Genomic DNA, 57,671 nt, shown 5'->3' with positions numbered 1-57,671 from the left:
GGTCAAACATACGGAAAGTTCCGAAAGATATGCCGTCACTGCGTCTATCTGCGGTCGAACATACGGAAGTATCCGTGAAAACCACCGCCAATGGGACACTTTGTGGCATAGTCTACGGAACCATCCGAAAACTATGCCGCATAACGCCCTCTCAGCGGCACAGTTTACGGAAGAATCCGAAAGATATGCTGCTGAGCGGGCATGGCACGGCACCGTTCACGGATGCATCCGCGAAAACTACCGCGAGACGGCGGGCCAGCGCCGATCCACGCGCAGGAGCCAGATGCCGAAGGGAATCGTGAGCACACCGCCCACCACGAAGATCACGCGCACATCGACCACGTCGGCGAGCGGGCCGAACACAAGCATGCCGAGCGGCGTGCCGAATCCGGAGAACGTGGTGAGCAATCCGAACACGCGGCCGCGCATGTCGGGCGTACTCTCATGCTGCAACAACGTGAACGTTGGCGACGAGCCGAGCGACGTGCACAGGCCAACGAGGAAATCCACGAACAAATACACCAGCAGCGTGGGCGACAGGCCGAGTCCCGCCGTGCATACGCCCATGCCAATGAACGCGCACGCGAGCAGCACCATGTTGTTGTGGAAGACGCGCGCACCCACCGTGGCGAGCAATGCGCCGCCAATCACCATGCCTACGCTCCACGCCATCTCGTTCGCGGCGAGCTTGTCGGCCGCCGTGGAGAGCACGGTGAATCCGAGATCGAGCTGCTGCCCGGTGAATCCGCGGTTCATGAGAATCAGCGTAAGATTCATTGGCGCAATGTTGATGAAGCATACGAATGCGTAGGCGATCAGCACACTGCGAATACGCGGGTACCGCCACGCATACCGCAGACCGGTGCGCATGTCGGCGAACACAGAGTCGGCGCCCCGCTCCGAACCGACCTCGGCATCGCGTGTGCGGCGCACGCGAATCAGCGCAACGAAAGCAATGCCCACCACCGCCGTCGTCACATCGACATACAGAATCGCCCACAATGGCATTACATTGACGAGCACGGCGGCGATTGCCGGCGCCGCGATCAGATTCACAGACTGGATCGTGCCGTTGATCGAATTCACGCGCAGCAGTTTGCTTTCCGGCGTGATCTGCGGAAGGAACGACTGCACCGCCGGCGATTGCACGCCCGCGCCTGCCGAGCGAATCGCGAGCACGACGAAGAACAGGGCGAGCCCGGCAATTCTGCGCGCAATCGAGAGGGACAGCATGACGGTGACAGCCGCGATCAGCGCGTCGGGCAATATGATGAGCGCCTTCTTGTTCCAGCGGTCGGCCCATGCGCCGCCGAACAGCGAGACGACGGCCTGCGGCACGCACGCGCAGAGCATGGCCACCGTCATGGTCGCGCCCGAATCCGTTTGCATGACGAGGTACCAGAAGACCGCGTATTGCACAATGCTCGAGCCGATCAGCGAGAGTGCCTGACCTGTGAGCAGCAATGCGACGGGTATGCGCCAATCATGCGGATTGCTGTGCGTGGATATGGTGATTTTCCTATGATTTCGGTTATTCATGATGTCTCTTTCGCTTGGTGTCGCATAACGGCATGCGAACGCACAGACACCACATTCGGTTCTGTTTATCGAAAAGATTTATGCAAGCATGCCTATGGCCGCCCTTTGGCGGTCTTCACGCAACAGTGATATGCGGCAGTGATATGGGTTCGGTTGGATCCAAGAGGATATGCGTCAGCGCGTGGCTAGATATTCCACGCAATCACAGACATCATTGCAATTCCACACATGGTTTTGCAGTATAGCATGCATGCAGACAAGCCGAAAATAATACAGGGCGCCGATCTGCGGCAGTTCTGTCAACCCTGCCGCGCGCACCATTGCTCAGCAGATTCCCCGGAGGCATCCACAGAAGCTTCCGCGTGCGAGTTGCTTTACGGCGCGGTTCACGGAAACTTCCGCAAACTGCGGCACGGCGGGAGAACGCTCAGTGCAGAAGGCCGCTCAATGCAGGAGAACGCAAAAGGTGGGGCATGCCTATGCATACCCCACCTTGACAGATGCGAAACTCACGGCTTCATGCGCGGACGCACCGCACGCGGCTCACTGAACCTGGGCGCGGGCGATCTTGCCGGTGAAGGAGTTGGCTTCGTCGGCGTCCTTCGCGGCGTCGTTGTTCCAGGAGAACATGGCGCGCAGCTTCGGGCCGACCTCTTCGATGCGGACGTTGGAGTACTCCTCCTGCAGCTGCTTGAACTTCGGGGCGCCGGCAGCCTGGTCGTCCATGAACTCCTTGGCGAAGGAGCCGTCCTGGATGCGCTGCAGGTGGTACTGCATGCGCTCACGGGTGTGCTCGTCGATGACGGTGTTGACGTAGTCGCCGTACTGAGCGGTGTCGGAGCAGCTCCAGCGATCCTTGTTCAAGCCGCCTTCGTTCATGAGGTCGACGATCATCTTGAGCTCGTGGCACACCTCGAAGTAGGCGATCTCCGGCTGGTAGCCGGCGTCGGTGAGCACCTCGAAGCCCATTTCGACGAGCTTGTTCACGCCGCCGAGCAGCACGTTCTGCTCGCCAAACAGATCGGTTTCGGTCTCTTCCTTGAACGTGGTCTTGATGGCGCCGGCGCGCAGTGCACCGAGGGCCTTCGCGTAAGCCAGTGCGAGATCCCAGCCGTCGCCGCGCGGATCCTGCTCGACCGCAGTCACAACCGGGACGCCACGGCCTGCGGCGTACTCACGGCGGACGATGTGGCCCGGGCCCTTCGGGGCGACCATGAAGACCGGGTGGTCCTCGCTCGGCTTGATGTAGCCGTAGTGGATGTTGAAGCCGTGTGCGAAGGCCAGGGCGGCGCCCGGCTTGATGTTCGGCTCGATGTCGTTCTCCCAGATGCCCTTCTGGTACTGGTCGGGGGCCAGGATCATGATGACATCGGCCTCGGCAGCGGCTTCCGGAACGCTCTTAACTTCCAGACCCTGTTCCTTGGCGAATTCCACAGACTTCGAGTTCGGACGCAGGCCGACGACGACGTCGACACCGGAGTCACGCAGGTTGAGCGCATGCGCGTGGCCCTGCGAGCCGTAACCGATGATTGCGACCTTCTTGCCGTCGAGAACCGAGAGATCGCCGTCGTCTTCGTACCAGATCTGTGCTGCCATGTGGCACACTCCTTTTATTTGTGTTCGGCGTGGGCCTCTTAGCCCATGCCCATGCTTGATATGTTCCGCCGTCACACCCGGGCCTGCCGTGTTGGCCGGCTCGGGCAGGGGCGTCTGTAATCCCTATGTGTTGGAGATTTTGTCTCCAAAACTGAAATCTCATCTTACCGAAATCTCCACGTTCGCCTGCATCGCGTCCATCTTTTGGATACCGGCGGTGCCGCGTTTTGGAATGCCCTCTGTTTCTTTTGGAAAATACCGGGCATTCGTCCATAGATCATTGATTATCGCGGAGATAGATTGACCATATTCTGGACATTCTGTATTACGTATTGCCTATTCCTATCGCACTGTTTCCTATTGCCCTGCCGAACTCCTTTCCTCGCACACGGATTCCAAGGATTCATATGTTCACTGCATGTAATCCACGTTCTTGGTCTCATGACACGTCAGGATCGCCACCAGGCAGCACAGCGCCATGACGCCCAGATAGAGCCCGACCGAGCCGACACCCCAGTGCGACGACAGCCATGTGGCGACCGACGGGACGAACGCCGCGCCAACGATTGCGGCGATGTTGTAGCCGATGCCGGAGCCCGTGTAGCGCACGTTCACACTGAACAGCTCGGGCAGCAATGCGCCGATCGGACCGAAGGCGATGCCCATCAGCGCAAAGCCGAGGCACAGGAACAGCATTGCGGCGGCGGTGTTGTGCACGCCGACCACGGCGCGGTTCATGAGCAGCGGGAACAATGCGGCGAAGACGAGCAGCGCGACTGACGAGCCGATGATCACGCGACGGCGGCCGATGCGGTCTGCAAACACGCAGGAGAGCACGATGAACAGGGCGAACACGCATACGGAGACCATGAGCATCGTCATGTACTCCTTGGTGGAGAAGCCGAGTCCACCGCCGCCCTGCGCATCGCTCTTCGTGGCCCATGCGAGCGACCATGTGGCGAGCGTGTAGAACAGCGTGTAGGTGACGGCGACGAGGAACGTGGCCTGCAATACCTGCCGCCAGCTGGTGCGGAACACCTCGAGCGCAGGTGCCTTGACAACGCGCTGGTCTTGCTGCGCGGCGCGGAATGCCGGAGTCTCCTCCATGTGCACACGCACGAGCAGTCCTACAACCACCAACAGTGACGAGAGCAGGAACGGCACGCGCCAGCCCCATGCGAGCATCGCGGCGTCATCGTTGAACAGCTCGAGCAGCACATAGGTGCCGTTGCACAGGAAGAACCCGATCGGCGCGCCAAGCTCGGGGAACGAGCCATACAGCGCGCGCTTGTCGGCAGGCGCGTTCTCGGTGGCCACGAGCGCGGCGCCCGACCATTCGCCGCCGAGTCCGATGCCTTGCACGAACCGGCAGACGCACAACGCGAGCACGGCCCACACGCCCCACATGTCGTAACCGGGTAGGCAGCCGATGAGGAAGGTCGCGACGCCCATGGTCATCAGCGAGACGACGAGCGTCGCCTTACGGCCGATCGAGTCGCCGAAATGGCCGAAGATGAGCGAGCCCACCGGGCGGGCCAGGAACGCGACGGCGAAGGTGACGAGCGAGAGCAGCAGCGCGACGGTCGGGTTCGTCTTGTCGGAGAAGAACACGCGCGGGAAGTAGTTCGCCGCCGCGGTGCCGTAGGCGTAGAAGTCGTAGAACTCAATCGTCGTGCCCACCATCGAGGCGGCGATGATCGCGCCCACAGACGATCTCCCCGCCCGTTTGAGTGCATGCGCGCGCTCTCCCGCCAGCGCTGGGGCGCGGCGCCCCGCTTCCGTTTCCGTTTCGACTGCGGTCATGAATCTCCTTCTTTCTGTGTTGCGATATGCAAAAGCCCTGCACTTCGGCAGGGCTCGAGATGTCATGTGCGTCACCCTGCCGCATCGGCAGGGCTGGATTTCGGGTATACGAATCAGCTCGCCGATGGCGAGATAATAATTCGTACAATCTGCAGTCGTGCGACCATGGTCTCACTCATCGCGAGCCTCCTTTCCGCGTATCCGTTTGCGTTGCTGTGCGCGGCGTGCGCTTGCCGCGGCGCCGTGTTGGGTTAGAACCTACTCCCCAGCCCGCGACCGAGCGCGCACGGTGTCCATATAGTGAGATTTTCAAATCTGGTCAGCGAGATAATATACGACACCTGTAATCACATTGCCTCAACATAACACGCTAGATTGCCTAGTGTCCATGCTGCAGTTCCGCATATCCAGACGACAGGTCGCAGCTGAATCACCCCGTCAGTCGGCGAGACGCGAGGAGATGCAGAGCACAACGACGAGCAGCGCCAACGCCAGCACGCCGGCGGCAATGAACAGCGGGGCAAATGCGTCTGCGGCAACCACCACAATCGCGCCGACGACGACGCCGAGCAGTCTGCCCACACTGTCGAGGCTGTGCAGCACGGCGAGCACATGGCCGGTGTGCTGCAGATCCTCGATCGCGTGAAGCGCCTGGGCCTGCGCGAGCGAATCGAGCATGGCCAGTGCGCAGCCGCCGAATGCGGCGAATAATATGAGTCCGGCGCGATTGGGCATCGCGATGCCGCAGATCGCCGCGAGAAGCATGACGGCCGACGCGAGGGCGAGCGGCGCCTTGGCACTGGAGAAGCGGCTGGCAATCGGATCGAGCAGCACGGAGGATATCGCGGCGAGCACATAGGCCACCACGGCCATGGCGGCAATCGTCACCGCCGTGTACTGCAGTGAATTCGGAGCATGCGTCCCATGCTCATAGCGCACCAGGAACCACACGTACGTGATTGAGACGGCGAGCGTGGCCGAGACGAGCAGGCGGATCGCGGCGATCATGCCCCAGTGCCGCACGCCCTGCGGCGCGCGGAAGGCCACGAGCAGCTTGTCTTCGTCGAGCGGCGTGACGTGCAGGTATTCGCTGGAATGCTCGTGCGGTGGCACGAACAACGCGACAGCGCCGGCGGCGAGCATGGCCACGGCGCATATGTCCATCGCGGCATCGACATGGTCCGCCATGCCAGCGGCGAACGCAGCGCCGGCGAGCGACCCCGCGAACATGGCAACATTGCGCCACGTGGCCACCGCGTCACGGAACTTGTCGGGCACCATCTCGCCCACCATTGCCGAGCACGCCATCGCCATCACCGCATAACCGAGCTGCATGAACACCCAGACGAGAATCATCGCGACGTTCGTATGGCATGCGGACAGCGCGAATGCAAACAGTGTGGCGACCACGGTGCCGCCGATGAGCCAGGGTGTGCGACGCCCCAACGGCAGGCGCGTGCGGTCTGACATCGCGGAAGCGAATGCCGTCATGAGCATCGCGACCACAATGCCCACGCCAATCAGCACCGCCAGATTCACCGTGCCGTCGAAAGCGCCGCCGAATTCGTCGAGTCGCAGCGGCACAAGCACCACGGTGAGCGCTACCATGGCGAACGACAGCAGCAGCGACGCCGCGGCAAAGCCGATTTTCATGCGCAACACCTGCGTGCGCGTCGGGCGGTAGCCGGTGGAATCGACCATCGGATCACGCAGGTCGAAGAACGCGGATTCCACGTCGGGAATCGGCTCGTCGGAGGCTGCGTGGGCCAATCCCGCCGCATCGGCGAGCGCGGCGGCCTGCACCTCCGGGTGTGTGGCGGCGGGCGGTGCGGTGACCGGCTTCTGCCGCACGGCCAAGCGCGCGACCGCCGACTTGTCTTCAGCACTCAGTGCCTTGTCGAGATCGGGCCGGTCGTCAATGCCAGGGCGAATATAGTTCGATTTCGGGAACGGACGTGGGGTAGCCGGCTGCCACTGTGGTTCCGATTGCTGCGGCTGCGGCACTGCGGAATCATTGCTGTTCTTGCTCTCATTACTCATATTTCCCACAGTAACCGCTCGCCGCCGCGCCATGCCCGGCGTTCGATGAACGCCGAGTGAATTCGCCGTTCTCTATTCCTGCCACCCAGGCGCTAGCTCGGATTACCTAATGCCTGGCGAAGGCGCTCAGCTTGGCGACCGTGCCGAAATAGCGCGCCGAGCGGGCCGTCCGTTTCGGCGGCCGGCTGCTGCGCCTGCGGAATGTAGAATCCGGTGACAACGAGCGCGCGTGCGGGTCGCTTGGTTTTGCGCCGGTTCTCGCGTCGAGCACGCCGCGGCCGCTCCGCGCCGAGGGCAAGATGGCGTGCCGCGCGGAACAAGTCGCCGCGCACATAGGTTAGTTATCAGTGTTTCCGACCCGCGTCCCACGTCGGCCGCCGCCGCGTTGGCGATGCGTGCGATGCGTGGGTATTTACTCCAGTCCGTGATGCTGCCCATATTCTCCTCGATGAATGTTCGATTGCCGTGTGCAGATGCGCCCGCTAGTCGATTGTGCCGAGCACGGCGCCGTAGTCCGCCTGCTCGCCGACCGGCACGGTGATATGAAGCGTTCCGGTGGCCGGTGCAAGCGCTTCGCGTTCCATCTTCATCGCCTCGAGCACGACGATCAGGTCGCCTTCGCGCACCGGGGCGCCGTCGTCGGCGAGCCAGCGCACCACGGTGCCGCCGAGTTCAGCGGTGACCGGTGTGCCGCCCTGCACAGTGCCGCCCTGCACAGTGCCGCCCTGCACAGTGCCGCCCTGCACAGCGCCGTCAGGTGCCGTCTCGGACGAGCCACCGCGGGCGATGCCGCCGAGCAGCGCGGCGAGCAGGTCGGAATCTGCACCCGATGCGCCTGTTGCGGGCACGTGGCCGCCGGCGTGCGCCATGCCGGCCCCGAACGCCATCATCGAGGCGAACGAAGCAGGCAATCCCAGCGTGACGCGCTTGCCGTCGACTTCCACCCAGCTTTCCACCGGGGAGGCCTCGCCGGAGCGTTCGCCCATCGCCCGCTCGCCGACGCGACGCCAGTCCTCAAGCGTTTCCGCGGGCAGATTCGGCAGCAGCTCCTCCTCAATCCAGCGCGTGTACACGCGAAAATTCGCATTGGACACATCGTCGTCGGCCCTCCAGTCTGCGCCCGCGCCAAAATCCGCGGATTCGAGCACCACCTTGTCGAAGGGCACCACGGTGGGCACGCCGTGAATGTGCAGTTTGGCGAGCGCGCGTTCCGCACGGCGCAGGCATTCGGCGCGCGTGGGGGCCTTGACGATGAGCTTGGCGATCATGGAGTCGTAGCGGCTTGAAATGGAGTCGCCGGCGGCCACCCCCGAATCGAAGCGGATGCCGGGGCCGGTGGGCACCTGCAGGCTTTCGACGACGCCCGGGAACGGCACGAAGCCGAGTGAGGGGTCTTCCGCGTTGATGCGGAATTCCATCGCATGCCCCCGCGGCTCTGGTGTGACGCCGGATTCAAGCCCGGGCACCGCCTCCACCGGCGCGCCCTCGGCAATGGCGAGTTGGGCGGCCACGAGATCGACGCCGGTGGCCGCCTCGGTGACGGGGTGTTCCACCTGAATGCGCGTATTGACCTCCATGAAGCTCATCGTGCCGTCGTCGACGAGGAACTCCACCGTTCCCGCGCTTTCGTAGTGCGCGCGTGAGCAGATCGCCACCGCGGCGCGCTCGAGCTCCCGCACGGTCTCGGCGGCCAAGAACGGTGCGGGCGCCTCCTCGATGAGCTTCTGATTGCGCCGCTGCAGCAAGCAGTCGCGCGTGCCCACGGCAAGCACGGTGCCGAACTGGTCGCCGAGCACCTGCACCTCTACATGCCGTGGACGTGCGAGGAAGCGCTCGACGAAGCAATCGCCGTTGCCGAACGCCACCTCGGCCTCATGCGTCGCCGATTCGAAGGCGGCCGCCACCTCGTCGGGTTCGTGCACCACCTTCAGGCCACGGCCGCCACCGCCGTAGACCGCCTTGATTGCGATGGGCAAGCCGTGTTCGCGTGCGAACTCGACCACTTCGGCGGCGTCCTGAACCGGTTGCGTGGTACCGGGTGTCATTGGTACGCCCACTTCGGCGGCGATCCGGCGCGCCGCGACTTTCGAGCCGAGCACGCGGATCGTCTCCGGCTTCGGCCCCACCCACACCATTCCCGCGTCGATCACGGCCTGAGCGAAGTCGGCGGTCTCGGCCGCACCCAATGCGTACGCTTCGTCGGCCAGACGCACACACAGCGCGTCGGCATCCGGCTCCGCGTAGCCGACTATCGCAGTGCGTCCGGCTTCGTGGACTTGATGTTCGTGACCATCGACGAGAAGCTCGTCTCGGTCGGGTCGAAGGTCTCCTTCTCGCCGTACACCACATTGACGCCGGCATCCTCAACCGTCTTGACCACCACGTCACGCAACGACGTGCCATACTCGTCGTTGAATACCGCGATGGCGAGGTTCTTCACACCGTCCTCGACCAGAATCTGCCCGAGCACCACGCCCTGCACCGTGTCCGGCGGAATCGTGCGGAAGAAGTAGTCGTTGAGTCCGGAGAACGCGGTGGATGTGGCGCCCGACGAGATCATCGGCACCTGCGACGAGGTCACCTGCTTGAACGTGTTCTTCACCACGGAGCTCGACGGGGGCCCGACCACCACCGACGGATCCTTGGCGAGCACCGACTGCGCCGCCGACGTGTTCTGATCCGCATGGTCGGCGTCCGAGGTGTCGGCCGAGACGATATCGATGTCCTTGCCGAGCACGCCGCCGGCCGCATTGATGTCGTTCTGGGCGAGCTTCATCGTCGCGATGTTCGCCGGTCCCAAATATGCCATGGAGCCGGTGAGCGGGAAGAGCCCGGCCGCCGTGAACGTGGCCTCATCGGCGTCCGCCTTGCTTTCCGCGCCCGAGCCGCAGCCCGACAGCGTGAGCATCGCCGCGGCCATTGCCGTCGCCGTGACCATCCATGACTTGATTTTCGCATTGTTCATTGCAATCACCGTTTCCTCTCTCTGATCTCTTGCCCGCGCGAATCTGCGAATGCAACTCTTCGCAAGCAGGCGAAGCGGTGGTTCCGATTCACATCCCTAGACTTCTTGCGTGAATCTGTTTGCAGATTACGTGCGCCACAAACCGAGCGCGTGAGCGCCGCGTTACGCTCGCACGAACGCGGAAAAGCGTTCGAAACATTGATAGATGAGCGCATTGATCTTTCTTAAAGCGCGCTTGTCGGTCTGTCGCCAATGCAGATAATCGCCCCAGGCTTCGTCAGTCCAGATTTTGAGCATGTCATGGCTCCAGAAGCTCGTGTTCAGCTACGCCACCATGTTCCAATTGGCGAATCGGCTTCTCCAGATGGCGCATATTCTCAGAGCTGTAGAACAGGTCGGCACTCACCGGGAACGGGATGCCATGCTCAGCGCGTCCAGCAGCTGGACCCATAGCTCGGTCTGTTTCTCTATCTGCGGCTTGCCCCATGCGTTCTCCTTCTGTGCTTGCCCGACCATGAACTGGAATTTCAGGCTTTGCTGACCTACATTGAAATGCCTGATCTTCTCCATCGCATCGAGGTTGTTGCGTCGGGAGTTCTCTTGAACCGTCAGTAGGCATAGATTGCCGAAGTCGTCCACATTGTCCGGCGCGCCGCCGCCCAAAGGATGCCGCGGCGAGAAATGCTCCACGGAATTGCGGTAGCGGAAGCGGAATTGCTTGCAATCAAGGGCTTGCATACTCTCGTCGGACTGTGCTGTGTATTCCCACCACTGAGTACGCACGTCCGACGCTATCGTCGGGGGTTCATCGGCTCCGAAGATACTGACTACAGGCACATCCTCTCCCTGCGCCGAACCATCGACTGGTGCAAGCAGCACCCACAGCGCATAGTCCAGATAGTTGAAGATGAAATGCTCAGTGCCGACACCTCGGCTGACGGCTTCACGGATACGCGACTGGCGCTTTTCCGTCGGCGCATCTTTCAGGCTCTCCAGCCCCAGCGCCCTCTCAAGCCTCTCGCGCGCATACTCCCGAATGCGTTGCAAGAACGCGAATCCATCGACTGCTTCCACTCCCCACAACCATTGCAGCATTGAGTACAGTGCGTTCTTGTGGTTGTTGCCCGTTTCGGTCACCTGGAACATGGACTGGATCATGATCAGTTCCTGCTGGCAGTCATTCGAGAACGCATTGGCGAGGTAGTAGGACCGCTCCTTCTTGTTTTCCTTGCAGCATTTGAGCGTCCATTCGGTGGCATCGGATGGAGCGGCTGCATCCATGCGCGTTTTGATGATGCAGTTGTCGAACAGGAAACGGCACTTCAGCAGTGTTGCGGCGAATCGTTTCGCGTTGTCCTCCGCAGACGCACTGTCGTCTGAGTCCCCTGAGTCTTCTGAGTTCTCTGGAGCTTTCGAAAATATCCTGGCCACCTTTACTCTGAGCAATTCCGCATCATCAAGAGAGATTTGCTTGGCGTCGCCAGAAGCATCGCTCTCGCCGCCACAGTAGATGCGCAGCACATGCATGAGGAACGCCGGGAAACTGATGATGGAACGATACTGTTCAACTTCGTCGTCCGACCGGACGCCCGGCTGCGTCTGCCGTTCCGCTTGCAGGGGTTCCTCGTTGAGAGCTTCGCGTAGCACATCCTTGAATGACTTGAATGATTTGACGCTGCCATCGCCATCACCTGAGCCGGCTGCGCCAACGAGTTGATTCCAATCGATAGGCGGCACCGACGACCAATCCTCGCCGAACCAGCGCGTCCGTTCATCGGGAGTCGCGAGGCATTGCATGTAGTGATCCATATCCGAGCAGACATCCCAGATGCGGCCGATGGTCTCGCGATCGGCCGCGGAGGATACAGCGCTCATGAGACGCGCTTTGATGATGTCCTGCGGCCTGAGCTGCACGCCGCGTGTATTCATGATCTCGAAATAGCGGTTGAGGTCGGTCCCCGGCGGCAATTCGTCACGCACGACCCTCACATTGGTGCGCAGTTTTTCGAGGTCTATCCGATTCTCCGACGTTTTCTCCGACGTTTTCTCCGACGTTGCGATATATTGACGAATGATCTGGTACCCATCGAGCAATGGGCGGCACATCGTCTCCATCTCTTCGTTCTCTTGATCAGATGGGCCATCCTGCACGACGACATCCTCCGCTTGATTGGGCTCGCCGCTCGCACGCAACCGTTCCAGCAATACCCCATATGATTCGGCACGGCATTCGTATTCCAATTGCATGTTCCATGCAGTCAGCGCGCCAGCGGCTCTATCGTCATCACCATGGCAGAGCACTGCCATGAGCAGATACAGCGTGGTCAGACGCTGCTGCCCGTCGACGACCTCGTACACAGTCCGATTTTGATCGTCGCCGCGCCCTGCGACTACCAGTGAGCCCAGGTGGTATGCCGTGCCGGCGGCACGCTTGAGATCGTCGAGCAGTGTCTTGATCTCATCAGTGCCCCACGCATATGCACGCTGATAAATTGGAACCCGATATACGCATTCCTCGTTGAAGAGTTCAGCGATGCTCAGTATCGTCGGATTGCCGGTCATCATCGCCCCTTCCCCGCGTTCAAAATGCCGTCGATGTCAGCCGCCCATTCTTTTCGCCTTTTCCAGTCCTTCCAGTCTTCAGGTATGCGCCCGCTCCACATCTTCTCTTGCAAGCAGTAATACGGGCTCCCTTTTCCCCGATGGACGATGAAGCCGGCCTTATACAAAACGTCAAACACATCCCATCCCGAAAGGCTGGACTGCTGCCTTCCCACATCGGCTTTCGCGAACAATCCCGTTTGCTGCAGATTATCGATGAGCACATGAAGAATGCCCTCAGACGAAGAGGCTTTGCCATCATCAAGCCGAGTCCTAGAACTGCGCAGCATATAGCGATACCACAGTCCCAAATCGTCCGAATCTTCAATAGGCTTCCGAGGAATACGCGCCATCTGAGACAGCACATCCGACCCGCGGTCAGAGTTACGAATCACTTCAAATATGCGAGCATTCCGCCACTCCCATCGTGCGTCGGTCAGCACATAGTTGTTGACGGCGGCAAATGACAATGATTTGGTTCCGAGTCGCATATACGCGGCATACAGGAACGCCATTCTGGCGACGTCTGCAGCATCGTCATCGCCGAATCTATCCCGGTAATACAGCAGGATGGTATGAAAGAGCTCGATCATATAGCGGTATCGCCACGTATTAGCAAAGGGGGCGATATCGGCGTAGGCATCCCTCCACGGATCTTCATCATGCATGATCTGCTGTTGGAGCCACCTTCGATAATGCTCCGCATAACAGAAGAACGCTTCACCGTTGATCACCGGCTGGTCGATCTGGAACGTATACGACGTCTCCGGCTCGTCATCGGTATGCACAGTATTCGCATACCATGCTGTGACGAAATTGCGCTGCCACTGCACGCATCGCCGTTCATTGCCGCACCCCGGCAAATCAATGCCCTTGAACATGCCGATGGAATCCGAATCCAGACCGCCGGGCTTCGCCTTCTCCCTCCGGCTCCAACATGCGATGCGGTAGAGATACGTGCCGAAGAGCGGCTGAATCTCATCCTGATGTAGCTCCCACCGCCGCACCAGTTGTTGTTTGCGGGTGGGATTGTCGACGGCATCCATGCAGCGAAGATGGAACGCCTTGAGCAGATCAGTGGGATCGAGTTCCTTGCCGCGCGCATTCTGCGAATCGAACATCTGGAACGCTTCGGACAGATGGTCTGACGTAACCTTCAGCACCTCGCAGCCATCGAACAGCCGATCCACGAATTGCGAGCGCCGTTCACCTTCCCACGAATCCAGCAATTGCCGTATCGCACGATAGTTCTCGTACAGATGTCGGCGGGTCTGCTCGTCATCGTGCATATCCAGCCGCATATCACCATCACAGGCCTCCAATGCGGTCAATATCAGATGCAACGTGATCACCCGCTGCTGCCCATCGACGATGTCAAGCGAATTCCCGTCTTCGTTCCGATAGATGATGACGGTGCCGATACGATACTTGGATGCATTTGAGGTGGGATCGACCGGCGCCGAATCCGCAATATCCTCGATCAGCTGGAGCACGTTGGACGCCTGCCAGACGTAGGGACGCTGATAGGAAGGCACCTGCAACGTGCAGTGCAGCAGTTCGCGAATGCTGCAGACCTCCACGTTGATCGCATCGTCGCCCATCATGTCTCCCTGCACCATACGAATAGAGAACGGCATATCACTCCGCCTCCCCCAACTATATCCATATTATTAGCACTCATCATTATTAGCACTCATCATCGCCGCAATCATTCAACAATGTTGAAATTTCGGCAGTATATGGAACAGGCCGGCAACGCGAACGCTGCCGGCCTGCGGTCTGGAGAGAGGTAAGGGATTACTTGACGTTGCGGATGCGCATGATGAGCGCGGCCGCGGCGAGCACGATCACGATCGCGACGCCGAACACCCATGCGTAGGCGACGGCGGGGGTGGTGGAGACGTGCATCGAGCTCTTGACGATGGAAACGACGAGCGAGGTCATCGCCGTGCCGATCACTGTGGAAAGCGTGTTGGCGAGGTTGAGAATACCCAGATCCTTGCCAGCTTCCTTCGGATTCGGCAGCACGGCCACGTTGAGCGCCTGGTCGATCGCGTTGTAGACGCCGTAACCGAGGCCGGCGACGGCGGCGAACAGATATATGCCCATCGGCGAGCGGAAGAACAGCGGCATCGCGGCACCGACGGCGAACAGGCAGCTCGCGAGCGCCACCGGCAGCTTGCGCCTGCCGAGACGGTCGGTGATCGGACCTGCCGTGACAGCGGCGATCAGCGAGACGACGAGTGTGATCACGCCCATGGTGGCGATGATCGTAGCCGCCTTGTCCTTCGCATTCGGATCGCCGGCGTAGATGTAGTCCTGCGCAATGTAGAGCTGGTAGGTCGTGATCATCCAGTAACCGCCCATCATGAGCGTGCGGCCGACGAGCGCGTAGTAGAAGTCGGGCGCGTGGCGCGGCGGCCGGAAGTTCAGGAGCACGGACTTCACGGTCACATGCTCGCTCTGCTCCTCGAAGCAGCTCGACTTCTCACGCGGCCACATGGCGACGACGAAGATGCCGGTGAGGCTGAAGATGCCCAGACCCATCATCCATGCGGAGAGGAGTCCCGACTGCCCCTGGCGCAGGAACGCGGCACCCACGACCGAGCCGAGCGTCTGGCCGACGGCGATGCCGGCGCCGTAGAAGCCGGAGATCGTACCGCGCACCTTGTCGGGCACACGGTCGGACATCACGGCCACGTATGGCGCGAGCATCATGTTGTAGCCCATCTGGGCGACGCACCACAGGAAGATGATCAACGCCTCGTTGCGCGTGAATGCGATGGCTCCGATGGCAAGACCGGTGATGATACCGCCGCCCACGATCCACGGCGTGCGCTTGCCGAAGCGGGAGCGCGTCATGTCAGACAGCGTGCCGAAGATGATGTTCGCCAGCAACGCCACAATCGCACCGATCGAGTTGACCAAGCCGAGCATGGCCTCCTTGCTCGAGTTGTCGATCAGCTCGAACACGCGCGGCAGAATGACGGTGCTCAGCGCCACCCACGGAATCGCGCAGGCGACTGCGGAGACGGTGAAGCCGATGCCCAAGCGCACGAGTTCGGCCCTGGTGGGGCGGTGGCCGTCGGCCGAGACCATCGGATCGCGCATGTCCATGAACGCGGACGCCTCGTCCGGCACCGCGGTGTCGACGGCGGCGAGTGCGGCCATGCCCGAACCGACGGCCTGCGAATCGGTGGCGAGTTTGGTGCCCTGCACCTGCTCGTCGCCCACACTGCTGTCGGCGGCTCGCTTCTTCGGCATCGGCGCGGTGAGACGGGAGATGTTCTCCTTGTCTTTCTGGCTCAATGCCTTATCGAAGTCGGGGCGGTCGTCGATGCCCGGGCGAATGTAGCCGTTCGAGCCCGTCGACGGCGCGCTCCCTCCGTGGGTGTCTTGTTCGTCAACCATGGTTTCTCTTTTCCGAGAATCTGCAAATATCTGAAATCTCTATCGGGAACCGCGCATCAGCTCGCCTGCATGACGGGCGGGTTCGCAATGAGGTCGTCGGTGCGGTGCTCGCCGGTGGAATCCGTCCAGACGAGCGTGGCGACGGACTGTGGGTTCTCGACACCCATGCCCTTGGACGGCGTGAACGTGAGCGTGGCGGAGGAGCCGAACCCGTTCCAGGAGAACGCAATCGACTCGTCATTGCCCACCGAGTAGCTGAAGTCGCCGTCGAACGCCGGCAGCTCGTTGCGGAATCTGGCGAGCGCGTTCAGGGCCCTGACCACCGGACGTTCGAGGTTCTTGTCGATCTCGGAGGTCGTGTAATAGTGGCGGTTGATGTCGCGGCCCACATTCGTGCGCTTGAGCAGCTCCATGTCGTTCTCGCCGGCGAGCGCGCCCACGTAGTACACCTGCGGAACGCCCGGCAGGAAGAACTGCACGGCGCGCGCGGCAATGTAATGCTGGTCGTTGCAGCCGAGCGCCGAATAGTATGTGGAGTTCACCTGGTAGAGGTCGAGGTTCGAAGCGGCGGCGCCGGTTGCGGCCTTCGACTCGCCATGGGTGTTCTTCGCGATCGTCTCGACCATGTTGTCAACGTCCGCGTCGGGCACCAGACCCTTGAGCGAACGGTCGAGCTGGTCGGAGCCGATGTCGATGACGCCGATGCCGTCGTGCGTGTCGAGCACGGTGACGGCGTTGTTCGGGCGAATCTCAGTCCAGTGCGCGAGCGCGTCCACCTTGCCGGTGAACAGCGAGTGCAGCAGCAGCGGAGGCAATGCGAAGTCATAGACGCGATCCACCTTGGCGGCGATCTCCACCTGCTTCTTGTAGTACGAGTGTACCTCGATGAGAATCTCCAGACCGCGCTTGGCGCCCTCCTCGCGCAGTCGCGAGATGAGTTCGAAGGTCTTGGGAGTCATGAAGCAGCTGGTGCCGGCCTCCTTGGCGCCGTAGCCGACGGCGTCGAGACGGATGTACTTGACGTGCGACTTGCTCATCTGGTCGAAGATCGACATCAGGTATTCCCAGCCCTTGGCGGAGTCGGTGTCAATGTCGACCTGCTGCGGCGTGAACGTGACCCACACCAAGCGGGTCTTGCCGGCGAAGCTGTAGTGGGTGAACGGCAGGCCCGGGCGCGGGCGGTAGATGCCGGCGAGCTCCTCCTCGGTCGCGCCGTCGGGAAACACGGAGCTCATCGTGAGGAACATCGGGTAGTACTCCGAATCCTCGCCATTCGCGAGCACATCCTGGAACTGCTTGGACTGCCAACTCATGTGGTTGACGATGGCATCGACCATGATGTCATGCGTCTTGGCGAGCTCGGCGATGTCATCCCAGTCGCCGAGGCGGGCGTCGACCTTGGTGTGGTCGATCGGGTCGAAGCCTGCGTCCGCGCCATCGAACGGGGTGAAGAACGGCAGAATGTGCACGCCCTCGTATACGCCGTCGAATCGCGTGCGCAGAATGTCGGTCATCGAAGCAAGATTGCCGTCACCCAAGCGATCCGCATAGGTGATCAGCTGAACTTTGTTCTTCATGGCTCCTCCTGGATTCGTCTATCACGTCTTCGGGATATCTCCGGGGCGATGCGTCTGCCTGAAGCTTCATCGTTGCGCGAGCTGCCGTATCGAACCGGTTCGAGTATTGTTTTACCTCATTTTTCACGCGCACGCAAGCGCTCTGCTCTCGGCGTGTCGAACCGGTTCGATATTCGACGATTCACCGCGCTCTGCCAAAACGCGTCGACCATGACGGCACAACGCCCCCTCGAGCACAGATCGCGGCGACCGGCACACCCTCGCCCCACGGCCGGCGGCCACACCCACCCGTTCGCCCAGTGCAAGCGCGCGGCAGCGAGTGCGAGTGCGTGGCACCCTCCGCACGAACCTCAGATCGGCCTCGTCCATTGCCGTGTGCTTGCGAGTGTGTGACGCCCTCCCCCAATGCACCCCGATGCATCCAACGGCCATTTTTCGTACAATCACACGATTCCACCGACAGACAGCACCCCTCAACGGTCAAAACGCGCAGCCCAGCACGAAGTGACCGCCAAAGGAGCAGCGGGAATCCCAATCTTCCACCAATTCCCCGCCAATTCCCTACCAGCTCCCCGCCGGCCACTATCTTCATCGGCCACTCCGCGCACCACAGCACAATCCGGCCACCGAACGACACTCCCCGACGGCCAAAACGCGCACCCCGGCGCAGAACAGCCAACAAGGGACGACACAACACCCCCCGAGCCTCACCGCCACCATCCCCGTCGGCCATTCTGCGCACGACAGCACAATCCGACCACCGAACAACGCCCCTCAACGGCCAAAACGCGCCACACGGCACAGAATGGCCACCAAACCGCACTCCCCAATGGCCGAAATATGCAATCCGACACAAAGAGGCCGAGGAGCAGCACGCCAAACCGCCGGCCTCTGCCGAAACGCGGTTGCCGGAGGACGAAATCTGCACATACAATCGATAGTGGTCGTCAAACCGGTTCGATACCGCAGACGGCAACACACGGAGCAGGAAATGAGGAGGCGAACATGGTCGGCATGCGCGACGTCGCGAAACGGGCAGGCGTCTCGGTGAGCAGTGTCTCGCTGGTGATCAACGGCACCGGCTATGTCTCACGCGACATGCGCGAGAAGGTCGAGCAGGCCATGCGCGAGCTCGACTATGTGCCCAACGAGCTCGCACGCAATTTCTACCACGGCAAAACCGGCATCATCGGCGTCATCGTGCCCACCATCCAGCACCCGTTCTTCGCCACGCTCACCGCGCACCTGCAGCACGAGTTCGCCGGCCGCGGTCTGCAGACGATGCTGTGCTCCACCGCCGACTCCGCGAACGGCGAGGCGCAGTATGTCGACATGTTGCGTCGGCACAGCCTGGACGCGCTGGTCGTCGCCGCGCACACCACCCACGACCCGCAGCAGTATTGGCGCGCAATCGACCGCCCGGTGGTCGCCTTCGACCGCAATCTGGGGGCGGGAATCACCCAGGTGAGTTCAGACCACGTGCATGGCGGCGAGCTCATCGCCGAACTCCTCGTGCGCACCGGCGCGCACCATGTGGTCATGGTGGGTGGCCCGCGCGCGCAGTTCACCGACCTCGGCGACCGCTCCACCTTCCCCACCGTCCGGTATGTGCAAACGTTGGAAGACCGCCTTTCCCAAGCGCGGATTGCGCACACGTACATCGAGTCGGGCGAGGTGTTCGACATCGCCGGCGTGCAGCGGGCAGTGCGCGAGGCGTTCGACGAACACCCGGACATGGATGCGTTCGTGGGGGCCGACCTCGCCGCCGCATTCGCCGTGCAGGAGGCGGTCTCGCGCTCGATCGCAGTGCCCGGCGATGTGCAGATCGTCGCCTACGACGGCACGCTCGCCGCGGATTGCGCCGGCATGCCGCTCACCACGGTCGCCCAGGATTTCGGGCAGATCGCACACACCATCGCCGCGTGCGTGGAACACGGGATCGAGGCTTCGCCGCAACGCCCAGATGCCACGGACGGCGATGCCAACACGACGATCATCCCGGTGACGCTGCACGAGCGCGCCACCACCCGTCGCTGAGGTCGGCGCCTGGCCTGCAAAAACAGCGAAGGGCCGCCTTGTGGACAGCCCTTCGTATAGAGGAGAGGGATGGTACGTCACTCGGTCGGCACGTCGCCGCTCTGCATGTCCTGGAACACGTTGACGTTGTTGCCGTCGTACTCGAAGATGCCGATGTTCGCCGAGCTCGGATCGTTGTTCTTGTTGAAGGGCCCGATGCCGGTCTTGCCGAAGTACTGGATCTTCTTCTTGTCTTTGATGAGCGTCTTGCAGGCCTCGAAGCTCTCGCACTTCTCGCCGCCGTCGGCGCCGGAGACCGATGAGAGGTTCTTCGTGACCGTCTCGCCGCTGGTGCTGCCGCCCTGTTCGGCGGCGAGCGCGGCGAGGATCACCGCGTCGTAGGTTTCGGCGGCGTATGTGGTGTCAGAGATGTCGGTGCCGGTGCCCTTGAGGTCGGACTTGAACTTGTCGTCGACATGGGTGCCGGGGATGGTGCCCTTCGAGCCCTTGAGCAGGCCGGCGTCGTAGGTCTTCGAGTAGTCGACGGTGTTGCCGTCGACGAGATAGAGCTTGTGCGTGTCCACGCCGGCGGAGGCCAGCGCCTTGATCAGCGGCGTCGCCTGATCGTACGAGATGATCAGCGTCGCGTCGGCGCCGGAGTTCTTGATCGCCGTCGCGATCGACGAGTAGTTCGTCTCGGCCGGGTCGAAGGCGTCCTTCTCGCCGTACACCACGTCGACGCCGGCATCCTTGAGCTTCTGCAGAATGATGTTGCGCATGCCGGTGCCGTACTCGTCGTTGAAGCAGGCGATGGCGAGCTTCTTCACGCCGTCCTGCGCAATGAGGTCGCCCATCACCGCGCCCTGCACGGCATCCGGGGCGACGGTGCGGAAGAAGTACGGATCCATGCCGGAGAGCGTCATCGACGTCGATGCCATTGAGATCACCGGGATCTTCTCGGCGACGATGCTCTTGTAGACGTTCTTGACGACGCCCGATGCGGCGGGTCCGATCACGACCGACGGGTGCTTCGACAGCACGGACTGCGCGGCTGACGTGTTCTGGTCGGCATGCTCGCCGTCCGACGTATCGGCCTCGACCTCGGTGACGTCCTTGCCGAGCACGCCGCCCGCCTTGTTGATGTCGCCGATCGCGAGCTTGATCGCCGCCACCTCCGGCGGTGCCAGGTAGGCGAGGGTGCCGGTGAGCGGCAGCAGTGCGCCGATCACCATGCCGTCGCTGCTCGACGCCGCGCTGCTCGACGATCCGCCGGACGCGCCGCCCGACGAGCCGTATCCCGACAGCGCGAGCAGTGCCGCTGCGGTCATTGCCGTCAACATCTTCATCTTGTTTGCCAGTCGCATTTCAGTCTTCTCTCTTCTCCGCCGTTCGCCGGCACATCTCTCATCTCATATTTTTTCATCTTCAGTTATAGTATTTAGTTATATTTATTATTATATAGTAATATTAGGCTTTCATTTACAGATTGTTTCTATTTTATTTCACTTGTTCTCTTTCTCGACCTCCTCTTCCAGATTGCCCAGGTACAGCGAGATGACCTTCGGGTCGTTCATCAGGTCGCGCCCGCGGCCCGAGTACGCGTTGTGCCCCTGGTCGAGCACGTAGCCGCGGTCGCAGATCTGCAGGCAACGCCGCGCGTTCTGCTCGACGATGACCACGGAGACGCCGGCCCTGTTCACCTGACGCACGCGAATGAAGGTCTCGTCCTGCATCATCGGCGAGAGGCCCGCGCTTGGCTCGTCGAGCAGCAGCACACTCGGCTGCATCATCAGCGCGCGCCCCATCGCCACCATCTGCCGCTCGCCGCCGGAGAGCTGGCCTGCCAGCTGGTTCCTGCGGTCGCCGAGCTTGGGGAAGATCGAGCAGACGTAGTCGAAGCGCTCGTTGAACAGCTTCGGCGCCTGATATGCGCCCATATGCATGTTCTCGGCAATCGTGAGGCTCGGGAACACGTTCTCCGTCTGTGGCACGAAGCCGACGCCCCGCGAGACGAGTTTGTCGGCACGCAGATTCGTGATGTCCTGCCCTTTGAGCGTGAGCTTGCCGGAGTGGATGTGCACGAGGCCGAACAGCGACTTGAGCAACGTGGACTTGCCGGCGCCGTTCGGGCCGATGATGCCCACGATCTCGCCGTCGTGCAGTGTGAGTGAGGCGCCGTTCAAGATGTTGACGCCCGGCAGGTAGCCGGCGACCAGATTGTCGGCGTCGAGCAGCGGCTCGCCCTCCAGCTCGCCCACATGGATCTGCGAGCGGTCGAGCGTCGAGACGTCGGGCGCCTCGGTTGGGGTCAGTGTTGCAGTGTCAGGCATTGCCACCCTCCAATCCTTCGAGTACGGAGTCGTCGCCGAGGTCGATGTTGGCGTGGGCGCCCAGGTAGGCGTCGACGACGGCCAGGTCGTCTATCACCGTCTTGGGCTGGCCTTCGGCCACGATCTTGCCCTCGGCCATCACGGTGACCCAGTCGGCGATATGGCGCACCATGTTGATGTCGTGTTCCACGAACAGCACGGTGGTGCCGTCTTCGCGCAACGCGATGATGTGGTCGAGCAGGCTCTGCTTCAGCGCCGGGTTCACGCCGGCCATCGGCTCGTCGAGCATGACGAGCTTCGGGTCGCACATGAGCGCGCGGGCCATTTCGAGGAGCTTGCGCTGGCCGCCGGAGAGCGCCCCTGCATAGTCGTCCTTCTTCTTGTAGAGCAGGAAGCGGTCGAGCAGCGCCTCGGCCTTCTCGCGGTTCTCCTTCTCTTGCTTCTTCCAGGCCGCCGGGAACAGCGAGCGGAACATACCCTCGCCGGGGTGGTCCTGTGCGCCCAGCATCATGTTGTCGAGCACGGTGAGCCGGCTCATCACCTTGGTGAGCTGGAAGGTGCGCACCATGCCTCCGCGCGCCACCTTCTCCGGGTTCACATGGGCCATGTCCTTGCCGTCGAACTGCCAGGAGCCGGTGTTCGGGGTGTCGAAGCCGGTCATCAGATTGAAGAACGTCGTCTTGCCGGCGCCGTTCGGGCCGATGAGGGCCGTGATGCCATGGCGCTCGATCTCGAAATGCTGCACATCCACGGCCGTCATGCCGCCGAAGCGACGGGTGACGTTATCGGCCACCAGAATCGGGTCGGGCTTGTGCACGCCGGGCTCGTTCTTCACGTAGCGCAGGTCTTCGGTCACCTTGTCGCCGTAGGCGGTGGAGATGAGCTTCTCCCCCTCCGGCGCCTTCGTGGCCCATTTCGCGATGTCGTAGAACGGTTCCTTCACGGTGGCCGTCGAGCCGGCAGCCGTGGTCTCGCTTGTCTTGTCGGTTGTGTCAGCCATTGAACGCCAGCTCCTTCTTGTTGCCGAGAATGCCTTGCGGGCGGAAGATCACGAGCAGCATGAGCGCCACGCCCACGATCACCCAGCCGAGGGCCTCGATCTGGTTCGAGGAGATCGCGGTCGTCAGAATCGTCACGCGCATCGTCTCCTTCACGGCGGTGAGCAGCACCCACAGCACGCAGGAGCCGAGCACCGGGCCCATGATCGTCGCGGCGCCGCCGAGCAGCAGGATCGTCCAGGTGTAGAACGTGACGGTGCGGCCGAGCGAATCCGGATTGAGTGAACGGGGCAGCACGAACACGATGCCGGCGATCGCGCCGAACAGGCCGCCCAGGATCAGCGCCTGCATCTTGTACTTAGTCACCGACTTGCCCAGCGAGCGAATCGCGTTCTCGTCCTCGCGAATGCCCTTGAGCACGCGGCCCCACGGCGAGTGGAACCAGCGCCAGCACAGCAGCAGGGCGATCGCCACGAGCACCCAGGCCACGATGCGCAGCCACCACGAGTTCGCGATGTTGTTGTTGTAGGTCCACAGCAGGAACTTCGTGGAGCCGTCGGGCAACGGCGAGGCGTTCTCGAAGTTCTCGGTGAAGTTCTGCGGCGCGATACCGGCGGAACCGCCGGTGAGCCAGGTGAGCGACGTGGAACGGCCCACAATGCGAATGATCTCTGCCGCCGCCAGCGTGACCATGGCGAGGTAATCCGGCCCGAGCTTGAGCGTCGGGATGCCGAGCAGAATGCCGTAGATCGCGGCGAGCACCAATGCCGTGAGCACCGAGGTGAACAGGTCGCAACCGTTCATCTGCGTAATGGCGAAGCCGTAGGCGCCCAGCAGCATGAAGCCGGCCTGACCCATGTTCATGAGGCCCGACATGCCGAAGTGGATGTTCAGGCCGATGGCGGCGAGCGCATATGCGGCCGTGGTCGGGGCGAAGAGCTCGCCCAGAATGTTGGAAAGTATGGTCATGAAATCCATGGGTCAGCCCACCCTCTTTTGCTTGCCGAAAATGCCCTGCGGGCGAATCAGCAGAACGAGAATCAGAATTGCCAGCGCGCTGGCGTAGCGCATGTCGCTGGGAATGACGAGCGTGCTCATGTCGGCCACAATGCCCACGATCAGGGCGCCCACCAGAGCGCCGTTCGCGGTGCCGAGACCACCGAGCGTGACGGCGGCGAACATGAGCATGAGCAACGTGACGCCGGTGTTCCAGGCGATGCCGTTGAGGTAGATGCCAATGAGCACGCCGGAGAGCGCGGCCAGGCCGCAGGAGAGGATCCACACGATGCGTACCACCGAATCCACGTTGATGCCCGAGGCCGCCGCAAGCGCCGCATTGTCGGACACGGCTCGGGTGGCGCGGCCCAGTCTCGTGCAGTACAGGAACACGGTGACGGAGACGATCGTCACCAATGCGATGGCCGCGGCGATCAGCGTCGGGGCGTTCGTGACGATCGGGCCGAGCTGAATGCCTTCCGGCACCGACTTGACAATGCCCTTGATGTCACCGCCGAAGAAGAACTGGTAGATGTACTGCAATGCCATCGACAGGCCGATCGTCACGATCATCTGCTGCATGACGCCCACGCGCTTGTGCCGCAGCGGCGCCCAGACGAGCTGGTTCTGCACCCAGCCGGTGAGTGCGCCGATCGCCACCGCGAAGATGGCCGAGAGCACGACCGGCATATGCAGCAGCTGGGTGCCCACATAGGCCATGAGACCGCCGAGCGTCACCTGCTCGCCATGGGAGAAGGAGCTCAGGCCGGTGGTGCCGTACACGAGGTTCATGCCCACCGCCATGAGGCCGAGCATGAGGCCGAAGATGCAGCCCGAGTAGAGCTGCTGCCAGAAGCGCGCCCAGAATCCGGAGCTCTTGCCGTCATCGCCGGCCTGCGCGGTATTCGCCGCAGTCTGCTCCCCGCTTTTGGCGGAGTCGGCATTGCCGCTTTCCGTTTTCGCCGCACTGCCTGCCGCGGCTTTGTCGAAACGCACGACGGCACGCTGCTTGGAGAACGACTTCTTGGCGATCTCCACCGTCGCGCTGCTTTCGCCGAGCTTGTACTTCTCGGCGACCGCCTTGTCGATGCTCACGGCGTACTCGCCGTCCGCATTCACTTCGAAGGCCCAGGCACCGTCTTTCGCAGTGGTGGCCGTGGCCTTCTCCTCGCCGCCCAATGTGACCGTCACGTCGGGGATTGGCGTCTTGTCTTGGGTCTGCAGAATGCCGCTCACACACCCGTGCTCCGCGTTCGGCACGCACTTGTCCACCGCTTCCGCGGCCACGGCGTTCGGCACGCCAATCATGCTGGCGAGCATCGCCAGCAACAAGCCCGCGATGCCCGCACACACGATGACCAGACCCTTTCGGCGCCGCCCGCGTTCGGCACGGCGTTGTGGTTGTGAAACCATGGATGCCATATGCACCCCCTCTCTCTTCGTTGCCTACAATTTAGGGGGCGAATGGCGAGCGCAAATTTCACTCGGTTTTCTGTTCTGTTACTCTGCAACGCGGCCGTTCACACGTCGCTTACAATCTGTGGTATTTTACGCGCGTGCGAACGAAATCATGCACATGGCAGTTGAGTCCCGCACAATGGCTGCGCTGGCGCTAAGCACCATGCACCTCGTCGGGTTCGATACGCGAGGCGAGTTGCCATGCCAGCCCATGCGTTTACGGAAACCGCGCGGGCTCTTCTCACGTACTTGCGCTGCGGCGCGACCCCGAGCAGCCAGTTCAGGAACTCCGCCAACGGAGCCCTTTCCTCTATGCCATTTCCTCTATGCCGCGGAATCCGATCTGCGCGCGAGACAAACCAAGTACCGCGTACTTAATCTGTCTCGCCAGATTGCGCTCAGTGAAACAGATTAAGTAATCAGCACTTGGTTTGTCTCACTGGCAACGCTGGAATGAGACAAACCAAGTGCTGATTACTTGGCTGATATCGCAAAGCCAATCTCTGTGAGAGGAAACAAGTAGACGGCACTTGGTCTGTCTCACTGAGGATGGCGAAGTGGGACACAGCAAGTTTCCGCTGCTTGGTTTGTCTCACGGTGAATCTGAGATGAGACAAAAAAGTAGGCGGCGGAGCGAAGGCATTCTTCGGACAAGACCTCACGATCCTGACGTTCCGCAATCAGGCACGGAACAGTATTCATGTATCAATGCCCGATCGAGCCGAAGAACCACCCCAGCACCACGGCGCAGAACGGCACGACGAGCGTGGTGAGGAAGTAGAAAGCGGCCACCGCGAGCTGACGCGTGCGAGTGAGCGACACCATCTCGTTGATCGCCGTGGAGAACGTGGAGAAACCACCCAAAAAACCGGCGACAAACAGCAAATAGGTGGAATAGTTCACTGTTTGGTAGAAGTATGCCGCGGCCGCAGTGCCAGCGCAGATGGCGGCGATGATGTTGATGATGAACGTGGAGAGCGGGTAGGCCCTATGCCACCAGCGTTGAATCGACGTGTTGAGCATGAAACGGGCGACGGCACCGAGTCCCCCGCATATGCAGACGAGCAGGAAGGTTCCCATCAGCGCACACCTCCGTCAATCCTATCGGCCACATTCCGCGACGGTTCCACCATGTGCTGGCCGGCCTCGGCGTCGAGATGCTCCTCTTCGCCGATAATCGGCAGCTCGTCGGTGCTCGGGTTCGGGTCGTCGCCGGCGGTGGCCGTCATCTGCACACCGTTCGCAGTGGGCACACGCACACCAATGGCCGGCTTGCGCACGGCCTCCATGCGTTCGCGCACATGCATGCCGGTGCGTTTGCGGGCAAGACGCAGACCCAGCCAAGTGCCGAACCAAGCAATCACGAACGCCACGACGAACGTGAACAGCGTGTACAGGAAGAACCCCAGGTATGAGTGGGAGTGGAGCGAGGTGATGTCTTCCACCATCATCGCCGAAAGCGTTGAGAACCCGCCGCACATGCCCATGCCGAAGCCGCCGTTGGCCAGCTGGCGCGTGCGCTTCTTCACCCACACGGCCTGCGACATGTAACTGACGAGCACAGCGAATATGAAGCACGCGCACAGGTTCGCGATCAGCGTGGCCGGGTGGAATGCCATGAGCAGACCGCCCTTCGACAGCGGCTGCGGCCACAGCAGCCACAGCGAATAGCGCAGGGCCGTGCCGAACATGCCGCCGACGAAGATCACCAGGTACATCATACCGTCCGCAAGCGGGTTGAACTTGGCCTGCATGCGTTTGCGGGGCGACAGCGGAATGCTCGGAGGGCGGCGTGCGGCCGCGGCGCCGGTGGGGTGCGGCTGCAGCATCTCCTTGCGGAAGTCCGGCGTCACCGGCTCGTGCGGGGCGCCGGTGGCCGGCGAGAACGACTGGGAATCGTAGAGGTGGAGGTGGGCGTCGGAATCATCCGACTCCATAGCAACAGAGGAAACACCGACGTCGCCCGGTGACGTCGCATCGGCATGCGTCAAGTGTTCTGGTCGCGTGGTCATTGCGCGTATCGCCTCGTCTCTATTGCCGGCCACTGCACCGTGCCAAACAGGTGTTCAGATTGCGGGAGCACGGCAGGCGTCACTGCGACGCGCGCGGACCCGTATGCCCTCGAAGGGCACGGAAACAGTGTAGCCGAAAGTCAGTCGAGAAGCGAATGGACCTCGATGATGTGGTCGCGCTGCGGGCCGGTGCCGATCGCGGAGATACGGCAGCCGGAGAGCTCTTCGAGGCGCTTGACATAGTCCTGGCAGGTCTGCGGGAGGTCTTCGAAAGCGTGCACCTGCGAGATATCCTCGCTCCAGCCCGGCATCATCTCGTAGATCGGCTTGGCGGCGGCGAAGGCCGACTGGTCGGTGGGCATGTCGTCGTAGCGCACACCGTTCACGTCATAGGCCACGCAAACCGGAATCTCATCGAGTCCGGTGAGCACGTCGAGCTTGGTGAGCACGATGTCGGTGAGACCATTGACCTGCGTGGCATAACGGTTCACCACGGCGTCGAACCAGCCGCAGCGACGCGGACGACCAGTGGTCACACCGTATTCGTGGCCCTGCGCACGCAGCCATTCACCGCTTTCGTCGAACAGCTCAGTGGGGAACGGCCCTTCGCCCACTCGGGTGACGTAGGCCTTGGAGACGCCGATCACGCGGTCGATCTTCGTGGGGCCCACGCCGGTGCCGGTGCAGGCGCCGCCTGCCGTCGGGTTCGACGAGGTGACGAACGGGTAGGTGCCGTGGTCGATGTCGAGCATCGTGGCCTGGCCGCCCTCGAACAGCACGGTCTTGCCGTCGTCGAGCGCATTGTTGAGAATGAGCGACGTGTTCGCCACGTACGGCTTGAGCTTTGCGCCCACCTCGAGCAGCTCCTGCACGGTGGCCTCCACGTCGAAGGCGCGGCGGTTGTAGAGCTTGACGAGCATCTGGTTCTTCTGGTGCAACGCATTGCTCACCTTGTCGCGCAACACGTCTTCATGGAACAGGTCGGCGATGCGGATGCCCACGCGGTTGATCTTGTCGGCATAGGCCGGGCCGATGCCACGGCCGGTGGTGCCGATTTTCTTCTTGCCGGCGAAGCGTTCGGTCACCTTGTCGATCATGCGGTGGTACGGCGCAATCACATGCGCGGACTCGCTCACCAGCAGGCGTGAGCAATCGATGCCGCGGCTCTCGAGCCCTTCAATCTCCTCGAGCAGCACTTCTGGGTCGACCACGACGCCGTTGCCTATGACCGGAGTCGCCGTCGGGCTGATGATGCCGGATGGCAGCAAATGCAGCGCATACGACTCGTCGCCGACCACCACCGTGTGGCCTGCGTTGTTGCCGCCGTTGAAACGCGCGACGTAATCGACCTTGGTGCCGATCAAATCGGTAGCCTTGCCCTTGCCTTCGTCACCCCACTGTGCACCAATCAACACGATTCCAGGCATTCCAACCTCCGCTTTGGGTCTAATGTAGCCGAAGTCAGGTTAGCACGAGCTCTTGAAGCGGCGGTTTCCGGGTCGCCTCGTGAGATGAGACTGCCGCATCCCCGATTCCCGCAGGGCGATATGCATGGCGACGCCTGCGACATGCGCGTAGGTGTCACACAATAGCCGCAATCGCAAAAGCAATTGCAAAAACAACTACCGAGGAAGCAGGAATCTGACCCGGGTGAGGAAGCAACTGCAAAAACGACAAGAGGGAAGATGCAATCCGGCAACCATGAGAGCGCGGATGCAAAAGAAGCACTCCTAAAAGCCACAGGATGGCCGGCCCCTCAACGTGACTGCAAGAACGACCAGGGAAGCCGTCTACGATCACCCCGCGGAGAATACAGTTGCAAGAACGGCACGCGAATGGAGCGGAAACCATACGCGATGAGAACGAAATTGCAAAAACGGCACGCGAAAGGAATGGAAAACAGCCGGAGCGAGGAAGCAACTGCAAAAACGACCACCGCAGGAGAAGGAATCTGTACAGCGTGAGGAAGAGACTGCAAAAACGACCATCGCGAGGGGCGGCACCGCGCACACGCGCCGCCCCTGCGAACACTACTTGAGTGCGCGACCGGCCGAACCGAGCTCCTCGCAGGCCTCCACCACGCGCGCCGCCATGGAATCCTCGGCTTCGCGGCCCCACGAGCGCGGGTCGTACTGCTTTTTGTTGCCCACTTCGCCGTCGATCTTGAGCACGCCGTCGTAATCACGGAACATGTGACCGGCCACCGCGCGAGTGAACGCATACTGGGTATCGGTGTCTATGTTCATCTTGACTACGCCGTACGAGACGGCCTTGGCGATCTCCTGGGCAGTGGAGCCGGAGCCGCCATGGAACACGAGTTCGAACGGCTTGCCGTCGGGAACATCGGCATCAAGCGTCGCGTTAATCTCACCGGCGCGCGAGGCATTCCACACGCCCTGCTGAATCTCGTGGAGCAGTGCGGGGCGCAGTTTCACCACGCCGGGCTTGTACGCGCCGTGCACATTGCCGAACGTGAAGGCGGCCATGTATTTGCCGCGCTCGCCCAAACCGAGTCTGTCGGCCACGGCCATGCCGTCGGCGACGCTCGAATACAGCTTCTCGTTGATCTCGGCGGAGTGACCGTCCTCCTCGCCGCCCACCGCGCCGATCTCGATCTCGAGCACGGTGTGGGCGAGTCTGGACTTCTCGAGCAGCTTCTCGGCGATGTCCAGATTCTCCTTGAGCGGCACTGTGGAACCGTCCCACATATGAGATTGGAACATGGGCTCGCGGCCGTGCTTCACCTCGTCGATCTCGATGTCGAGCAGCGGATTCACCCATTCGTCGAGATACTGCTTGGCACAGTGGTCGGTGTGCAGCGCCACCGTGATGTTCGGGTACTGCTTGGCCACCTCGTGCGCGAACGCGGCGAAGGCGAGCGAGCCGGTGACACGGTTGTTCACGCGCTGGCCCGAGAAATATGCGGCGCCACCGACGGACACCTGAATGATGCCGTCGGATTCGGCGTCGGCGAGACCCTGCAGGGCGGCGTTGAGGGTCTGCGAACTGGTCACGTTGATCGCGGGGTACGCGTAGCCGCCTGCGCGGGCGGCGTCGAGCATGTGTGCATACTGTTCCGGTGTTGCGATACTCATGGTTCCATTATGCGCGCGTGCACGTTACGCGACAGGCACTTCACGGTGAGCTCAGATGCCGAGGCCGCTGGCCAAAACCAGTGGGCGAATAGTACTCTGGAAGAGGTTACAAAGCGAGGTTGGCAGTGGCGAGAAGATTGAAGATGGATCGCGAGGATCACGTGGTGGGCAAAGACGCCGAGCGCATTCCTGATTATGAGAACGAGGAGGCGGACCGCGCGGAGTTCGAACACGAGGTCGAGGATCTCTCGTTCGGCGACAACGTGCATGCCCCGAAACCGAAACACCGCCATCCGGCACTGTTCTCGGCCGTGACCACGCTCATCGTGCTGTTTGTGCTCGCACTCGGCGCCGGGGCCTGGTACATGTGGCAATACCACTGGCGCACGCTTAGCATTGAGGTGGACGGCACCGCGTACTCCGCGAAGGCCGACACCACGGTGGCGGCGTTCATGCGCGACCACCGCGATTTCGAACGCAAACCGGGTCGCCTGCTGTCGGTGGAGGGCAAGGTGCTCGAACCCAGCGGCGGCAACACGGTGAGCGTGAAATTCGACGGCAAACAGATCGAGCCCGCCGACTGGGACCGCACACGTTTCGAAAAGAACGGCACGCTTACGGTCACGCCGGGCACCGATCTCACCGAGGAGCATACGGTGGAGCAGCGGAAGGTGCCGTTCAAGACGGACATCAATCTGAACGGCGGACCGGTGCAGATCGTCACCCAGCAGGGCGAGGACGGGCTGCAGGAGTTCTGGGTGGGCAAGCAGTCGAAGAAAACCGCCGCCAAGACCGTGATTCGCAAGCAGAAGCCGCTCATTGTGAAGTCGTTCGCACCGCACCCGGAGGGCAAGAAGGTCATCGCGCTCACGTTCGACGACGGTCCGAGCATCTACTCCGACAAGATCCTCGACATTCTCAAGCAGAACAAGGTGAAGGCGACGTTCTTCGAACTCGGCGAGCAGTCGCTCGAATTCCCGAAGGTGGAGCAGCGCATCGTGAAGGAGGGCCACCAGATCGCCTCGCACAGCGTCTCGCACCCGTACTTCCCGAACATGAGCGCGCAGGAGCAGCGTCAGGAGATCGAGAACAGCCTCAGCGACATCAAGAAGGCGTCCGATGTGAGCACGCGCACGTTCCGCGCACCGTACGGCGCGTTCGGCGTGGATGAGTGGAAGAACAACGCCACGCTGATCGACAGGAACTTGCTGTGGGACGTGGACACGCTGGACTGGAAGCGACCGGGTGAGAAGCAGATCACGAAGGAAGTGGTCGATTACGTGCACAACGGCGCCGTGGTGCTCATGCATTCGGGAGGCGGCGACCGCAGCCAGACCGTCAAGGCGCTGCCGGAGATCATCAAGCAGCTCAAGAAGAAAGGCTACTCGTTCGTCACCGTCGATGAGCTGTGCAAGGTGGCCGGGCTGCCCGAGGCCGCCGAGCCGAGCCGGTAGCGCGACTACTGCGCGGTCTGGATCTGCGTGATCACCGTGCGCAACTGCTGCAGGAACAGTTGGCAGACGCGGGACAGGTCGCGGTCCTTGCGCCAGATGACGCTCAGGCGAATGTCGAGCGGCGGGTCGAGCGGGCGCCAGACGAGATCGTGTTCGGGGTCGCTGAACTCGGTGAGATCGTTCACGGTGAGCATGTAGCCGACGCCGTTGCGCACCAGGCAGGCCGCGTTGTATGCGAGATTCACGTGGGAGACGATGTTGAGCGTCGTGCCTTGCGTGAGCCATCCGGACAGATCGCGGCGCTGGTTCGCGCCCGTCGACGTGATGAGCGGCATATCGCGGATCAGCTCGTTCGTGATCGTCTCGTTGGCGGCGATCGGGTCGTCGGCGCGCATGCCGATGCCGAGCGGATTGGCTCCGGGCAATGAAAGGTGGTCGAAGCGCGTCATGTCGATCGGCTGCATGATCACGGCGAAGTCGGCGATGCCGTTGTTGAGGCGTTCCACATTGTTCGGACCGTTGTCGTCGTGGATGTCGAAGGTGATGCGCGGGTACAGCAGGCGCGTCTGCGCGATGGCGAGCGCGACGATGTTCATCAGATTGCTTTCCGCCGCCGTGATGTGTATGGTGCCGGCGATCTCGTCGTGCAGATGCACTTCGGCGCGCGCACGGTCGGCGAGTTCGATGATCTGCCGTGCACGCCGGTAGAACACGCGCCCTTCTTTCGTCAGCGAGATGCTGTGCCCGCGGTTGCCGCGCTCGAACAGCGTCACGCCGAGCTCGTTCTCAAGCTCCTTCATCTGCCGCGACAGCGCCGGCTGACTCATGCGCAGCACGTCGGCCGCCGCGGAAATCCCCTCTTCCTGCACGACGGCGACAAAGTGCCGCAAGGTGCGAATATCCATATGAATATCACCTCACAGATTTACATCGAACATTTGCATACGATTATATCAAATCTTCGTATTTGTAATATCTTTTTCGCGGATTTACCGTGTTCACATACGCAACAGCATACCCATGCGCTCCCAATCACGCCGCTGTGCGGACCGGAGCGAATGGAACACGAAAGGACAACTATGGCGGAGAACATGATGAAAGCCGCGGTGTTCGTGGAACCCGAACACGTCGAGGTGCGCGAGGTGGAGCGCCCGAGAATCGAGAAGCCCACCGACGCGATTGTGCGCGTGCTCAAGGCATGCGTGTGCGGCTCGGATCTGTGGTGGTTCCGCGGCATCTCGGAACGCCCGCACAACACGCTCGTGGGCCACGAGGCGATCGGCATCATCGACGAGGTGGGCGCCGACGTGCACGACATGAAGCCCGGCGACTTCGTGATCGTCCCCTTCACCCACTGCTGCGGGCACTGCGAGGCCTGCGAGAAGGGCTACGACGGCAACTGCTTCAACATGGAGCCCGGCGGCAACGCCGGCTACCAGGCCGAATACATGCGCGCCACCTGGGCAGACACCGCACTCATCAAGATTCCGGGCACGCCCGCCGACTACACCGACGAGCAGATCGCCTCGCTGCTGGCGCTCTCGGACGTCATGGCGACCGGCTATCACGCCGCGTGGAGCTCGAGAATCGAACCCGGCGACACCGTGGTGATCTACGGGGACGGCGCCGTGGGCCTGTGCGCGGTGATCGGTGCGAAGCTGCTTGGCGCTGGCCGGATCATCATGATGAGCCGTCATGAGGATCGTGCGGCACTTGCCCGTGAATTCGGCGCGGGCGACATCGTTCCCGAGCGCGGCGACGAGGCGGTGGCCCGCATCATGGAGATGACGGACGGCGCGGGCGCCGACCGCGTGCTCGAATGCGTCGGTTCCGAGCAGAGCATTGAATCCGCCGTGCGCAGCGGACGCCCGGGTGCCTATGTGAGCCGCGTCGGCGTGCCGCATGACAACAGCATCGACGTGAACGCGCTGTTCTGGCGCAATGTATCGCTGACCGGCGGCATCGCCTCGGTGGCCACGCACGACAAGGGCACGCTGCTCAAGGCCGTGCTCGACGGCGAGATCAACCCGGGCAAGGTGTTCACCACCTCCTTCGACCTCGACCATGTGCAGCAGGCCTATGAGGCGATGGACGAACGCCGTGCCATCAAGTCGATGATCGACATCGCCGAAGCGTAACGAAAGGTTAGAGCCCCATGAAACCAACACATGTCCTGGTCGTGGGCGCCTCGGGAAGCATAGGGCGCCATGCCGTGGAGAAGGCGCGTGCGGCCGGCTACCGCGTGCGCGCACTCGTGCGCGACCCGGCACGCATCCATTTCGGATGCGGGGTCGAAGTGGTCCAAGGCGACCTGACGAGCGTGGAGTCAATGCGGCAGGCCCTTGACGGCATTGACGGCATTGTGTTCACCCACGGGTCGAACGGAGGGCCCACGCTCACCGAAACCGTCGATTACGGTGCCGTGCGCAACGCGTTGGAGGCACTCGACGGGCGGCCTGCGCGCATTGCGCTGATGACGTCGATCGGCGTGACGAACATGGACAACGACTACAACCGCTCCACCGAGGCCCATGACTGGAAGCGCCGCAGCGAACGCCTGGTGCGCGCCTCGGGCAACGAGTACACGATCGTGCGGCCGGGCTGGTTCGACATGGAGGGCGCCGACGAGCACCAGCTGAAGTTCGAGCAGGGAGACCGGCGCGACCCCATGGGGCCGCAGGACGGCTCGGTGGCGCGCCGCCAGATCGCCCAGACGCTCGTCGACGCACTCGGTTGCGAGGAGGCAGACCATAAGACGCTCGAACTCATCGACGTGGCCGGCTCAGCGCAAACCGACGCCGAACTTGCGTCGATGTTCGCCGCATTGCAACCTGACACCGGACTCGACGGCGTGCTGGACCGCGACAACTTCCCCGAGTACACCCAGCCCAAGCGCGTACGCGAGCAGATCGCGCGCATCGAGACGATGCGCGCCGAACAGTGAACGTCCGCGATCCAGGCACGTTCCACAACGCACCTCACCTCATTGAAGCAAACAGGAAGGCAATGCCATGAGCAAGCAATTGGTCGTATACATCTCCGCCACCGGCACCACGCGGCGGGTGGCACAGAACCTCGCGAAGGCGATCGACGCCGATCTCGCCGAGATCGTCCCGGCTCCGCCGTTCACCGCGCAGGACATCGACTGGACCGATCCGACGAGCCGTGCTTCGCGCCAGCATGCTGACCGCGCGATGCGGCCACCCATCTCCGCAAGCCCCTCTGTGGATGGTTACGACGAGATCTTCGTCGGCTACCCGCTGTGGTGGGACACCGCACCGCGCGAAGTGCGCACCTGGCTCGAATCGCATGATTTCACCGGTAAGACGATCACCACGTTCGCCACGTCGTCATCAAGCACACGCGGCGCGCTCGGCGAGCAGCTGCACGATTCGGCACCGGACGCCCATTGGGTGAACGGGCGTCGCTTCGCCGCGAATGCCAGCGAGGCCGAACTCAAGGCCTGGGCGGATTCGATCGCCTGACGGCACGGCGGTGGATGGGCGTGCATGCCGCGCCCATCCACCGCCCCAGCCGCTCACTCCTCCAGCCCGAGCACGTTGCTCACGTACGGCGTGGTGCCGTCGAGCACCGCCTCATAGAACTGCTCCTTGGCATCGATGTAGGCAATCGAATCCTCGATGTCCTGCAACCGATGCTGGAGCTCCTCACGTTTCTCCGCCAATATCTCCCGCCGCTGCGGAATGGATGCCTCGCCCTCGAGGCATAGCGCCACGTACCGCTTCATCTCGGCGATGCCGAGGCCACAGCGGCGCAGACACACCAACGACCGTATCCATGCGATGTTGTGGTCGTCGAAGACCCTGTGGTTGCGTGCGTCACGATGCACACGCGGCACGAGCTCCGACAGGCAATAGAACTTCAGGGTCTCGTAGCTCAATCCGGTGAGCTCACAGGCCTGCTTCATCGTGTACATGGTCGCTCCCATCCGATCGCGTCGTGCGCCGTACGCGACGGCATTCGCGATCATCAGACAGTATGCCCGATGCTGACCGGTACCGCTACCGGCACATAGCCGAGAGAAAACCAATTCGCGCCGGTAGCGCTCCCGCCCGCTAGATTTGTTGGCACCGAAGCCGCCGGCATCGACACCGAATTCCACCACTATCCACAGCTCGGCCACGGCTTCGGGCTCGGCGTGGGAACCACCGCCGAAGGCTGGATTGACGACGCCACGGCGTTCTGGGCCAAGCACATCGAACCGTGATCAATTCCACAGCTCATCCAATCCACGAGAACAACCGGAAAGGAACACCATGAACACCACGTCAACCCGCTCACGAGGCCTACTCGCACTGCTGCTTGCCTTGGCGATGATCCTCGGCTTCTCCGCATGCGGCTCGACATCAGGCTCCTCGTCGAACTCGTCGGGATCCTCCACAGCGTCGAGCAATCCTGGAGGCAACACCGGCACCTCCGACGGCACCCCGAGCGTGACGAAGGGCAGCAATGGCAAGACGCTCATCGCCTACTTCTCGAAGACAGGCACCACACAGCGCGCCGCCGAGGAAATACAAAAGCTCACCGGAGCCGACATGTTCCGCATTGAACCGGAGAAGGCATACCCGGAGGAGTATCAGCCGACCACCGAAGTGGCCCGTGAGGAACTCAACAACAACGAACGCCCTGCCGTGAAAGGCAAGGTTGACGACATGGCGCAGTACGACACCATCTTCGTCGGATACCCGATCTGGTGGGGCCAGGCGCCGATGCCCGTGCTCACGTTCCTGGAATCATACGACCTCTCCGGCAAAACCGTGGTTCCCTTCTGCACCGCCGTATCCAGCGGCATCGAGGGCAGCATCGACATGCTCAAGGACAGTGCCAAGGGCGCCAACGTCACCGAGGGTCTGCGCGTCAGGTCGGCCGATGAAATCCAGCCCTGGCTGCAGAAGATTGGCGTGCTCAAGTAGCCTGCCGACCCCCCTGAGCGCTAACCGACGCATATGCCCATGAAACGCATTGCACTCCGTCGATCCCCCATTCAGGCCGTATTGGTGTGGGTCGCCGCGTTCGTCGTGGTGCCCATACCATTCACGGCAATCCTGTGGGCCACGCTCGGACCGATGTACCGTTCGATGCTCACGCCCATCACCGCCGGCATCTACGCCTACATATGGATGCTTGAATGCGTGTGGCTCGGCTGCCGACCCCGCTGGCTTGACCGCATCATAGGACTGCCCGGCATCTACGTGCTGCACGGCGTGCTCGGCACCGGGGCGCTCGCACTCGTCATCTATCACCAATACGTACTGCCGTCGTTCGGACCGGCGAAAACAACGGGAGAGATTGCGTTCTGGACGTTGGTCGGCATTGTCGCGCTCGCACTCGTCATGATGGCAGACTGGCTCGATACGCTGGTTCCGCCGCTCGCCACCGTGCGCAGCTGGCTCGAACGCGTGTTCCGCCATGAGTTCACCGTGTGGCTGCACCGCATTGTGCTCGTCGCCGTCGTGCTCGCCTGCCTGCATTTCAATCTGGTCTTCTATATCAAGGACCTCACGGCGTTCATCGTCACGATGGACGTGACCACCGGGCTCGTGCTCGCCTGGTATGCGTGGGTGAAATTGCGCGACCGCATGTTCGCCGCCCGCGGCAAGGTCGTTTCCGCGCGCAGAGTCTCAAGCGACATCGTGGAGATTCTCGTGGACTGTCCGGCGATGCGCAGCTGGGAATACGGCAACTTCGTGTTCCTCAGACTCCCCCACGAACGCGGCATGCACGGGTTCCACCCGTTCTCGATTGCGAATCTGCCCGGTGAGCATGGTGATGCGATGCGGTTCGCCGTGCGCATCAACGGCGACTTCACCGAACGGCTGTACCGCACCGCGCGGGCCGGCATGCGCGTGGACGTCATCGGGCCGTTCGGCATGTATGAACGGTTCATCGCACGCCACGACGCGCATGCGCCGATTGTCGTGTACGCGGGCGGCGTCGGCATCACGCCGATCATACCCACGATCATGGCGCTGTCCGGCACCAATCGCCCGGTCACCGTGATGTACACGGCGAAACGCGCCGACGACCTGTTGTATGCAGACGAATTGCGTAAGTGGAGCGCAAGCGAAGCGCACACGCTGCACATGCAGGTGGGGCGCTGGAGCAAGGCGGAACTCGCCGAACAGATCACCGATGGCGCGATCTACCTGATCGCCGGCCCCTCCGGCATGATCCGCGACGTGCGCCGCATGCTGCTACGCCACGGTGTGCCCGGTTCGCGCATGTTCTACGAGCCGTTCACCTGGTAGGCCCCGCATAACCAATTCACTTATTGAACGAGTATTGAGTATTGGAGGAAGCCATGCGAATACGTCACGGCCATTTGTTCACACGACTCGCCATCGCTGCGATTGCGGCGTTGCGTGACGCAGGCGTGGGCGTCGAAACCCATGAGATGAACGGCTGGCCGCACGGTTTCGGCGCCGACGGCGGCTGGACCGGCCAGTATTTCGCCCCATGGCTCACCACCGTGTTCGCCCGGTAATCTGAGCCCAACCCACATCTACGAATAACGCATACGACACAGGAAAAGAGGAACCTATGCAATACACCACACTCGGCCCGAGCGACCTCGAAGTCTCACGCATCTGCCTGGGCTGCATGAGCTTCGGCGATGCAGGCGACGGTCGACACAGCTGGACGCTCGACGAGGAATCGTCACGCGCGATTGTGCAGCAGGCGCTGGACGCTGGCATCAATTTCTTCGACACGGCGATCGTCTACCAGAACGGCACGTCGGAGGAATACCTCGGCCGCGCGCTCTCCTCCATGGCGGCACGCGACGATGTGGTGGTGGCCACGAAGTTCCTGCCGCGCACCGACGAGGAGATAGAGAACGGCGTGAGCGGCCAGCAGCACGTCCGCGACAATCTCGATATGAGTCTGCGCCATCTCGGCATGGACCACGTGGACCTGTACATCTATCACATGTGGGATTGGCGTACGCCGATCGAGGAGATCATGGAAGGCTTCGCGAACGCAGTGGCCGCCGGCAAGACGCGGTACATCGGCGCGGCGAACATCGTAGCGTGGCAGCTGGAGAAGGCCAACGCCATCGCCCGCGAACATGGCTGGCCGCAGTTCATCTCCGTACAGAACCACATGAATCTGCTGTTCCGTGAAGACGAGCGCGAGATGCTTCCCTGCGCGCAAGAGGAGGGCATAGCGCTTACGCCATACAGCGCCCTCGCAAGCGGGCGCCTGAGCCGCAGGCCGGGCGAGACGAGCCGCAGACTGCGCGAGGATTCCTTCGCCCATGGTAAGTATGATGCCGCCGCTGCAATGGATGCCGACATCATAGACGCGGTGAGGCGCATCGCCGAGGCCCGTGGCGTGACGATGACGACGGTCTCACTCGCATGGTTGCTTACCAAAGTGACAGCGCCCATCATCGGCGCGACGAAACCGCATCATCTCGACGGCGCGGTCGCGGCCGTCGATTTCGAGCTCAGCGACAACGAAATCGCCGCACTCGAACGTCCATACCAGCCGCATCCAATCGTCGGTGTCATGGCACAGAACACGAAGGAGAACGCAGCCGTCTCCAAAAGCTGGGAGCGCAAGTAGCGACGAACGGCCGAACCGCCCACCAGCTGTGCGGCGCAGGCAAGCGGCCTGTAGGCGCAGACCTTGTCCGAGCGCGGGTTCCTCACGATCGCGTTCGACCCGTCGTTCACCGGCGAATCCGGCGGCTCGCCGCGCGCGGTCGCCTCCCCCGACATCAACACCGAGGATTTCTCCGCCGCCGTGGATTATCTGGCAAACCGCAGCGACGTGAATCCGGAGGGCATCGGCATTGTGGGCATCTGTGGCTTCGGCGGCCTGGCACTCAATGCCGCCGCGAACGACCCGCGCATCAAGGCCACCGTGGCGAGCACCATGTACGACATGAGCCGCGTCACCGCGAACGGCTACTTCGACGCCGACGACTCGGCCGCCAAGCGCAATGAGATGCGCGCACAGCTGGCCAAGCAGCGCACCGAGGACTACGCGAACGGCGACTATGCACGCGCCGGCGGCGTCATCGACCCGCTGCCCGACGACGCCCCGCAGTTCGTCAAGGACTACCACGCGTACTACAAGACCCCGCGCGGCTACCATGCGCGCTCGGTGAACTCGAATGCCGGCTGGAACGTCACCTCGTCGCTGCCGTTCATGAACATGCCGCTGATGACCTACATCGGCGAGATCGAGAACCCGGTGCTGCTCATTCACGGCGAGAAGGCGCATTCGCTGTACTTCAGCAAGGCCGCGTATGAGAAGCTCGAGCATGGCGTGAATCCGGCGAACAAGGAACTGCTGATCATCCCGGGTGCCAATCACACCGATCTGTACGGCAATCTCAATGCAATCCCGTTCGACACGATCGCCGGGTTCTTCACGCGGAATCTGTAAGCGCAGACCGCGCAGACCATATGCACATCGCGAATGCAATACATGATTTTTCATCATTTGTTGCATGCAACAGTGCGCCGCATAATACTCACAGACATGCCGAGCGCGGCATATGAAAAGGCATATGAAAAGAGGCAAGCAATGAACAATTACCCGATTCCTGTCGGCGTTCCGACCGCATACGCACAGTCGCTCATGTTCCCGGTGGGCGAGCCGAACGACGCCTACGCGCAGTATTTCACCGGCAGAAGCTGGCTTGCGCCGGTCTCCGGCGAACAGGTCAGCATGGCCAACGTGACCTTCGAACCCGGCTGCATCAACCATTGGCACGTCCATCACGCCACGAGGGGCGGTGGACAGATGCTCATCTGCGTGGGCGGCCGCGGGTATGCGCAGATCGAAGGCCAGGACCCAATCACGATGACGCCGGGCACCGTCGTGCACATTCCGGCGAACACGAAGCATTGGCACGGCGCGGCCCCCGGCAGCTGGTTCTCGCACATCGCCATCGACGTGCCGGGCGAGGGCAAGAGCAACGAGTGGCTCGAACCGGTGGACGAGGCATTCTACCGCTCGCTCAAGTGAGACAATACGCAAAGAAGTCTGGAATGACTGGCACAACCGAACAACCGAATGAACGACTGAAAGAGACCGACCCGCAGTTCGCCGAGCGCATGCTACATTTCGCCGACGTGGAGGTCGCGCAAGACCCCGAAACGGAGCTTGAACCGGCCACGCGCTACCTGGCCATTCTGGCCACGCTGCTCGGCTGCCAGGGCGCGGATGAGTTCCGCATTCAGCTCGGGCGCGCGCTCGACGCCGGGCTGACGCCGGTGCAAGCGAAGGAGGTCGTGTACCAGGCCGTCGACTACCTCGGCATCGGTCGTGTGCGCCCGTTCCTCACCATCACGAACGAGGTGCTCGAAGCGCGAGGAGTGGCCCTGCCGTTGCCCGACCAGACCACCACAACCATGGAGAACCGCCTCGCGGCCGGCAATGCCAAACAGGTCGAGCTGTTCGGCGAGGGCATGGACAAGAGCTACGAGCGCAGCAAGGTGAACTATTGGCTTGCAGACAACTGCTTCGGCGACTACTACACGCGCACCGGGCTCACCAATCTGCAGCGCGAGATGATCACGTTCTGCTATCTCGCGGCACAGGGCAGCGTGGAACCGCAGCTGCTCGCCCACACGAAGGCGAACATCGCCCTCGGCAACACTGCCGACTTCCTGCGCACAGTGGTACTGCAGAATCTGCCCTACATCGGCTACCCGCGCACGCTGAACGCCCTGCGCATCGTCGAGGAGGCCGACAAAGCGAAGTAAGGAGCGGCGTTCAACCTGCAGGCATTGGCGTGGGGGCGGGCTGTTGCCTGATGAAGGTGCACGCATCCGTGGCCGGATCGTACGAGAACACCGCCTCCACGACTGTGCCATTCGGCGCATAATCGGCATCTTCTCCCTGACCCATTGCGAGATAGGCCGTGCCATCCTCCACCCATACATGCGTCGGCGTATCAAATGGGTAATACCCCAGCTTGCCCTCCAAACCAGGTTCCTTGGGTATTCCCAGTTCACGCCATGTGGCCCCTGAATCCGACGAGACATGCAGCGATCCGGCCTGCCCGACAATCACCGTGGTGTCATTGACCCATCCCGCCATCGTCAGATCGGACGGATATTGCATATACAGCGGAATCTGCCGCCACACGGCCTCCGCATCCGCGCGCAGTTCGGGCAACGTGCCCGCGACCATCGCATACCCGACCGAGCCAAGCGTGTCGCCATACCCATATGCCACCCCGATGCGGTCGCCGACCACGGAGATGTAGGAGGGGGCCTGTACACCGTGCCCCAATGCGGATGTGAGCCACGTCGAACTGGCGTCCCATGAATAGAGGAGTTGCGCCGTATGCGTGCCCTCGTCGTACCCTACGAACGCCGTGAACTGTGGCGTGATCACATACCTCGACGGCTCGAGCCATAGCATGGTGTTCGCGTTAATGCCGCCCACGATGCGCGCGACGCCGTCGGGCACCTCATGCCACGTCGTCCCGCCGTCGTAGGTCACCTCCAGCTTCTCTTTGGACAGACGATACCCGTTGCGGCCGTCGAGCACCGGAGCCGTGGGATCCGGCTCCGTCTTCTCGAACTGCTCCGGATACGCCAACCGCTGATACATGATGGGCTCCATCACCTGCGCGATGCGGTAACCGTCCTGACGCGGCTCCAATGCGAACACACACGATTCGTTGATCCCCGACTCCACGGCGTACGTCTGGCATCCATGCACGTCGGTGATGCGCTGGATCGATGCAAACCGCGGGCGCACCGTCGCGTCCAGCTGCACGTAGATGTTCCGCCCATCGGATTGGTCATACCGCGACGCGATATTCGGCAATCGCTGCACGGTGCGAATCCGCACCGAGCTCAACTGATACTGCGGCGCAACGCCGATTTCCTGCTGCCTGCCCTTCCACTGGCTGTACCATTGCGACATGTCATCGGTCACCGAACTGTCCGCAGACACGCGCGCAATCGTCTGCCCCGTCATCGATGGCACCCTGTAAGCGTGCCACCATGTGGACAGACGCACTGCGACGCCGGCCAACAGACCGATTACCACCACGCAGGCGATGATGATGACGCGTACACGGTGGAAACCATTACCCCGTGCCGTTTCTTGCGACTGCCGCTCCCGACCCATACACCCAATCTACCCCACCAGGCGCATACCTCCGTCCCCGATGCACCCCATCGCGCAGTCGCCACCATACATATCAGCCGTGCGTGTACAAACACACATGGCCAATATATGCGCGCCTTGCGCAAACGCGACATTACGCGCGACATTACGCAGAATCGGTGAGCATTCGGCGCTGTCTCTCACCAACCCAAATCTGACCTCCTATAATCAAGGCAATGTACAGTCATCGAGGAGGAGGCACAGATGCAGGGGTTTGCAACATATGTGAGTGAATACGGACCGGTGCGCGTGGACTGGCAAGATGACGCCGTTGTTCGGCTGCGCATCATTCCGCAGGCGGACTACGACGCCGACGGCGCAGGCGAGACGACCGGGCTCACCGACGAGACGTTCCGTGAGCTCGAACAGTACTTCGCCGGCGAGCTACAGCGATTCACCGTGCCGATCGCATTCACGTACGGCACACCGTTCCAGCAGGCCGTGTGGCGCGCATTGCTGCAGATTCCGTACGGCGAGACGCGCACCTACGCGCAGATCGCCGAGGCGGTGGGACACCCGAAGGCCGTGCGCGCGGTCGGCTCGGCGAACAACCGCAACCCGATTCCGTTCATCGTGCCTTGCCACCGCGTGGTCGGCGCGAACGGCAATCTCGTCGGCTATGCCTATGGCGTGGAGATGAAGCGTTCGCTATTGCAAATGGAGATGCGCATCCTCGGGCAATGATACGAAATTGACATCTGCCATTGTATAGACAATGCATTACAGAAGTTATACAATGGCAGATATCTATTTCATTAGCCTGAAGACCATAGGAGTTCGCATGAGCGAGACAGCGACCGTGAGCTTTCGTACCGACCCGAAAGTCAAGGAAGAGGCCAAGGCACTCTATGAATCGATGGGCATGGACCTTTCCACCGCCCTCAACGTCTTCCTGCGCCAATCCATTCGCGACAACGGCATGCCGTTCAAGATCACCCGCGAACAACCGGAGAACATTGAGGCACGTCGGCAGACGGAAGCACACGAAGGCAGGTCCTTCACTAGTTCCGAGAGTCTGATGAAAGACCTGATGGATGCTTAGCACCGTATTTCGCACCACTCAGTTCAAAAAGGACTTCAAGTCGCTGCTGAAGAAGCACTACGACCCGAAGAAGTTGCAAGACGCCGTCGACGCAATGATGGCGCAGGACACGAAGCTGCTTGGCACCAAATACAAAGACCATCCACTCGTTGGGAACTGGCGCGGATACCGCGAAATACATATCGAGGGCGATTGGCTGCTCATCTACCGTATAGAAAAGCACGAGCTCCAATTGGTGTTGACACGCACAGGCTCGCATGACGACCTGTTCTGAAACGGCAATCGTCACTCACATCAAAGCGCTACCGCTGTTCGAACAGCCAGCCCATGATCTGCGGATCGCGGGCGAACAGCCACGCGCTCCAGCGCCGCAGATTTCGCATGGTCATATGGCATCACTCCAATCGGCAGCATGGTCATGCGTGTTCGGCATATGGTAGTCCGCACTGTGGGGAGTCGCTACCGGCAGTGCGCGCATACAGTATTCGCACAGACACCACGTAACACAGCACAAGGAGATTCCATGGGCATTCTGCTCATCAATGGCGTCGAGATCGGCGGTAACACCACGCACCTTGGCCACGCGTTCCTCGAGGGTCGCGATTTCACGCAGATCGATCTCGCCTCGCTCAAGGTGTACGACTACGGCACCCACTTCGCCGACGACCAGTTCGATGAGGTGCTGGAGGCGATGAAGGCGGCCGAGACGATTGTGATCGGCTCGCCCGTGTACTGGCATGACATGAGCGGCATGACGCGCTGCCTGCTCGATCGCTGCTACGGCCCGGTCTCTTCCGACGACCTCGCCGGCAAACGCCTCTTCTTCCTGTTCCAGGGCGGCGCGCCCACGCAGCAGATGTACGAGCGCGGCGAATACACCATCAACCGCTTCGCCGGCCTGTACGGTATGGATTACATGGGCATGGCCCGCAATGCAAGCGAGGCGCGCGCACTCGCCGCCAAGCTGTGATCACATGCCCTCGGTTTCGCAATCTGCCCGCAGATTACCGCACACAACAGCAGACCCTCGCTCAGGCACGCAGCGAATCCACGTCGCGACCGCACCGCTCGTACCGCACCGAATAGAACGCGAGCAGCAACACGGCGAACGCGGCGAACGGGACTCCGCTCAACGCGGGGTAATGGTAGTTCATATGCGAGGCGTCCAGCACGCCACCACCCACCATCGAGCCGACGGCATTGCCGAAGTTGAAGGCGATCTGCACAGTGGCCCCGCCTATGAGCTCGCCGCCGCCCTTGCCGGCCTCCGCCATGAGCAGCTGTTGCGGCGCTGAAACGAAGAACAGTGCGAACGAAATCACAAAAGCGAACAGCGCCGTGCTCCAGCGCGAGCCGGGCACGAGGAACACGGCGAGCAAGCCGAGACAGGCGATACACTGGCCAAGCGCCGAAGTGCCGCCGGGCACCCAGCGGTCTGCGATGCGGCCGCCGATCAATCCGCCCACGACCATGCCGAATCCGGCGAGCATCATCAGCGCGGAGATCGTGTTGTTCGGCCATCCGCCCACCTTCTGCAGCCATGGGCTCACATAGCTCCACCAGCAGAAAATACCTGTGTTCCCGACGAAAACAGCGATGAGCACCATCCAGGGGCCCGGTTGGCGGAGGAATCTGAATTGCCCGCGCAGACCCGCGTCACGCACAGGTGCCACAGATGGGATCCATGCGCGTGCGAGCACGGCGGTCACTGCAGCGCACGCGGCGAGCGCCACAAACGCCAGTCGCCACGACATATGCTCGGCGAGCAGCGTACCGGCTGGCACACCGAGCATGTTCGCCACGGTCTGCCCGGTGACCATGGATGCCACAGCACGCGCCTCCTTGCCCTTGCGAGCGAGCAGCTTGGCGATCAGCGTAGCTGTGCCGAAAAAGGCGCCATGCGGCAGACCGGCGAGGAAGCGGGCACCCACGAGCATCGGCGCGTTCACGGCCATGGCGCTCAAGGCGTTGCCCGCGCAGGCGATGACCATGAACATGACGATCAATGTGCGCGGTGGGATTCTGCGGCCGAACACGAGCATCAGTGTGCCCACGCACACGCCGATCGCGTATGCCGAGATGAAGTGCCCTGCCGTCGGAATGCTCACCTGCAGGGTCTGCGCGGTTTGCGGCAGTATGCCCATCATCACGAATTCCGCGGCACCGAGCACGAACGCGCCGGCTGCGAGCGCGAACAATCCCAAGCCGTTGCCGCCGGTTCTGCCTTGTTTTCCGCCGCGGTCGCCCCGCGTCGCCATGTTCGTCGCGCCTGTCATACGTGCACCTCACCTGTGTCTGCGCGTAAATCTACTGACTTAACAAAATAAGATTCGCAACCGACAACCACACGGGCATATCCGTGGCGGCCACATGCCCGCTCAGTGCACCGGCTTCGATTCGAGCGGAATGTCCGAACGATCGGCGAGCGCGCGGTAATCCGGCCCGAGCCACAGATCGAGCTCACCTTGCCGCACAATGAGTGGCATGCGCGGGTGAATCGGCTTCATGTCGGCGTTCGCCTGCGTGGTGACCATTGAGAACTGCGAGCCGCGACGCACGCCGCCGATCAGCATGACCGGTTCGTCGGGCATGCGGAACACATACTGTTGTTTGATCTGCCTGCCGGTGCGCGCACTCACCGCCATCTCGCTGCCGTGCGATTCATAGAACCAGCGGCAGGCGATCACGCAGCGGTCGTGTTCCATCGGCGCGCGCCACATCGGCTTGTCCGCGCTCTCGATGCGCGTATTGAACACAGGCTGCGGTGTCCACTGCTGCTCGAATCCCCATTGCGCCTCCGCCGTTCGCAGACTCCCATTCACCAGTTCCGGTGCACCCACTGCCGTGTCGAACGCGGGCACGATGATCGGCACGACCGATTTCGGGTACGCCTCCACGCCGACGCCTGCGAACTCGCCGGCGGTAGGCTCCGCCGCAGTGAGCTCGTCGACGAGTCTGCCCACCTCCGCCATTGTCAATCCCAGATAATGTGCGCACATACCTCCAGAGTAATCCGCGCGCGCCCTGCAGCTGCCGGTCGAATATTGTGAAATGTTGGACGAATTCGCCCAATATGCATGCCGGTATGCGAGTATGGGTTGCAGATTCCCACTCCCTTCCAACCGCGCAGGCATGCGCAGACAAGTGAGGCGAGATATGCGCTTGTTCGCACGCCCAGGCAAGCCGACGCGAACGGACCGACCACGCACGCGCATCGCCTCCGCAGTCCTCAATTGGGAACGTTCGCTCGCCCATTGGAAACGCGTGCTCACCGTCGTCTTCACCGCATTGCTCACGGTGATTGCCGTGATCTGCCTGGGCGTGGGAGTCAACATCGTCGACCTCAGGCGCAATACCCAGGCCATCCCTCCGGCTCCCGTCACCGAGATCGAGGCACCGCAGCTGCCGGTGCCACTCACCGACGAGGCCATCAAGGCGGCTGGTCTGCATGAGGCGACGCCCACGGTTTCGGTCTCGCAGATGACCGCGACCGCGCTCGACAATCTGAGCGCGGTGGACGACAGCTCAGCACTCGACACCGTCGCCATCTCACTCAGCAGTGATCAACGCGAGCAGATTGAGCAGAATCTGCAGGCGTTCACCGACGTCGGTGCGCAGGTCTCGTTCGCCGTCGCCGACCTCGGTTCCGGCGGCGTGATCGCGGCGAACGGCGGCGTGGCGCGGTACCCGGCGTCGTCGATCAAGGCGCCGTACATCGTGTCGCTGCTGCAGGAGGGCGCAGTGAATCTGGATGAGACGGCAAGCGGGAGCACGCTGTCCGCGCAGATCAACGCGGACCATATTGCGGGCGTGCTGCGGTATTCCGACAACGACGGGTACGATGCGCTGTGGAACGCGCATCTGAACAGTGCGATCATCCCGTGGAGCGAAGGCGTAGTGGAGAATCCGGAACGCATGCGCGGATTCCAGTACCCGGATGTGAGCGCGGTGGAACTCGCGAAGATGTGGGTGAAGACGTACGGATACCTGTTCGCCGATGCCGAGGGCGAACCGAACGCGGGTGAGACGGCGAGCGCATCGGCACGCGAATGGCTCGCCTCGAGTATGCAACATTCGCTCAATTCGTCGATCGACGCCGCACACGGTGGCGGCAACAGCCGTGGTGCCGAGCTCGACCCATCGCTCACCGCGGGCGGTGCCAACGAGCTCAACGGTTCCGCGAATCCGGACGGCACGGTGGTGCTGAGCAAGGCCGGCTGGATCAACGGCGAGGGCGACTATTATGCGCTCAACGACGCCGGCATCGTGCTGCCGGGCGCAGGCGCCGACGACAAGCCGGGCTATGTGATCGCCATCATGAGCAACGCGTGCGGCCGGGGCGATCTGCTCGCCGATCTCGCTGGCACGCTCCACAATATTCTGTCCTGATGCGCGAATTCACCCGCCCACCGCTCGCATTTGCCGTACACTAGGCTCTATGACTGGCAAACTGCACTTGCACAACCATTACAATGGCCTGAAAACGGCTGCACTGTTCGCGATCATGTGGGCGATCATCATGCTCATCTGGTGGGTCACCGGCGCGCGCACGTCCACGCTCGGCATCTACTTGGCCATCGGCGTCGGCACGTCGTTCATCTCGTACTGGTTCTCCGACAAGCTCGCAATCGCGTCGATGCACGCGCAGCCGGTAACGGAACAGCAGGCGCCCGAGCTCTACCGCATCGTGCGCGAACTGTCGCAGCGTGCGGGCAAGCCGATGCCGCGCATCTACATCGCACCCACCGAGACGCCGAACGCCTTCGCCACCGGCCGCAACGAGAACCACGCCGCCGTCTGCTGCACGCAGGGCATTCTGCGCATTCTCGACGAACGTGAGATTCGCGGCGTGCTCGGGCACGAGCTCATGCATGTGTACAACCGCGACATCCGCACGTCGGCGATTGCCGGCGCCATGGCCACCGTGCTCACCTATCTCGGGTATTCGATGATGTACATAGGCAATTCGTCGAGCTCGAACCGCGACCGCGACAACGGTGCCGGACTTCCCGGACTCATCGGCATCGTGCTCTCCGCCGTGCTTGCGCCGATCGCCGCCTCGCTCATCCAGATGGCAATCTCGCGCACCCGCGAATACGACGCCGACGAAGACGGCAGCGAACTCACCGGCGACCCGCTCGCGCTCGCCTCCGCGCTGCAGAAGATCTCGGCCGGCGTCGACCAGAATCCGCTACCGAAGACGAGCACCGACACCTCCACCGCCGCCATGATGATCGAGTCGCCGTTCCGCGGTGCCGACATGTCCAGATTGTTCTCCACGCACCCGCCGACCGAAGACCGCATCGCGCGCCTGAACCAGATGGCCGTCGACATGGGGCAGATTGCTCCCGGCGCCGCTTCGCCGCAGGTTGCGGGCTACGCTCAGTATTCGCAGTACCGCCAGCACTGAGCCTGCATGGTTGTGGACGCCCCTGCGAACGCGGCGCGCGCTTATGCCGCATCTATGGTAGACTGTCGAACGTGCGTCGCCGCGGGCACGCATTGCGGATGTAGTTCATCGGTAGAACGAAAGCTTCCCAAGCTTTAAAGGCGGGTTCGACTCCCGTCATCCGCTCCACTGAAAACGGCTGATTTCCAACGAAATCAGCCGTTTCCCATATCGCTTGCGATATACACTCAGCCGCGCGAGCCGTTCGCGTAGAAACGCGCGAGCGTCTCGTCGCGGAACTCGTCGAAATAGCCGCCGTCGATCGAGGCGCGGATGTCGTCGAGCAAATGCACGAAGAAGTACTCGTTGTGGATTGTGGCAAGCGTGAACCCGTTCATCTCGTGCGCACGCAGCAGGTGGTCCACATAGGCACGCGTGTAGTGCGTGCACGTGTAGCACTGGCAGCCCTCCTCGAGCGGACCGAAATCGTGCTTGTACTGCGCGCGTTTGATGTTGTAACGGCCGCCGCGCGTGAAGATCGCGCCGTTACGCCCGCAACGCGCCGGCGCCACGCAATCGAAGGTGTCGCCGCCGTTCTCCACGCAGGCGAAGATGTCGTCCACCGCGGCGATGCCGAGCACGTGCCGGGGCCGGCTTTCGGGCATCTCGTCGCAGATCCACGCGCAGATGTCGCCGATGATCCGCTTCTCCATCGCGCCGCCTATGCCGACGCCGTCGAAGTCGAGCGAGGCAATCTGCGAGGCCGCATGCCGGCGCAAATCCTCGTAGTTCGCACCCTGCACCACACCATAGAGTGCCTGGTACGGCTTGCCGAGGCGTGACTGCGTGAGCCGCTCATGCTCGGCGACGCAACGCTGTGCCCAGCGATAGGTGCGCTCAACCGAGTTCTCCTGGTAGCGGCGCGTGTTCATGAGCGTCGTGAGCTCGTCGAACGCGAACATGATGTCGGCGCCGAGCTTGTGCTGGATGTTCATCGAAATCTCGGCGGAGAAGCGGTGCAGCGAGCCGTTGAGCGGCGACTTGAACGTGACGCCGTCCTCGTCCACGAACGCCATGCGCTCCTTGCCTTCGGCAATCACGTCGTCGGACTTCATGCCCTTCACATCCATCGCCAACGTCTTCTTGAAGCCTGCGCCGAGCGAAAGCACCTGGAATCCACCGGAGTCGGTGAAAGTCGGGCCGTTCCAGTTCATGAACTTCGCGAGACCGCCCGCCTCGTCAAGCACGTCCTCACCGGGGCGCTCGTACAGGTGGAACGCGTTCGACAGCAGACACTGTGCGCCGAGCTGGGTCATCGATTCCGGCAGCACGGCCTTCATTGCACCTTGCGTGGCCACCGGCACGAATGCCGGCGTCTTGATGTCGCCGTGTGGCGTGTGCAGAATGCCGGTGCGGCCATAGCGGGCGCCGCCTTTGCCCTTGCCGTTCGGGGAATCCGGCAGTCGCGTGGTCTGTTCAAAACGGAAGGCGCTGCGGTCACCGGGTTTGCCCGGTTCCGCGCCGCGCGGATGCTCCACCAGCTGCGGGGCCGGTGCCTGCACAATGCTCTCTGTATTCGCTGTCATGTGCGCAATTCTAAGGCGTGCGGTTGTCCGCGTGAACAGCATGGCTACCCGAACGGCCATTCTTCGCAAGCGAGCACGGAGTGGCCGCTGAATCGCACCCTCCAACGGCCACTATCCGCATCTAAAGAACAAATCAGCCAAAAAACGGAGACTGAAAATCTCTTCCATTGAAGATTCGGCACATTCGTCTCGCTCTATCGTCCATTTTTCGCATATCGTCATGGAATAGCCGCCGAGTGACGCGCCACAGTGGCCGTTCTTCGCAGATAGGAACAAACCGGCCAACGGAACGCATCCGAACCGGGCGGCCGCACGCAATCTGGTCTCCTCATTGGCTACTTTGGGCGCATCGGCATACACCAGCCAATGGAGAGTCCTCCTCATCGGCCAGATTTCGCAGCAGCACACAGATGAGCCAATGGAGCGCACCGCACGACCGAGTTGGGGGGGGCGATCGGCACTGACGGCACTTATGAGACCGGGAGCAGCAGCGCGCGAATCTGCTCGGCGGATTCGAAACGCACGGCATGCAATCCGAGTTCGCATGCGGCGGCGGTGTTGGCGGCGTTGTTCTCGACGAACAGCGTGTGCGCGGGGTCGAGATGGAAGGCGCGAATCGCGCGTTCGAACAGCGCAGACTCCGGTTTGGCAATGCATTCGCGCGCGGAGACCATTGTGCCGTCGAGCAGGCCGAGCCACGGGTATTTCACCTGCATCTGCTCGACCGCGGTCTCCGAGCAGCTCGCCAGGCCGACCATGCGCACGCCGGCGGCCCGCAGCTCGCGAAGCAATGTGGGCATGCCGACGGGCATATCGTAGAATCCAAGCGCGCGATGCTGCAGCAGCAGGCGCAGAATCCAGCCGACCGCGGGACCGTGCTCGCGGGTGTAGTCGTCGAGAATCTTGCCATCCGGCACACCGGCGACGGCGCGCGCACGGCAGAATTCGTAGCCGTGCGGGTCATGGTCGTCGAAGAACATGTCGGTGACGCCGGGCGGGTAGAACGCGCCCACCACGCGACGCGGGCGCCAGTCCACGAGCACGTCGAAATAGTCGAACACGACGGCGGAGAAATCGGTCTGCACACTGCAAGCGTAGCGGAAAATGCGGTCTCGTGAATTCCAAAGATTCTTTTTCGAAAGAACAATTCAGTTTTCAGTGGACATTCAGGAAACTTCAAGAAGACGTGGCTTAACTGAGTACTATCACAAGAATAGATTGCCCGAGCGCGATCATGAGGAGACATATAGGGAGAGTCGATGGCTGACGACAACAACAATTGGCCTACCGGCACGCCGGACCAGAACGCAGGCTCCGACGAGCACCACACCGACGCCAACATTGGCGCGAACACCGAAGATTCGAACACAGCACCTGCCGCACCTGCCGCGCCTGCAGACGAACAGCCGACCTCCGTGCTGACGCCGGTTTCCGGTTCCGCCACCGAGCAAGGCGAGAAGAACGACTCGACTTCGGTGGACGAGACCCGCAAACCGGAACCGTACCGCTTGGCACCGCAATACGGTGCGTATGCGCCGACGTCCCAGCAGGAGACGACGCGCATCCCGACGCCCCCGCAGCAGGGTGCGCCGAACGCACAGCAGTCCGGACTACCGTACCAGACGCAGAACAATCCGCAGAACATGCCATATGGCGTGCGCGTGGACCAGAACCAGCAGAACGCGCCACAGGGCGCACCGAATGCGCAGAACCGCAATCCGTACGGTGTGCCAACGGGCAATCCGTTCACGCCCAGCAACGGCACGCCGGCAGGTCCGGGCAATCCGAACGGCCCGACACAGTCGCCGTTCGGGCCGGGCAGCCCACAGCAGGGGCAACCGGCACGCACGCCGAGCAACATCATTGTCGCGGTGGTCGCGGCACTCGTTGCGGCGGCGATCTGCCTGGGCGTCGGCTATGCGGCGCTCACCAACGGCTGGGTGAAAATCCCCACGTCAAGTTCGCTGAGCAGCCTGTCATCGAACAGCCACGGCTCCGGATCGGCCCCGGTGGAAGGCGGCGAGGCACCGAACTGGGCCGGAGTCTCCGCGAATGTGTCGAAGTCGGTCGTGTCGATCCAGACCGTCGTGGACCAGGGCGAAGCCAAGGGCTCCGGCGCGATCCTCGACAAAGAGGGTCATATTGTGACGAACAACCACGTGGTCTCCGGCGCCAAGCAGATTCAGGTGACGCTCGACAACGGCGATATCTACAGCGCGAAGGTGGTGGGCACCGATTCCACGACCGATCTCGCCGTGATCAAGCTCGACAATCCGCCGAAAGACCTGACGCCCATCACATTCGCGAATTCCGACAGCCTGACGCCGGGTGAGCCGGTCATGGCCATCGGCAATCCGCTCGGCTACGACGGCACCGTGACCACCGGCATCGTCTCCGCGCTGAACCGACCCGTCACCGTGATGGACGAAGAGAACAACAACGCCATCGTCACCAACGCCGTGCAGATCGACGCCGCGATCAACCCGGGCAATTCGGGCGGCCCCACCTTCAATGCGGCCGGCCAGGTGATCGGCATCAACTCGTCGATCGCCTCCACCGCTTCGAGCACCCAGACCGCCGGCTCCATCGGCATCGGCTTCGCAATCCCGGCGAATCTGGTGAAGCGGGTCTCCGACGAGATCATCAAGAACGGCAAGGTGGAACATGTGGCGCTCGGCGTCACGATCCAGAGCGCCACGGTGGAGGCGGACGGCGTGACCCGCGGTGGCGCCGTGGTCAAGTCGGTCGTCGCGAACAGCCCGGCAGCCAAGGCCGGCGTGAAGACCGGCGACACGATCGTGGGCTTCAACGGCCTCGCCGTGAACAACAACTACTCGCTGCTCGGATTCGTACGTGCCGCGGCAATGGGGTCCACCGCGAAACTCACCGTGGTGCGCGACGGTCACACGATGGAACTCAACGTGACCTTCGACCAGGCCGAGGCGGCGGTGAACGGCAACAACCGCAGCGACAGCCAGAACAACCAGAACAACAACAGCCAGAACGACCAGAACCAGAACAACGACAATAACAATAACAACGATGGCAACAGCGACAACAACAATCGCAACCGCAACAACGACGGACTCATCGATCCGTTCGGCATGTGGTAAACACCTGAGTTGACCGGTTCGGCAAGAGGGTCTGCAGAGCGATCTGCAGACCCTCTTGCCATATCACCTGTACCGGGAACACACCAGTGGGCGCGTTTTGCTATAGTGAGAACCCATGCGCGGCAAACGCGCGAATACAACTGAATATGCAGCAATCTTTTTACGCCGTGTGTCGTAAGCGCGCCAAGCCGGGCGCCGTGTTCGATGGGCTAACAAGGCGTGAAGCTAGCTTTCCTCACCCGCATGCGCAACGGCAGGCAGGTGTGGAAGACGATACCGACGTAAGGAGATGCGATGAAGAAAATCATCGATCTTTGCAAGGAAGTTCCGCTCCTTCCTCTCACCATTCTGGCGGCCATACCGCTGGCCCTCATTCCACAATGGCGCCCGTGGGGCCACATTCACCCCGCATTTGACCCGGGTGTGGGCGAATGGATCATCATCCTGTTCGTGGCATGGACCATCTACACAAGCATCCGCGAGATGATCGAAAGCATTAGGCACGGCCATGTCGGCGTCGATCTGCTCGCCATCGTCGCGCTCATCTCCACCGTCTGCGTGCAGCAATACTGGGCGTCGTGGGCAGTGGTGCTCATGGTGGCCTCCGGCGAGGCGATCGAATCGTACGCGCAGAACAAGGCGCGCGGCAATCTCACTGCGCTCATCAAGGCGGCACCGCAGCAGGCGCATGTGGTCACGCTGCCCGGTACAACGGACGGCGGCGACACGGAAATGACCGAGGAAGGCTTCCGCAAGGTGCAGCAGGCCGTCGAGCAGGCACAGCGCGAAGGCAAGCCGATCAATATGGGGAACGGTCATTTCGACACGGTCCCGGTGAACGACGTCAATCTCGGTTCGGTGCTCATCGTGCTGCCCGGCGAAATCGTCCCCGTCGACGGCCAGCTGCTCTCCGGCACCGCAAGCGTCGACCTGAGCAACATCAACGGCGAGCCGGTGCCGCGCACCCTGTTCGCCGGCGCGAAGGTGCTCTCGGGCTCCATCAATGGCTCAACCACGATGATGCTGCGCACCACCTCGCTTGCCGCGGATTCGCAGTACCAGCAGATCCTGAAACTCGTCTCGTCCGCGGAGGAATCGCGCGCCGCCGTGGTGCGCACCGCCGACATGCTCGCCGTGCCGTTCACCATCATCTCATTCGCGATTGCAATCGTCGCGTGGATCGTCTCGGGCACCGGACTGCGCTTCGCCCAGGTGCTCGTGCTCGCCACGCCATGCCCGCTGCTCATCGCAGCGCCGGTCGCATACGTCGCCGGCACCGCACGTCTCGCCAAGCAGAAGATTCTCATCAAATCTCAGGATGTGCTGGAGAATCTGGGTCGCGTCACGCATGTGTTCTTCGACAAGACGGGCACGCTCACCGTCAAGCAGCCGCAGGTGGTGCGCGTCGAAAAGGCCAAGGACATGCCTGCGAACATCTCCGAAGACGAGATCCTCATGCTCGCCGGCATGGTGGAGGGATTCTCGGTGCACGTGCTCGCCAAGGGAATCGTCGCCGCCGGCAAGGAGGCGATGGCACGCTTGCACAGACTGCCGAGTTCGAGCGGGAAAACGGCGAATGACGGGAATCTGAACACCGGCCAGCGCGAACTGCCGAACCCCAACGAGAACTACCCTGTAGTGGGCAACGTCACCGAGACGCCAGGCAAGGGCGTCACCGGCACGGTGGACGGCCACAAGGTGGAGGTGGGGCGTTTCGCCTTCGTGACCGAGCAGTCCATCGCATCGCAGGAAGTGCACACTGCGCAGGAAGAGGCACGCAACGAGAAGGCGATGGAACAAGCGGACCGCGACGCCGCCAAACTGTGGCCCACCAAACTCGAACCCGACGAGATGGCCACGTACATCGCCATCGACGGCAAGCTCGCCGCGCGCATCGTGCTGCGCGACGTGCCGCGGTACGACGCGAAGCAGGCGATCGCAGAACTGCGCGAGCTCGGCGTGAAGGAAGAGACGATGCTCACCGGCGACAAGAAGGCGTCTGCCATGATCATCGCGAACGAGGTGGGCATCACCGACGTGCGCTATGAACTGCTGCCGCAAGACAAGGTGAATGCCGTGCGCGAGGCCGCGGCCGCCGAGAAGACCGGCCGCAAGTCTGGCTGGGAGCGGTTCCTGGCGAAGCTGCTCGGTGAGCCGATCCACCGCGATGTGACGATGATGGTGGGCGACGGCGTGAACGATTCGCCGGTGCTCGCGGTCGCCGACATCGGCATGGCAATGACCGACGGCACGTCCACGGCCGCCTCGGAAAGCGCCGAAGTGGTGATCATGAACGACGACATCGGCGCCGTGCCGCTCGGCGTGAAGATCGCCCGGCAGACCAAACAGCGCATGCTGCAGGCCGTGCTCATCGGCATCGCGCTTGCGATCGTGGGCATGGTGTGCGCCGCGTTCAACCTGATCCCCGTGGTCGTCGGCGCGTTCCTGCAGGAGGCGATCGACGTCGTCTCCATTCTGTGGGCACTGACGGCGCTGTTCAACCGCAAGTAAGCGAGTCATGCTGGCATCCGTACTTGATTTGTTTCAATCTGGGGAATCTGCGAGACAAATCAAGTACGCAGTGCCGGGTTTGTCGCACTAGCCCTCCTCTCAGCGTGACGAACACGGCACTATCTGCACGGGTTTGTCACACCAGTCTCCCCTCAGTGCGACGAACCTGACACTATTCGCACTGGTTTGTCTCATTCCACTTCCGGCAGTGAAACAAATCAAGTAGTCGGCACTTGTTTTCTTCCGCAGATTCCATCTCCGCGAGACCTCTTATGCGGGCACTACTTGGTTCATATCACCGGCAACGCGATTTTGAGATGAATCAAGTAGGCTGTGCTTGGTTTGCCCCACTAGCCCTTCCCTAGCAAGACAAATCAAGTGCGCGGCTCTTCACAGATTCGCGAGTGTGGGCTAATCTATTCTCGTGACTCAAGATTCTGAACTTCGTATTGCTGTTATCGGCGCGGGCCCGGCCGGCGTCTACTCCTCCGACATCTTCCTGCGCCAGCTCGCCAAGCTCGGCGACGAACTCGGACTCGGCACGGACGCGCGCATCGATCTGTTCGAGAAACTGCCGGTGCCGTTCGGCCTCGTGCGCTATGGCGTGGCGCCGGATCATCCGTCGATCAAATTCATTGCATCGGCGCTCGAGAAGACGCTCGATAATCCGAACATCCATCTCTACGCCGACGTCGAGTTCGGCAAGGATGTGACGCTCGAGGATCTGCTTGAACGGTACGACGCGATTCTGTTCGCGACCGGTGCGATCAAAGACAAGCCGCTCACAATTCCGGGCGCCGATCTCGACGGGGTGTACGGTGCCGCGCGCTTTGTGGAGTGGTACGACGGCTACCCGACCGGCGTGCGCGAATGGCCGCTCGAAGCGGAACGCGTCGCGGTGATCGGCGGCGGCAATGTGGCGATGGACGTCGCGCGCGAACTCATGCGCAACGCCGACGATCTGCGTGCGAAAACCGAC

At 62.1% G+C, this 57,671-nt stretch carries 48 protein-coding genes, 1 tRNA gene and 1 pseudogene (1 of these 50 only partly in view); 22 read left to right on the top strand and 28 right to left on the bottom strand.

Annotated elements, in window-relative coordinates:
- Positions 1-237: 237 nt before the first annotated feature.
- The 12 genes and pseudogenes from BANAN_RS00735 to gtfA form a co-directional block, all read right to left on the bottom strand.
- Positions 238-1,539: an MFS transporter gene (locus BANAN_RS00735; RefSeq protein WP_014697081.1), complete on the bottom strand. Its 1,302-nt coding sequence runs from the start codon at positions 1,537-1,539 to the stop codon at positions 238-240.
- Positions 1,540-2,082: 543 nt separating this feature from the next.
- Positions 2,083-3,135 (bottom strand): ketol-acid reductoisomerase, encoded by a 1,053-nt coding sequence (gene ilvC, locus BANAN_RS00730; RefSeq protein WP_014697080.1) that lies wholly within the window; start codon positions 3,133-3,135, stop codon positions 2,083-2,085.
- A gap of 411 nt (positions 3,136-3,546) precedes the next feature.
- The gene (locus BANAN_RS00725; protein ID WP_014697079.1) at positions 3,547-4,938 is read right to left on the bottom strand and encodes an MFS transporter; all 1,392 of its coding nucleotides are present in this window, start codon (positions 4,936-4,938) and stop codon (positions 3,547-3,549) included.
- A gap of 438 nt (positions 4,939-5,376) precedes the next feature.
- Positions 5,377-6,978, bottom strand: a complete 1,602-nt coding sequence (locus tag BANAN_RS00720; protein ID WP_014697078.1) for an MFS transporter — start codon at positions 6,976-6,978, stop codon at positions 5,377-5,379.
- A gap of 149 nt (positions 6,979-7,127) precedes the next feature.
- Positions 7,128-7,416 (bottom strand): annotated as a pseudogene (locus BANAN_RS08745) (glutamate cyclase domain-containing protein); the annotation flags it as partial.
- 44 nt (positions 7,417-7,460) lie between these two features.
- Complete coding sequence (locus tag BANAN_RS00715; RefSeq protein WP_014697077.1) at positions 7,461-9,191, bottom strand: ATP-binding protein; 1,731 nt, start codon at positions 9,189-9,191, stop codon at positions 7,461-7,463.
- A 35-nt stretch (positions 9,192-9,226) separates the two neighbouring features.
- Positions 9,227-9,943: an ABC transporter substrate-binding protein gene (locus BANAN_RS00710; RefSeq protein WP_014697076.1), complete on the bottom strand. Its 717-nt coding sequence runs from the start codon at positions 9,941-9,943 to the stop codon at positions 9,227-9,229.
- A gap of 162 nt (positions 9,944-10,105) precedes the next feature.
- On the bottom strand, positions 10,106-10,240 hold the full coding sequence (locus BANAN_RS08055) for a type II toxin-antitoxin system YoeB family toxin (RefSeq protein WP_014697075.1): 135 nt from the start codon (positions 10,238-10,240) through the stop codon (positions 10,106-10,108).
- 105 nt (positions 10,241-10,345) lie between these two features.
- Positions 10,346-12,508 carry a DUF262 domain-containing protein gene (locus BANAN_RS00705; protein ID WP_014697074.1) on the bottom strand — a complete coding sequence of 721 codons (2,163 nt, stop codon included), beginning with the start codon at positions 12,506-12,508 and terminating at the stop codon, positions 10,346-10,348.
- Positions 12,505-14,181 (bottom strand): DUF262 domain-containing protein, encoded by a 1,677-nt coding sequence (locus tag BANAN_RS00700; RefSeq protein ID WP_014697073.1) that lies wholly within the window; start codon positions 14,179-14,181, stop codon positions 12,505-12,507. Before BANAN_RS00700 ends, BANAN_RS00705 begins: the two co-directional genes overlap by 4 nt.
- Before the next feature lie 160 nt (positions 14,182-14,341).
- Complete coding sequence (locus BANAN_RS00695; protein WP_014697072.1) at positions 14,342-15,955, bottom strand: MFS transporter; 1,614 nt, start codon at positions 15,953-15,955, stop codon at positions 14,342-14,344.
- A gap of 56 nt (positions 15,956-16,011) precedes the next feature.
- Complete coding sequence (gene gtfA, locus BANAN_RS00690; protein ID WP_014697071.1) at positions 16,012-17,532, bottom strand: sucrose phosphorylase; 1,521 nt, start codon at positions 17,530-17,532, stop codon at positions 16,012-16,014.
- Positions 17,533-18,537: 1,005 nt separating this feature from the next.
- Between gtfA and BANAN_RS00685 the strand changes: the two genes are divergently transcribed.
- Positions 18,538-19,569, top strand: coding sequence for a LacI family DNA-binding transcriptional regulator (locus BANAN_RS00685; protein WP_014697070.1), 1,032 nt, complete (start codon positions 18,538-18,540; stop codon positions 19,567-19,569).
- A 77-nt stretch (positions 19,570-19,646) separates the two neighbouring features.
- Here the strand turns inward: BANAN_RS00685 and BANAN_RS00680 are convergent, their stop codons facing one another.
- The 9 genes from BANAN_RS00680 to fbaA form a co-directional block, all read right to left on the bottom strand.
- Positions 19,647-20,912 carry an ABC transporter substrate-binding protein gene (locus tag BANAN_RS00680; RefSeq protein WP_014697069.1) on the bottom strand — a complete coding sequence of 422 codons (1,266 nt, stop codon included), beginning with the start codon at positions 20,910-20,912 and terminating at the stop codon, positions 19,647-19,649.
- A gap of 138 nt (positions 20,913-21,050) precedes the next feature.
- Entirely contained in the window at positions 21,051-21,878 is an 828-nt protein-coding gene (locus tag BANAN_RS00675) for an ABC transporter ATP-binding protein (protein ID WP_014697068.1), read from the bottom strand.
- Positions 21,871-22,878: an ABC transporter ATP-binding protein gene (locus BANAN_RS00670; RefSeq protein WP_014697067.1), complete on the bottom strand. Its 1,008-nt coding sequence runs from the start codon at positions 22,876-22,878 to the stop codon at positions 21,871-21,873. The genes BANAN_RS00675 and BANAN_RS00670 overlap by 8 nt, the downstream gene beginning before the upstream one ends.
- Positions 22,871-23,854 carry a branched-chain amino acid ABC transporter permease gene (locus BANAN_RS00665; protein WP_014697066.1) on the bottom strand — a complete coding sequence of 328 codons (984 nt, stop codon included), beginning with the start codon at positions 23,852-23,854 and terminating at the stop codon, positions 22,871-22,873. The genes BANAN_RS00670 and BANAN_RS00665 overlap by 8 nt, the downstream gene beginning before the upstream one ends.
- Before the next feature lie 3 nt (positions 23,855-23,857).
- Positions 23,858-25,294 carry a branched-chain amino acid ABC transporter permease gene (locus BANAN_RS00660; protein WP_014697065.1) on the bottom strand — a complete coding sequence of 479 codons (1,437 nt, stop codon included), beginning with the start codon at positions 25,292-25,294 and terminating at the stop codon, positions 23,858-23,860.
- A 741-nt stretch (positions 25,295-26,035) separates the two neighbouring features.
- Positions 26,036-26,410, bottom strand: a complete 375-nt coding sequence (locus tag BANAN_RS00655) for a fluoride efflux transporter FluC (RefSeq protein WP_014697064.1) — start codon at positions 26,408-26,410, stop codon at positions 26,036-26,038.
- The gene (locus BANAN_RS00650) at positions 26,410-27,342 is read right to left on the bottom strand and encodes a fluoride efflux transporter FluC (protein ID WP_014697063.1); all 933 of its coding nucleotides are present in this window, start codon (positions 27,340-27,342) and stop codon (positions 26,410-26,412) included. The genes BANAN_RS00655 and BANAN_RS00650 overlap by 1 nt, the downstream gene beginning before the upstream one ends.
- A gap of 140 nt (positions 27,343-27,482) precedes the next feature.
- Positions 27,483-28,769: an adenylosuccinate synthase gene (locus BANAN_RS00645; protein WP_014697062.1), complete on the bottom strand. Its 1,287-nt coding sequence runs from the start codon at positions 28,767-28,769 to the stop codon at positions 27,483-27,485.
- Between the two features lie 603 nt (positions 28,770-29,372).
- Entirely contained in the window at positions 29,373-30,437 is a 1,065-nt protein-coding gene (gene fbaA, locus BANAN_RS00640) for a class II fructose-bisphosphate aldolase (RefSeq protein ID WP_014697061.1), read from the bottom strand.
- Between the two features lie 143 nt (positions 30,438-30,580).
- Here fbaA and BANAN_RS00635 point away from each other — a divergent pair, with 143 nt between their 5' ends.
- Entirely contained in the window at positions 30,581-31,891 is a 1,311-nt protein-coding gene (locus BANAN_RS00635; protein WP_014697060.1) for a polysaccharide deacetylase family protein, read from the top strand.
- Between the two features lie 5 nt (positions 31,892-31,896).
- On the opposite strand, the gene BANAN_RS00630 is transcribed toward BANAN_RS00635, so the two are convergent.
- Positions 31,897-32,796 carry a LysR family transcriptional regulator gene (locus BANAN_RS00630; protein WP_014697059.1) on the bottom strand — a complete coding sequence of 300 codons (900 nt, stop codon included), beginning with the start codon at positions 32,794-32,796 and terminating at the stop codon, positions 31,897-31,899.
- Between the two features lie 174 nt (positions 32,797-32,970).
- Between BANAN_RS00630 and BANAN_RS00625 the strand changes: the two genes are divergently transcribed.
- The 3 genes from BANAN_RS00625 to BANAN_RS00615 all read left to right on the top strand — a co-directional run bounded on the left by BANAN_RS00625 (position 32,971) and on the right by BANAN_RS00615 (position 35,376).
- Positions 32,971-34,029, top strand: coding sequence for a zinc-dependent alcohol dehydrogenase family protein (locus BANAN_RS00625; RefSeq protein WP_014697058.1), 1,059 nt, complete (start codon positions 32,971-32,973; stop codon positions 34,027-34,029).
- Positions 34,030-34,046: 17 nt separating this feature from the next.
- Positions 34,047-34,835, top strand: a complete 789-nt coding sequence (locus BANAN_RS00620; protein WP_014697057.1) for an SDR family oxidoreductase — start codon at positions 34,047-34,049, stop codon at positions 34,833-34,835.
- Positions 34,836-34,902: 67 nt separating this feature from the next.
- Complete coding sequence (locus BANAN_RS00615) at positions 34,903-35,376, top strand: flavodoxin (protein WP_014697056.1); 474 nt, start codon at positions 34,903-34,905, stop codon at positions 35,374-35,376.
- Positions 35,377-35,429: 53 nt separating this feature from the next.
- Here BANAN_RS00615 and BANAN_RS08775 read toward each other — a convergent pair whose 3' ends face one another.
- Positions 35,430-36,107, bottom strand: coding sequence for a MerR family transcriptional regulator (locus BANAN_RS08775; protein ID WP_014697055.1), 678 nt, complete (start codon positions 36,105-36,107; stop codon positions 35,430-35,432).
- Between the two features lie 61 nt (positions 36,108-36,168).
- Here BANAN_RS08775 and BANAN_RS00605 point away from each other — a divergent pair, with 61 nt between their 5' ends.
- From BANAN_RS00605 to BANAN_RS00575, 7 genes are all read left to right on the top strand, one after another.
- The gene (locus tag BANAN_RS00605) at positions 36,169-36,825 is read left to right on the top strand and encodes a flavodoxin (RefSeq protein WP_014697054.1); all 657 of its coding nucleotides are present in this window, start codon (positions 36,169-36,171) and stop codon (positions 36,823-36,825) included.
- A gap of 39 nt (positions 36,826-36,864) precedes the next feature.
- Complete coding sequence (locus BANAN_RS00600) at positions 36,865-38,160, top strand: ferric reductase-like transmembrane domain-containing protein (RefSeq protein WP_014697053.1); 1,296 nt, start codon at positions 36,865-36,867, stop codon at positions 38,158-38,160.
- Positions 38,161-38,213: 53 nt separating this feature from the next.
- Positions 38,214-38,396 carry a hypothetical protein gene (locus BANAN_RS00595; RefSeq protein ID WP_014697052.1) on the top strand — a complete coding sequence of 61 codons (183 nt, stop codon included), beginning with the start codon at positions 38,214-38,216 and terminating at the stop codon, positions 38,394-38,396.
- A 56-nt stretch (positions 38,397-38,452) separates the two neighbouring features.
- Positions 38,453-39,478, top strand: a complete 1,026-nt coding sequence (locus tag BANAN_RS00590) for an aldo/keto reductase (protein WP_014697051.1) — start codon at positions 38,453-38,455, stop codon at positions 39,476-39,478.
- 63 nt (positions 39,479-39,541) lie between these two features.
- Positions 39,542-40,306 carry an alpha/beta hydrolase gene (locus BANAN_RS00585; RefSeq protein ID WP_014697050.1) on the top strand — a complete coding sequence of 255 codons (765 nt, stop codon included), beginning with the start codon at positions 39,542-39,544 and terminating at the stop codon, positions 40,304-40,306.
- Positions 40,307-40,447: 141 nt separating this feature from the next.
- Entirely contained in the window at positions 40,448-40,891 is a 444-nt protein-coding gene (locus tag BANAN_RS00580; RefSeq protein WP_014697049.1) for a cupin domain-containing protein, read from the top strand.
- A 23-nt stretch (positions 40,892-40,914) separates the two neighbouring features.
- Positions 40,915-41,631, top strand: coding sequence for a carboxymuconolactone decarboxylase family protein (locus BANAN_RS00575; RefSeq protein WP_014697048.1), 717 nt, complete (start codon positions 40,915-40,917; stop codon positions 41,629-41,631).
- A 10-nt stretch (positions 41,632-41,641) separates the two neighbouring features.
- Here the strand turns inward: BANAN_RS00575 and BANAN_RS00570 are convergent, their stop codons facing one another.
- Positions 41,642-42,859, bottom strand: coding sequence for a WD40/YVTN/BNR-like repeat-containing protein (locus BANAN_RS00570; protein WP_014697047.1), 1,218 nt, complete (start codon positions 42,857-42,859; stop codon positions 41,642-41,644).
- Positions 42,860-43,255: 396 nt separating this feature from the next.
- On the opposite strand from BANAN_RS00570, the gene BANAN_RS00565 reads away from it, so the two are divergent.
- From BANAN_RS00565 to BANAN_RS00550, 4 genes are all read left to right on the top strand, one after another.
- The gene (locus BANAN_RS00565) at positions 43,256-43,735 is read left to right on the top strand and encodes a methylated-DNA--[protein]-cysteine S-methyltransferase (RefSeq protein ID WP_014697046.1); all 480 of its coding nucleotides are present in this window, start codon (positions 43,256-43,258) and stop codon (positions 43,733-43,735) included.
- A gap of 52 nt (positions 43,736-43,787) precedes the next feature.
- Entirely contained in the window at positions 43,788-44,093 is a 306-nt protein-coding gene (locus tag BANAN_RS00560) for a type II toxin-antitoxin system RelB/DinJ family antitoxin (protein WP_041776926.1), read from the top strand.
- Positions 44,086-44,367, top strand: a complete 282-nt coding sequence (locus tag BANAN_RS00555; RefSeq protein ID WP_014697044.1) for a type II toxin-antitoxin system YafQ family toxin — start codon at positions 44,086-44,088, stop codon at positions 44,365-44,367. Before BANAN_RS00560 ends, BANAN_RS00555 begins: the two co-directional genes overlap by 8 nt.
- A gap of 249 nt (positions 44,368-44,616) precedes the next feature.
- Positions 44,617-45,063, top strand: coding sequence for a flavodoxin family protein (locus BANAN_RS00550; protein WP_014697043.1), 447 nt, complete (start codon positions 44,617-44,619; stop codon positions 45,061-45,063).
- Between the two features lie 61 nt (positions 45,064-45,124).
- Here the strand turns inward: BANAN_RS00550 and BANAN_RS00545 are convergent, their stop codons facing one another.
- Both BANAN_RS00545 and BANAN_RS00540 read right to left on the bottom strand, forming a co-directional pair.
- A complete protein-coding gene (locus BANAN_RS00545) occupies positions 45,125-46,351 on the bottom strand; it encodes an MFS transporter (protein ID WP_048340825.1) in 1,227 nt (408 codons plus the stop codon).
- A 120-nt stretch (positions 46,352-46,471) separates the two neighbouring features.
- Positions 46,472-47,092, bottom strand: coding sequence for an SOS response-associated peptidase family protein (locus tag BANAN_RS00540; protein WP_041776925.1), 621 nt, complete (start codon positions 47,090-47,092; stop codon positions 46,472-46,474).
- A gap of 157 nt (positions 47,093-47,249) precedes the next feature.
- Here BANAN_RS00540 and BANAN_RS00535 point away from each other — a divergent pair, with 157 nt between their 5' ends.
- The 3 genes from BANAN_RS00535 to BANAN_RS00525 all read left to right on the top strand — a co-directional run bounded on the left by BANAN_RS00535 (position 47,250) and on the right by BANAN_RS00525 (position 49,671).
- Positions 47,250-48,482 (top strand): serine hydrolase, encoded by a 1,233-nt coding sequence (locus BANAN_RS00535; protein ID WP_014697040.1) that lies wholly within the window; start codon positions 47,250-47,252, stop codon positions 48,480-48,482.
- 49 nt (positions 48,483-48,531) lie between these two features.
- Positions 48,532-49,503, top strand: a complete 972-nt coding sequence (htpX, locus tag BANAN_RS00530) for a zinc metalloprotease HtpX (protein ID WP_014697039.1) — start codon at positions 48,532-48,534, stop codon at positions 49,501-49,503.
- A gap of 94 nt (positions 49,504-49,597) precedes the next feature.
- Positions 49,598-49,671, top strand: a tRNA-Gly gene (locus BANAN_RS00525).
- A gap of 59 nt (positions 49,672-49,730) precedes the next feature.
- On the opposite strand, the gene tgt is transcribed toward BANAN_RS00525, so the two are convergent.
- Together tgt and BANAN_RS00515 are read right to left on the bottom strand one after the other, a co-directional pair.
- Positions 49,731-51,068, bottom strand: a complete 1,338-nt coding sequence (gene tgt / locus BANAN_RS00520) for a tRNA guanosine(34) transglycosylase Tgt (protein ID WP_014697038.1) — start codon at positions 51,066-51,068, stop codon at positions 49,731-49,733.
- A gap of 470 nt (positions 51,069-51,538) precedes the next feature.
- The gene (locus BANAN_RS00515; RefSeq protein WP_014697037.1) at positions 51,539-52,153 is read right to left on the bottom strand and encodes an HAD family hydrolase; all 615 of its coding nucleotides are present in this window, start codon (positions 52,151-52,153) and stop codon (positions 51,539-51,541) included.
- A gap of 174 nt (positions 52,154-52,327) precedes the next feature.
- On the opposite strand from BANAN_RS00515, the gene BANAN_RS00510 reads away from it, so the two are divergent.
- From BANAN_RS00510 to BANAN_RS00500, 3 genes are all read left to right on the top strand, one after another.
- Positions 52,328-54,181 (top strand): S1C family serine protease, encoded by a 1,854-nt coding sequence (locus BANAN_RS00510; RefSeq protein WP_014697036.1) that lies wholly within the window; start codon positions 52,328-52,330, stop codon positions 54,179-54,181.
- Positions 54,182-54,475: 294 nt separating this feature from the next.
- A complete protein-coding gene (locus BANAN_RS00505; protein ID WP_014697035.1) occupies positions 54,476-56,692 on the top strand; it encodes a heavy metal translocating P-type ATPase in 2,217 nt (738 codons plus the stop codon).
- Between the two features lie 424 nt (positions 56,693-57,116).
- On the top strand, positions 57,117-57,671 hold the start of the coding sequence (locus BANAN_RS00500) for an FAD-dependent oxidoreductase (protein ID WP_014697034.1). The gene runs 894 nt beyond the window's last position; the window shows 555 of its 1,449 coding nt (coding positions 1-555); the start codon lies at positions 57,117-57,119; its stop codon lies beyond the right edge, outside the window.

It is taken from the genome of Bifidobacterium animalis subsp. animalis ATCC 25527 (assembly GCF_000260715.1).
Lineage (GTDB): Bacteria > Actinomycetota > Actinomycetes > Actinomycetales > Bifidobacteriaceae > Bifidobacterium > Bifidobacterium animalis.
The sequence above is the reverse complement of the archived record's forward strand: the minus strand, read 5'-3'. Positions and strand labels throughout refer to the sequence as shown.

What these genes read in the sequence shown, in the direction of transcription:
- BANAN_RS00545 (WP_048340825.1), bottom strand. Translation starts at nt 46,351, where the DNA reads ATGGCGACGCGGGGCGACCGCGGCGGAAAACAAGGCAGAACCGGCGGC.
- BANAN_RS00505 (WP_014697035.1), top strand. Translation starts at nt 54,476, where the DNA reads ATGAAGAAAATCATCGATCTTTGCAAGGAAGTTCCGCTCCTTCCTCTC.
- BANAN_RS00560 (WP_041776926.1), top strand. Translation starts at nt 43,788, where the DNA reads ATGGCAGATATCTATTTCATTAGCCTGAAGACCATAGGAGTTCGCATG.
- BANAN_RS00660 (WP_014697065.1), bottom strand. Translation starts at nt 25,294, where the DNA reads ATGGCATCCATGGTTTCACAACCACAACGCCGTGCCGAACGCGGGCGG.
- BANAN_RS00675 (WP_014697068.1), bottom strand. Translation starts at nt 21,878, where the DNA reads ATGCCTGACACTGCAACACTGACCCCAACCGAGGCGCCCGACGTCTCG.
- BANAN_RS00630 (WP_014697059.1), bottom strand. Translation starts at nt 32,796, where the DNA reads ATGGATATTCGCACCTTGCGGCACTTTGTCGCCGTCGTGCAGGAAGAG.
- BANAN_RS00615 (WP_014697056.1), top strand. Translation starts at nt 34,903, where the DNA reads ATGAGCAAGCAATTGGTCGTATACATCTCCGCCACCGGCACCACGCGG.
- BANAN_RS00685 (WP_014697070.1), top strand. Translation starts at nt 18,538, where the DNA reads ATGGTCGGCATGCGCGACGTCGCGAAACGGGCAGGCGTCTCGGTGAGC.
- BANAN_RS00655 (WP_014697064.1), bottom strand. Translation starts at nt 26,410, where the DNA reads ATGGGAACCTTCCTGCTCGTCTGCATATGCGGGGGACTCGGTGCCGTC.
- ilvC (WP_014697080.1), bottom strand. Translation starts at nt 3,135, where the DNA reads ATGGCAGCACAGATCTGGTACGAAGACGACGGCGATCTCTCGGTTCTC.
- BANAN_RS00700 (WP_014697073.1), bottom strand. Translation starts at nt 14,181, where the DNA reads ATGCCGTTCTCTATTCGTATGGTGCAGGGAGACATGATGGGCGACGAT.
- BANAN_RS00510 (WP_014697036.1), top strand. Translation starts at nt 52,328, where the DNA reads ATGGCTGACGACAACAACAATTGGCCTACCGGCACGCCGGACCAGAAC.
- BANAN_RS00625 (WP_014697058.1), top strand. Translation starts at nt 32,971, where the DNA reads ATGGCGGAGAACATGATGAAAGCCGCGGTGTTCGTGGAACCCGAACAC.
- BANAN_RS00565 (WP_014697046.1), top strand. Translation starts at nt 43,256, where the DNA reads ATGCAGGGGTTTGCAACATATGTGAGTGAATACGGACCGGTGCGCGTG.
- BANAN_RS00600 (WP_014697053.1), top strand. Translation starts at nt 36,865, where the DNA reads ATGAAACGCATTGCACTCCGTCGATCCCCCATTCAGGCCGTATTGGTG.
- BANAN_RS08055 (WP_014697075.1), bottom strand. Translation starts at nt 10,240, where the DNA reads ATGCTCAAAATCTGGACTGACGAAGCCTGGGGCGATTATCTGCATTGG.
- BANAN_RS00590 (WP_014697051.1), top strand. Translation starts at nt 38,453, where the DNA reads ATGCAATACACCACACTCGGCCCGAGCGACCTCGAAGTCTCACGCATC.
- BANAN_RS00680 (WP_014697069.1), bottom strand. Translation starts at nt 20,912, where the DNA reads ATGCGACTGGCAAACAAGATGAAGATGTTGACGGCAATGACCGCAGCG.
- BANAN_RS00535 (WP_014697040.1), top strand. Translation starts at nt 47,250, where the DNA reads ATGCGCTTGTTCGCACGCCCAGGCAAGCCGACGCGAACGGACCGACCA.
- BANAN_RS00540 (WP_041776925.1), bottom strand. Translation starts at nt 47,092, where the DNA reads ATGTGCGCACATTATCTGGGATTGACAATGGCGGAGGTGGGCAGACTC.
- BANAN_RS00650 (WP_014697063.1), bottom strand. Translation starts at nt 27,342, where the DNA reads ATGACCACGCGACCAGAACACTTGACGCATGCCGATGCGACGTCACCG.
- htpX (WP_014697039.1), top strand. Translation starts at nt 48,532, where the DNA reads ATGACTGGCAAACTGCACTTGCACAACCATTACAATGGCCTGAAAACG.
- BANAN_RS00575 (WP_014697048.1), top strand. Translation starts at nt 40,915, where the DNA reads ATGACTGGCACAACCGAACAACCGAATGAACGACTGAAAGAGACCGAC.
- BANAN_RS00710 (WP_014697076.1), bottom strand. Translation starts at nt 9,943, where the DNA reads ATGAACAATGCGAAAATCAAGTCATGGATGGTCACGGCGACGGCAATG.
- BANAN_RS00595 (WP_014697052.1), top strand. Translation starts at nt 38,214, where the DNA reads ATGCGAATACGTCACGGCCATTTGTTCACACGACTCGCCATCGCTGCG.
- BANAN_RS00620 (WP_014697057.1), top strand. Translation starts at nt 34,047, where the DNA reads ATGAAACCAACACATGTCCTGGTCGTGGGCGCCTCGGGAAGCATAGGG.
- BANAN_RS00735 (WP_014697081.1), bottom strand. Translation starts at nt 1,539, where the DNA reads ATGAATAACCGAAATCATAGGAAAATCACCATATCCACGCACAGCAAT.
- BANAN_RS00555 (WP_014697044.1), top strand. Translation starts at nt 44,086, where the DNA reads ATGCTTAGCACCGTATTTCGCACCACTCAGTTCAAAAAGGACTTCAAG.
- BANAN_RS00550 (WP_014697043.1), top strand. Translation starts at nt 44,617, where the DNA reads ATGGGCATTCTGCTCATCAATGGCGTCGAGATCGGCGGTAACACCACG.
- BANAN_RS00605 (WP_014697054.1), top strand. Translation starts at nt 36,169, where the DNA reads ATGAACACCACGTCAACCCGCTCACGAGGCCTACTCGCACTGCTGCTT.
- BANAN_RS00720 (WP_014697078.1), bottom strand. Translation starts at nt 6,978, where the DNA reads ATGAGTAATGAGAGCAAGAACAGCAATGATTCCGCAGTGCCGCAGCCG.
- BANAN_RS00725 (WP_014697079.1), bottom strand. Translation starts at nt 4,938, where the DNA reads ATGACCGCAGTCGAAACGGAAACGGAAGCGGGGCGCCGCGCCCCAGCG.
- BANAN_RS00695 (WP_014697072.1), bottom strand. Translation starts at nt 15,955, where the DNA reads ATGGTTGACGAACAAGACACCCACGGAGGGAGCGCGCCGTCGACGGGC.
- tgt (WP_014697038.1), bottom strand. Translation starts at nt 51,068, where the DNA reads ATGACAGCGAATACAGAGAGCATTGTGCAGGCACCGGCCCCGCAGCTG.
- BANAN_RS00665 (WP_014697066.1), bottom strand. Translation starts at nt 23,854, where the DNA reads ATGGATTTCATGACCATACTTTCCAACATTCTGGGCGAGCTCTTCGCC.
- BANAN_RS00645 (WP_014697062.1), bottom strand. Translation starts at nt 28,769, where the DNA reads ATGCCTGGAATCGTGTTGATTGGTGCACAGTGGGGTGACGAAGGCAAG.
- BANAN_RS00580 (WP_014697049.1), top strand. Translation starts at nt 40,448, where the DNA reads ATGAACAATTACCCGATTCCTGTCGGCGTTCCGACCGCATACGCACAG.
- BANAN_RS00635 (WP_014697060.1), top strand. Translation starts at nt 30,581, where the DNA reads ATGGATCGCGAGGATCACGTGGTGGGCAAAGACGCCGAGCGCATTCCT.
- fbaA (WP_014697061.1), bottom strand. Translation starts at nt 30,437, where the DNA reads ATGAGTATCGCAACACCGGAACAGTATGCACACATGCTCGACGCCGCC.
- gtfA (WP_014697071.1), bottom strand. Translation starts at nt 17,532, where the DNA reads ATGAAGAACAAAGTTCAGCTGATCACCTATGCGGATCGCTTGGGTGAC.
- BANAN_RS00705 (WP_014697074.1), bottom strand. Translation starts at nt 12,508, where the DNA reads ATGATGACCGGCAATCCGACGATACTGAGCATCGCTGAACTCTTCAAC.
- BANAN_RS00670 (WP_014697067.1), bottom strand. Translation starts at nt 22,878, where the DNA reads ATGGCTGACACAACCGACAAGACAAGCGAGACCACGGCTGCCGGCTCG.
- BANAN_RS00570 (WP_014697047.1), bottom strand. Translation starts at nt 42,859, where the DNA reads ATGACGGGGCAGACGATTGCGCGCGTGTCTGCGGACAGTTCGGTGACC.